The organism is Pseudonocardia humida, assembly GCF_023898865.1.
GTDB lineage: Bacteria > Actinomycetota > Actinomycetes > Mycobacteriales > Pseudonocardiaceae > Pseudonocardia > Pseudonocardia humida.
On the sequence record NZ_JAGSOV010000004.1, the window covers coordinates 1 to 40,794 of the forward strand.

The following is a 40,794-nucleotide window of genomic DNA, read 5'->3' on the forward strand; positions in this document are numbered from 1 at the left end:
GGCCCGGCGCCGGGCGGGGGGGCGGCCTTGTGCTCCGGGGGGGGAGGCCGGACAGCCCGGCCTCCCCGACGGAGGGAACGGCGGTGGGATCGACAGCGGGATCGACAGCGGGATCGACGGGGCCCCGTGAGCTCCCCCTGCTGCCGGCCTCCCCCGACCGGCTCCGCGGCGACTGCGCCCGCTGCGCGGGGCTGTGCTGCACGGTGCTCGGCTTCGCCCGCTCGGCCGACTTCGCCGAGGACAAGCCGGCCGGCACGCCCTGCCGGCACCTCGGCGCCGACTTCCGCTGCGGCATCCACGAGCGCCTCGTCGACCGCGGCTACCGGGGCTGCACGGCCTACGACTGCTTCGGCGCCGGCCAGCACACGACCCGGGTGACGTTCGCCGGGGCCGACTGGCGCACCCACCCCGAGCTGGCCGGGGCCATGTCCGCGGCGCTCGGCGTGCTGCGCGGGTTGCACGAGCTGCGCTGGCACGTCGTCACCGCGCTGGGTCTGCCCGCCGCCGCGGCGGTGCGCGCGGAGCTGGCCGCGGCCGACGAGGAGCTGGCCGCCCTGGCCGACCTCGACGCCGACGGGCTGGCGGCGCTGGACCTCGCCGCCGTGCACGGCCGGACCGTCGAGCCGCTGCGCAGGGCCGCCGCGCTGGCCCGCGGCGCCGTCGACACCTCCGGTCGGGCCCGCGACGCCCGCCGCGGCCGGGCCCGCCACGACCGCCGGGGCGCCGAGCTGTCCGGCGCGCAGCTGCTGGGGGCCGATCTGCGCGGCGCGGACCTGCGCGCGGCGAGCCTGCGCGGCGCGCTGCTCCTGGCGGTCGACCTGCGCTGCGCCGACCTCACCGGCACCGATCTCACCGGCGCCGACCTGCGCGACGCCGACGTGCGCGGCGCGGACCTGTCCGGCGCGCTGTTCCTGACCCGGGTCCAGGTGGCGGCGGCACGGGGCGACGCGGCGACGGCGCTGCCCGCCGGGCTGGAGCGACCGCGGGCGTGGACGGCGGCGCGGCAGGCGAAGCCCTGACGATCGGGCGCCGACCCGCCCCCCGACGAGACGGGCCGACGCCCGGTGGCCCGCAGCACCCCGCCGCCGTCCCCGTCGGTGCGCCGTCGGGGACCGCTTCCGGCGGAGTGGCCCGGCTCGGGGCCGGGGCGCGCGGAGCCGCCGGAACGTACCAGAGCGCCGGCCCGCCGACCCCGGGAACGAGCGGGCCGCCGGCGGGGACGACGGGAACGCGACAGCCCCGCCGACCCGGCGCGGGCTCAGCCGGACGCCGTGCGCGCGGTCACGGTGACCGACTCCGCGACGCCCGCGCTCCCCGCGACCAGCGTCAGGCGCTCCCCGTCCACGTCCCCGGTGGCCACCAGCGGCGCCCCGGCGAAGGCCGGGCGCACGAGCCGGTAGTCGACCTCGGCGAGCGCCGCGCCGGGCAGCTCGCGGCGCGGGAGCTCCAGCGCGAGCAGGGCCAGCAGCGGACCGTGCACCACCAGACCGGGATAGCCCTCGACCCCGCGGGCGTAGGGCGCGTCGTAGTGGATGCGGTGGCTGTTGTGGGTGAGCGCGGAGAACCCGAACAGCAGCACCGGGTCGGTCGGCAGCTCGATCCGCCAGCGCGCCGGCGGGCCCGGCGGCACGGGCTCGGCCGGGGCGGTGGGCCGGGCGCTGCCGGCGACCTGGCTGCGGTAGACGATGTCCTGCTCCTCGACCGCGAGCACCCGCCCCTCGCGGGAGAACGTGCGGCGCAGCGTAACGAACAGCATCTCCCCGGAGCGACCGCTCTTCGCCCGCACGGAGACCAGCTCCGAGCCGCACTCGACGCGGTCGCCGACGCGCATCGGCGCCCGGACCCGCAGCCGACCGCCGGCGAACATGCGCCGCCGGTGCGGCAGCGGCGGCAGGAAGTGCCCGTCGGCCGGGTGCCCGTCCTCGCCCAGCTCGCTGCGGCGGGGGTGGTCGAGGAAGTGCAGCCAGTGCCACAGCGGCGGCAGCGGGTCGCCCGGCCCGGCCGCCGGGGCGGGCAGGTCGAGCAGGGCGGAGAAGGCGGCCGCCGGCCGGGGCGCCAGTACGTCGGTGGTCGTCGTCGGGGCGGGCGCCCAGCCCTCGACGGCCGCGGCCAGCGGGCTCGTGGTCATCGGCGCGGACGCTAGCCCAGCGTGAACGGGTCGCGGGTGCCGCCCGACAGCTCCACCCAGACGGACTTGGTCCGGGTGTAGGCGTCGACCGCCTCGATCCCGTTCTCCCGGCCGATCCCGGACTGCCCGACGCCGCCGAACGGCACCCCGGGCGCCACCACCCGGTACGCGTTGATCCACACGGTGCCGGATCGGATGCGGGCGGCCACCCGGTGGGCGCGGTGCACGTCCTTGGTCCACACCGCCCCCGCCAGCCCGTAGGGGGTGTCGTTCGCCAGCTTCACGGCCTCGTCCTCGTCGGTGAAGGTGTAGGCCGACAGCACCGGGCCGAAGACCTCCTCGCGCACCACCGTCGACTCCGGCCCGACACCGGTGAGCACGGTGGGCTTGACGAAGTAGCCGCCCAGGCCGTCGTCGGCGGCACCGCCGTAGGCAACGGTGGCCCCCTCCTCCGCGGCGGTCCGCAGGTAGCCGAGCACCTTCTCGTACTGCGGGCCGTTCGCGACCGGCCCCATCTCGGTCTCCGGGTCGTTCGGGTCGCCCAACCTGATCCGGGCGGCGCGCTCGGCGACCAGGCGCACCAGCTCGTCGTGCACGTCGGCGTGCACGATCAGCCGGGAGCCCGCCATGCAGGTCTGCCCGGTCGCGGCGAACACCCCGGCGACGACGCCGTTGGCCGCCGCGGCCAGGTCGGCGTCGGGGAACACCACCTGCGCGGACTTGCCGCCCAGCTCCAGGGTCACCGGGTTGAGGTTCTCCGCCGCGGCGCGGGCGACGGCGCGCCCGGTGGCCGTCGAGCCGGTGAAGGCGACCTTGTCGACGCCCGGGTGGGCGGCGAGTGCGGCGCCGGTCTCCCGGGAGCGGCCGGTGACCACGTTGACCACGCCCGCGGGGAACCCCGCCCGCGCGATCAGCTCGGCGAACCCGAGGGTGGAGGCCGGGGCGTGCTCGGACGGCTTGATCACCACGGTGCAGCCCGCGGCCAGCGCGGGCGCCAGCTTCCAGCTCATCAGCAGCAGCGGGGAGTTCCACGGGGTGATCGCGGCGACCACGCCGACCGGCTCGCGGCGGGTGTAGACGAGGTAGTCCGGGTTGGGCGAGGGGATCTGGCGGCCCTCGAGCTTGTCGGCCAGCCCGGCGTAGTAGTGGTACCAGCCGCCGAGCCCGCCGAGCTGGCCGATCATCTCCCGGTAGAGCTTGCCCGAGTCGTTGACCTCCAGCCGGGCCAGCCGCTCCGCGTTCTCGGTGATCAGCTCGGCCAGCCGGCGGATGAGCGCGGCCCGGGCGAACCCGGTGGTCGCGCCCCACTCGCCGTCGAGCGCCGCGCGCGCGGCGGCGACGGCCGCGTCGACGTCGGGCGGCCCGCCGTCGGGGATGAGCGCCCACGGTCGGCCGGTGTAGGGGTTCTGGGACTCGAAGGTGGCCCCGGAGATCGCGTCGACGGCCCGCCCGCCGATCAGCATCCCGAACCGCTGCAGCTCGTCGATCACGCGTGACTCCGTCCGTTCCGCCCGGCGCCGTCGCCGGCCGTCCCCATCGTGCGCCCCGGCCCACCGGGAGCGGGTGCCGCGCCTGACCCTTCTGCGGGGTCCGCCGCGAGCCAGGCCAGCACCGCCGCCGTGTGTTCGCCCGACGCGGGGACCGCGCCCATCCCCGCCGACCACGGCGCGGTGACCGGTGGCAGCAGCGCCCGCACCGGTCCGGCCTCGGTCGCCACCTCCCGCCAGCGGTCGCGGGCGACCAGCTGGGGGTGCTCGGCGAACTCGGCCATGTCGCGCTGCCGGGCGTGGGCGATGCCCGCGGTCTCCAGCCTGCGCTCGACCTCGGCCAGGTCGAGCCCGGCGAACACGGCGGCGATCTGCGCGTCCAGCTCGGCGCGGTGGGCGACCCGGGCGGCGTTGCCGGCGAAGCGGGGGTCGTCGGCCAGTTCGGGGCGGCGCAGCACCACCGCGCAGAACCGCTCCCACTCCCGCTCGTTCTGCAGGCCGAGGTTCACCGTCTCGCCGCTGCCCACCGGCACCGGCCCGTACGGGGCGATCGTCGAGTGGCTGGCCCCGGCCCGCGCCGGGGCGGTCCCGCCGTAGCGGGCGAAGAAGTACGGATAGCCCATCCACTCGCCCAGCGCCTCCAGCATGGACACCTCCAGCGCCTGGCCGCGCCCGGTGCGCCTGCGCTGGTGCAGCGCGGCCAGCACCCCGGAGTAGGCGTACATCCCGGCCGCGATGTCGGCGACCGAGATCCCGGCCTTCACCGGCTCGTCCGGGGTGCCGGTCACCGAGACCAGCCCCGCCTCGCACTGGATCAGCAGGTCGTATGCCTTGCGGTCGGAGTAGGGCCCACCGGACCCGTACCCGGAGATGTCGCAGGCCACCAGCTCGGGGAACCGCCCGACCAGCGCGGCGGCGTCGACACCGAGGCGCTGCGCGGCCGCGGGCGCGAGGTTCTGCACGACGACGTCGGCACGGGCGAGCAGGCGCTCCAGGGTGGCGGCGCCCTCGGCCGACTTCAGGTCCAGCTCCACGCTCTCCTTGCCGCGGTTGAGCCAGACGAAGTGGCTGGACAACCCGTGCACGGTGCGGTCGTATCCGCGCGCGAAGTCCCCGCCCGGCCGCTCGACCTTGATCACCCGGGCGCCCAGGTCGGCGAGGTGGCGGGTGGCCAGCGGCGCCGCCACCGCCTGCTCGATGCCGACGACCAGCAGGCCGGTCAGCGGGCCTTCGGGGGCGGCGTCAGTGGCGGGCACCGGGTCATTGTCTCCCGGGTGGGGTGGGGACGTGGAGATCCACGTCTTCCGCACCACCGCGCACACCTACTGGCCACCGCACACGCGTCATGACATGCGCGCGGCGACCAACCGGTGCGCGCGGTGCCCCCGGGGCCGACGTGGCGGTAGGGGCCGGCCCCCGTCAGCTCACCTCCGTGGCGGCCGCCTCGAACTGGGCGTTGTAGAGGCGGTGGTAGGCGCCCCGGGCGGCCAGCAGCTGGTCGTGGTCGCCCTGCTCGACGATCCGCCCGCTCTCCATCACCAGGATGAGGTCGGCGTCGCGGACGGTGGAGAGCCGGTGGGCGATGACGAAGCTGGTCCGGTCGGAGCGCAGGGCGGCCATCGCCCGCTGCACCAGCACCTCGGTGCGGGTGTCGACCGAGCTGGTGGCCTCGTCCAGGATCAGCAGCGACGGGTTCGCCAGGAACGCCCGGGCGATCGTGATCAGCTGCTTCTCCCCCGCGCTGACGTTGCTGCCCTCCTCGTCGATGACGGTGTCGTAGCCGTCGGGCAGGCTGCGCACGAAGCGGTCGACGTAGGTGGCGCGGGCCGCGTCGAGCAGCTGCTCCTCGGTGGCGTCGGGGTTGCCGTAGCGGATGTTGTCGCGGATGGTGCCGCCGAACAGCCAGGTGTCCTGCAGGACCATGCCGATCCCGGCGCGCAGGTCGGCGCGGGCCATCTCGGCGATGTCGACGCCGTCGAGGGTGATCCGGCCGCCGTCGAGCTCGTAGAACCGCAGCACCAGGTTGACCAGCGTGGTCTTGCCGGCACCGGTGGGTCCGACGATCGCCACGGTCTGACCGGGTTCGGCGACCAGGGAGAGGTCCTCGATCAGGGGGGCGTCGGGCGTGTAGCGGAAGTCGACGTGCTCGAAGGCGACCCGGCCGCGGCGCTCGGTGCGCACCGCGGGCTCGGCCGGGTCGGGCCGCTGCTCCTGCGCGTCGAGCAGCTCGAACACCCGCTCGGCCGAGGCCACCCCGGACTGCAGCACCGCGGCCACCGAGGCGGCCTGGGTGAGCGGCTGGGTGAACTGGCGCGAGTACTGGATGAACGCCTGAACGTCGCCCAGGGTCATCGCACCGGAGGCGATCCGCAGGCCGCCGATCACCGCGACGGCCACGTAGTTCAGGTTCCCGATGAACATCATCGACGGCATGATCGTCCCGGAGATGAACTGCGCCCGGAAGCCCGCCTCGTAGAGCTTCTCGTTCTCCCGGGCGAAGTCGGCCTCCACGGCGCGGCGCCTGCCGTACACGCGGACCAGCTCGTGGCCGGTGAAGGCCTCCTCGATCTGGCCGTTGAGCGCGCCGGTGTGGCGCCACTGGGCCACGAAGTGGCGCTGGGAGCGCTTGCCGATGCCCTGGGTCAGCCACAGCGACAGCGGGATGGTCACCAGCGCGATGACCGTCAGCAGCGGGGAGACGACCAGCATCATGGCCAGCACGCCGACCACGGTCAGCACCGAGGTGAGCAGCTGGCTCATGGTCTGCTGCAGGCTGGTGGAGATGTTGTCGATGTCGTTGGTGACCCGGCTGAGGATCTCGCCGCGGCGCTGCCCGTCGACGTAGGTCAGCGGCAGCCGGTTGAGCTTGTCCTCGACCTCCCGGCGCAGGGCGTAGACGGTGCGCTGGACGATGCCGTTGAGCAGGTAGCCCTGCAGCCACTGGAACAGCGACGCGCCGAGGTAGATCGCGATGACCCCGGCCAGCACCCAGGCGACCGCGGTGAAGTCGATGCCCAGGCCGGGGACGACGTCCTGGGCCACGATCAGGTTGGCCACCGCGTCCTGGCCCGCGGCGCGGGCGGCGTCGGCGGCCTCCTGGGTGCTCTGCCCGGCGGGCAACTGCTTGCCGATGACGCCGGAGAAGATCAGGTCGGTGGCGTGGCCGAGGATCAGCGGGCCGATCACGTTGAGCGCCACGCTGACCACGCCCAGGGCGATGGTCATGATCACGCCGAGCCGCTCGGGCAGCAGCCGGGTGGCCAGCCGCCTGACCGAGGGCCCGAAGTTCGACGGCTTCTCCGTCGGCTGGCCCATGCCCGCCCACGGCGGGCCGCCGTTGCCGCCACGGGCCTCGCGCATCTTGCGGGCGGTCTCGTTGGTCGCGCCGCCGCCCGCCCCGTCGGTCTCCGGCTCCGCGCCGGTCGCCGCGCTGGTCCCGGTGCTCATGCCGCGGCCTCCACGCCGAGCTGGGACTCGACGATCTCGATGTAGGTGGGGCAGTCGCGCAGCAGCTGCTCGTGGGTCCCGACGCCGACGACGGCGCCGTCCTCCAGCACGACGATCTGGTCGGCGTCGACGATCGTGGACACCCGCTGGGCCACGATCACGACGGTCGCCCCGGCGGTCACCGGGCGCAGCGCGGCCCGCAGCCGGGCGTCGGTGGCCAGGTCGAGCGCGGAGAACGAGTCGTCGAACAGGTAGATCTCCGGGCGCTTGACCAGGGCGCGGGCGATGGCCAGCCGCTGGCGCTGGCCGCCGGAGACGTTGGTGCCGCCCTGCGAGATCGGCGAGTCCAGGCCCTCGGCCATGGCCCGCACGAAGTCGGCGCCCTGGGCGATCTCCAGCGCCTCCCACAGCTCGGCGTCGGTGGCCTCGGGCCGGCCCTGGCGCAGGTTGCTCGCCACCGTGCCGGAGAACAGGAACGGCCGCTGCGGGACCAGCCCGATGCGCGACCACAGCTCCTCGAGGTCGAGCTCGCGCACGTCGGTCCCGTCGACGGCGACCGAGCCCTCGGTGACGTCGAACAGGCGCGGCACCATCGACAGCAGGGTGGTCTTGCCCGCGCCGGTGCTGCCGATGACCGCGGTGGTGGTGCCCGGACCCGCGGTCAGGCTGACCTCGCGCAGCACGGGGGCGTCGGCTCCGGGGTAGTGGAAGCCGACGCGGTCGAAGACGAGCACGCCGGTGCGGTCGGCGGGGACGACCGGGGCGCGCGGCTCGGCCACCGACGACTCGGTGTCGAGGACCTCGGCGATGCGGTCGGCGCACACCGCGGCGCGCGGGATCATCGTCGACATCAGGGTGGCCATCATGACCGCCATGAGGATCTGCACCAGGTAGGTGAGGAAGGCCGTCAACGCGCCGATCTGCATCAGGCCGGCGTCGATGCGCTGGGCGCCGAACCACAGCACCGCCACGGTGGAGACGTTGAGCACCAGCATGACGATCGGGAAGATCAGCGCGAACAGCCGGCCCGCCGCGGTGGCGACGTCGGTGAGCTCCCGGTTGGCGCGGTCGAAGCGGCGGACCTCCACCGGCTCCCGGACGAACGCGCGGACCACCCGGACGCCGGTGATCTGCTCGCGCAGGATGCGGTTGACCGCGTCGATGCGGTCCTGCATCTCCCGGAACCGGGGGACCATCCGGATGACGACCAGCCCGATCGAGACCAGCAGCACCGGCACGCACACGGCGACCAGCCAGGACAGCCCGACGTCCTCGTTCAGGGCCATGACGACGCCGCCGACGCACATGATCGGGGCGGTGACCATCATGGTCGCGCCCATGACCACCAGCATCTGCACCTGCTGGACGTCGTTGGTGGTGCGGGTGATCAGCGACGGGGCGCCGAACCGGTTGACCTCGCGGGCGGAGAACCCGGAGACCCGGTGGAACACCGCGGCCCGCAGGTCGCGGCCCACGCCCATGGCGATGCGCGAGCCGTGGTAGACCGCGCCGATCGAGCAGGCGATCTGGACGAGCGTCACCAGCAGCATCCAGCCGCCGGTGCTCATGATGTAGTCGGTGTCGCCGCGGGCGATGCCCTGGTCGATGATGTCGGCGTTGAGGCCGGGCAGGTAGAGCATGGCCATGGTGGCGACCAACTGGAGCGCGACCACCACCCACAGCGGGCCCCGGTAGCGGCGCAGGTGGGTGCGCAACAGGCGCAGGAGCATCGTCAGTCGTCCAGTTCTTCCGGGGCGGTGTGGTGGTGGTGCGGGTCGGGCTCCCGCGATCCGGGGCGGAGGGTCCCGTCCAGGAGGATCCCCACCACCTCGGCGGGCGCCAGCGGGCGGCCGTCGGTCATCTTGGGGTGGGTCCCGGAGAAGACGAGCAGGTTCAGCACGTGCGCGAAGTGGGCGGCGGGCACGGTGAGCCGGTGCGCGTCGGCGCCGATGAGGTCGACCACGGCGGCCCGGAACGCGTCGTTGCGACCGGTGTGGCCGCCGCGCGCCTGCCGGCCGTCGCGCTGCGGGGGCGGGCCGGTCAGGCCGAGCGCGTCGATCAGCGCGATGGCCCCGGACACCCCTTCCTGCAGGATGGCCGCGGCGGCGACCAGGCGCTCGCGCAGCGGCAGCGCCCGGTCGATGCCGGCCAGCCTGCGCAGGCTCGGGGCGGGGTCGAACGCGGCCGCGGTGACCGCGCACATCAGGGCCTCCTTGTCGGGGAAGACGCGGAAGATCGTGCCCTCGGCGATCCCGGCCGCCTCGGCGATCTGGCGGGTGCTGACCGCGGCGCCGTGGCTCAGCACCAGCGGCAGGGTGGCCGCCACGATCGCCGCCCGCCGCTCGGCGGGCGGCATCCGCGATGCCCGCCCGGTCCTGGTCCCGCTGTCCACGCCCGCGAAGTTAATGAGTATGTACTCATTAGCGCAAACCGGTTTCGCCCGAAGCAGACAGCGGGGCCGCGATCGCCCCGGTGAATCCCTCGTTCGGCCCTACGGCGGCCCGGCGGCGCACCAGCTCGGCGATCCGGGCCAGCGCCGCGCCCGCGCCCGGCCCGCAGCAGCGCCCCGGCGAGCGCCGAGCCCATCGCGCCGGTGCCCAGCACCGCGACCGGGCGGGTGCCGGCGTCCTGATCGCGCATCCCCGATCCCCCTTCCGCCCCGGCCGTCGGGGTCCGCAGGGACGCTAGGACCTCGACGCGGATTCAGGTCAACGCCGCAGCGGCGGGACGGGCACGCAGGTCAGCGGCAGTGGTCCTCGTGGTGGCTGTGCGCGTGGTGCTCGACCTGCAGGGTCGAGTGGGCGAGCCCGAACCGCTCGCGCAGCACGTCGGCCGCCCGGTCGAGCACGGACCCGTCGCCGCACCCGGGGCGCGCGACGACCGGATCGACGACCAGGTGCGCCGACACCGACGGGGAGCGGTCGTTGATCGCCCAGACGTGCAGGTCGTGGATGTCGGCGACGCCCGGCACCGCGCACAGCGCCGTGCGGACCTCGGCGACGTCGATGCCGCGCGGGGCCCCCTCCAGCAGCACGTGCCCGACCTCGCGCAGCAGGCCGACGGCCCGCGGCAGGATCAGCGCGACGATCGCCAGCGAGGCCACCGTGTCGGCGTAGGGCCAGCCGGTGGCCAGCAGCACGACGGCGGCCACGACGACCCCGACCGACCCGAGCGCGTCGCCCAGGACGTGCAGCATCGCGCCGCGCATGTTCATGTTCGCCCGGTCGCCGCCGGCCAGCACGACGAGCGAGACGGCGTTGCCGATCAGACCCAGCACGCCGACCACGAGCAGCGGCATGCCGGGCACCTCGGCCGGTTCGACCAGGCGCCGCACGCCCTCGACGGCCACCCACGCCACGACGACGACCAGCGCCAGGGCGTTGACGCCGGCGACGAGCACCTCGACCCGACCGAACCCGTAGGTGCGCCGCGGCGTGCCGGGGCGGGCGGCCAGCACCGAGGCCACCAGCGCCGCGGCCAGGGCCGCGGCGTCGGTGAGCAGGTGCCCGAGGTCGGCCAGCAGGGCCAGTGACCCGGCCAGCGCCGCGCCCCCGGCCCCCACCACCGCCGTGACCAGGGTGACGCCCAGCGCGATCGACAGCCGCCGACGGTCGTTCTCGGCCGAGTGGCCGTGGCCGTGTCCCATCGCGCGCTCCCGTCGTCCCCGGCAAGCATGCACGTTCGTGCATGCTCCAGGGAAGGGTTACCTCACAAGGGACTGCGCCACACTTCCGCCCGGGGTCCCGGCCCGGCCGGGAGCGCGGTCAGGACTCGTGGGCCATGTCGTAGCCGAAGTCGCCGTCGGCGCCGGGGTCCATGGCGGTGCCGCGGATACCGGTGACCGGCGTCCGGCGGAGGCGGTCGGTGATCGACGGCACCATGGTCCGGACCTCGTCGGCCAGGTCGTATCCGTAGTCGCCGGAGAAATCCTGCTCGACCATCGTGGGCCTCCTCGTGCTCGGGCGACTGCATCGACTGCTCACCGTGACGACTCCCGCCGTCCGGCTCACCTGGATGTTCGCCCTGCCGTGACCCGGAGGACAAGGACGTTCACCCTGCGGTTGGCACCCGCCTCGGGGTCACTCCACCGGGTCTGGTACAGGAACCGATTCAGAAGCCCAAGATCCGCGTTTCCCGACGTCACCAGGCGGTTTGCGGCCCCCGCCCGTCCTGGCCCCGTCGTCACCGATCGTCACCGACGATCATGGAGCGGCGGGGCGGTCCGGGCAGCCCGCGCCGGGCGCGGTGATCGCGTCCGCGGGCCGTCGACCGCGCACTCCCCGCAGTATCGCCACCGTCCGTAGTCACCGGCCGGTCGACTTCCCGATGGCTGTGGCCCTTGTCACACCACCGATCCGACGGGGCCGGTCGCCACCGCCGCGGCGGTGGCACGCTGCGGGTGTGCCGCCGGTCCCCCCGCCCTCCACGCAGGCGGTCATCGAGCTCGTGCGGTCGACGGCCGCCCGCCACGGCCGCCGCGTCGAGGTCGACGAGGACATCGGCGACGACGTCACGCGGGCCGGCATGGACGGCCCCACCCCCGCCGCCGACGCGGCATTCTTCAGCCACGAGGCGTTCCTGGAGGTCTCCGGGGTGCCCCCCATCGCCGTCGAGGTCGGCGACCGCGACGACGTGGTGGTCACCGTCGACGGCGTCGCGCTCGACGTCCCCCGCGACCGCGTGCGCGACGTGCTGGAGGCGGTGTGGGGCGGGCGGGCCTGGGTCCGCGACCCGGCGGCGCCGGTGCTCTGCGTGTCCGTCCCCGGCGACGAGACCTACACCGAGGCGGTGCTGGTCTGGACCCCCTGGCTGATGCGCGTCGCGCGCACCCGGCCCTCGCGCCTGGGTGCGCTGCTGCGCCGGCTCACCGGCCGGGACGGCGGCGCCCGCTGACGCCAGGGCCGTCAGGCCCGCTCCGGCCCGCTGCCCCGCAGCCGGGCCCGCACGACCCGGCGGGCCACCGGCCCGAGCTCGTCGACCGCGACGAGGACGTCACCGAGCTGCTCCAGGGCCGCGAACGCGCGCTCGGCGCCCTCCGGGTCGGCGCCCTCGTGCAGCTGCAGCCCGACGAACGAGGCCACGACCGCCGTCGCCAGCCCCGCCACGTCGACCAGCCCGGCCAGCGGGCCCTCGCGCAGGACGCGGGCCAGCACCCGCTCCAGCTCGGCGGTCCAGAGCCCGAGGCCCGCGGCCACCGCGGGCGCGAGGCGGGGCTGGGACTGGGCCCCGGCCAGCAGCTGGGCCAGCGCGGTGACGTGCCCGCCCGCGCGCTCGGCCGTGCGCAGCTCGCGGGCCAGCGCGAGCAGGCCGCCGACGTCGCGCACCGCGTCGAGCCGGTCGCGGTAGACCGCGACGCGCTGCTCGGCGCCCCGCCGGCAGGCCGCGGCCAGCAGCTCGTCGAGGGTGCCGAAGTGGTAGAAGACCAGCGCCTGGTTGACCCCGGCCGCGGCGGCGACCGCGCGGGCCGACGTGCCCGCGATGCCGCGCTCGACCAGCGTCGCCAGCGCGCCGTCGAGCAGCTTCTCCCGCGTTCCCCCGCTCATCGCCCGGCGATCATCCCCCGGCGTCCTCCCGGACCGGGCGCAGCCCCGCACGCACGCCGAGCTCGGCGGCGTCGACGTACTCCGCGGTGAAGCTGCCGCGGTAGCCGAACAGCGGCCCGAACCGGCGGTTGGTGACCGAGACCCGGATCCGGAAGACGCCGGCGTCGTCGTCGAACGACTCGCGCACCAGCGCGTCGCCGCCCAGCCACCCCGGTACCCGCGCGCTGACCGGGCCCTCCCGGAACCGGTGCCCGACCGAGCGGATGACCAGCGCGCCCCCGGCGTCGGCGGACAGCAGCAGGTCGGTGGCCAGGTGCTGGTGGGTGCCGAGGTAGTCGACGATGCCGCCGCGCTCGGGGCTGTAGACCATGGTGGCGTCGAAGCGCTCCGGGCCGGCGGGGAAGGCGAACGTCCGCACGAAGGTGACCGTCTCGCGCCCGGAGCGGTCGGCGTAGGGCACGTTCTCGATCACGAACGGCAGGTCGCGGCCCTGGCGCGGCAGCAGGATGTTGCGGGTGGCGCCCAGGGCCAGGAACGGGCGCACCCACCCGCCGCCGTGCCAGACCCGGTCCATGACGCCGCGCCCGATGCAGGCCAGCCCGGTGTCCAGGCCCACCGAGAACCGCTCGCGCAGCCGCGGGTGCAGCCGGTCGAACTCCGCGCCCATGGCCCGGCGGAAGATCGAGGTCATCGGACCGCCGCCAGCCGCCCGAGGATCTCGGGCGCGGCCACCGGGCCCGGTGGGCGGCGCAGGCACCGGCGGGCGGAGGGCCGCGTCGGCGCCGCGGGGACCGCGGCGACGGCCAGCCCGACGGCCAGCGCGAGCGCCGGGCCCGCCCGCAGCGCGGCCGCCGCGGCGCCCACCCGCCACCCGACGTCCAGCAGGGCGTTGCGCAGGCAGCGGCGCGGGGTGATCCCGCGCTCGCACCACAGCCGCAGCCGGTCGAACGACCACGCCGTGCCCCACCCCATCAGCGGTCGGAAGGCGACCCGGTCGACCAGCCGGCCGACCCGGCCCCAGCGCGGGGTGTAGTCGTAGCCGGTCAGGAAGCGCACGCCGCCGGCATCGGGCACGTAGCGCCAGTAACCGCTGCCCTCGGCGATGAGCGAGAGCGGGTGGGCGGAGGCGAACCGCAACGCGGACGTGCGGGTGCCGTCGGGCCGGTGGCGCTCGCCGGCGTTGACGCCGGTGCCGGAGACGGTCAGCCCCGGCAGGACGCGCACCGCGTAGCGGAACCGGCGCGGCTCCCCCGGCCCGGACGCCAGCGGCTCGATGTGGGTGAAGCGCAGGTCCCAGCGCTGGTGCGCGGCCGGGTCCTGGGTGCGCCGCCAGATCAGCTCGACGTCGGCGCGGATGCGCGTCTCGATGTACAGGCCCATGCCCGCCCCCCGTTTTGAGCGATCGCTCAAGACGCAGGGTACGGCGGGATCCGGCCTCGGGACAGGGCCGCTCAGCGGCGGGGCGGTCCCCCGCCGTCGACCCTGATCCGCTGCGCGGTGAGGTAGGAGGCGTCGGACGAGGCCAGGAAGGCCACCACCCCGGCCACGTCCTCCGGCCGGGCGACCCGGCCGAACGGGTACACCTCGTCGAGCCGCCCGATGGTGGTGCCGGACGTCGCGGCGACGAGCCGCTCGCCCATGTCCGTGGCCACCAGCCCGGGGGCCACGATGTTCACCCGGACCCCGTGCTCGCGCTCCTCGATGGCCAGCGTGCGCGCCGCGGCCTCCAACGCGGCCTTGGCCATCGAGTAGGGCGCGCCGCCCGCGCTCAGGCCGTCGAGGATCGTGCTGGAGATGACCACGACGTCGGCCCGGGGCGCCGCGCGCAGCTGCGGCAGCAGTGCGCGGAGCACGGTCAGCGGGCCGAGCACGTGCACCCGCAGCAGCCGCAGGTACTCCGCGTCCTCGGTGTCGGCGATGCGCTGCCCGCGACTGGCCGTGCCGGCGTTGCTGACCAGCAGGTCGACCGGGCCGAGGTCGGCCCTGACCGCGTCGAGCATCGCGAGCACGGCGTCCGGGTCGTCGACCGGCGCCCGGTAGGCCCGCGCGGTGCCGCCAGCCGCACCGATCTCCCCGACGGTGCGCTCCGCGGCGTCGGCGTCGCGGCGGTAGTTGACCGCGACGACCGCCCCGTCGGCGGCCAGGCGCCGGGCGATCGCCGCGCCGACCCCGCGCGACCCCCCGGTGACCAGCGCGGTGCGACCGGCCAGCGGCGGTCGCGGATCGGTGTGGGTCATGGGGCTCCTCCGCCTCGGTTCCCGCTGCCTCCGGGAAAAGGACACTCTAACCCCGAACGGCGCCGGGATCCGCAGCTCAGTCGCGGTCCTGCCACGTGCTGACGCACGCCTCGTTGCCCTCCGCGTCGGCCAGCACCCACCACGCCCTCGCCCGCGCGTCCGACACCAGGGTGCCGCCCGCGGCCAGCGCGGCGGCGACCCTGCCCTCGGCGACGTCGTGGGCCACGACGACGTCGACGTGGATGCGGTTGCGCTGCGGGCGCGGGGCGTCCATCTGCTGGAACCACACCGCGGGCCCGCGCCCGAGCGGGTCGACCAGGTAGCCGTCGACGTCGCGGTAGCCCAGCACGGCGGCCCAGAACGGCCGCACGGCGGCGACGTCCATGGCGTCGATGGCCAGCTCGGTCGCGGCGGCCCGCTCCGGGCGCGCGACCGCTCCGGCCGCGGCGGCGAGGGCGGAGACCGTGCGGGCCAGGTCGACGTCCGCGGTGGTGACGGAGCCGGTGGCGTGCGTCGTCAGCACCACGCGGACGGTGCCCGGGTAGCGGAGGTCGACGTCGGGGTGGTGGTCGGCGGCCTCGGCCGCCCCGGCCACGGCGGCGACGAGCGCGGCCGCGGCGGCGTAGTCGGCCGCGGTGAACGTGGCCTGGATCGAGTCGAGCAGGTAGCGCCAGTCGTCGAGCCCGTCGAGCGCGGCGAGCCGGGGCGCGGGGACGGGCTCGGGGCCCGGTCGGTGAACCATGGCCTCATCCAAACAGCTCGCACCGACGACTCAGCGTCGCATCGCGATAGGCCGAGCGTGGTACAGAGGGCGCGGCCGTTCACACCTTCGGGTGTGACGCCAACCCGCCAGTAGCGGAGTGTGCGGGGGCAATTAACCTGGCACGGCGCCGCGCCCACGCGAAACCGCGCGGACGTCTGGAGGAATCATGAGCTGGGACGCTCCCCGCCCGGCCGGTCGCCGCGGCATCGCCGCGGTCGCGCTGGCCGTCTCGCTCGCCGCGTGCAGCCAGGCCGCGCCGACACCCGACGCGGCCGCCGCCCTGGCCGCCGACAGCCCGATCATCGCCTTCCTGATGCCCGACCAGGCCTCCACCCGCTACGAGCGCTACGACTACCCGCTCTTCCAGAGCCGGGTCGACAACCTGTGCGTGCGCTGCGACGTCATCTACAGCAACGCCGAGGCCAGCGCGGACAAGCAGCGGGAGCAGGCCATGGCCGCGCTGGACCGGGGCGCGGGCGTGCTGGTCATCTCCGCGGTGGACCCCGCGGTCGCCGCCGACATCGTCCGCCAGGCCCACGACCGCGGCACCAAGGTGGTCGCCTACGACCGCCCGATCGTCGACGAGCCTGCCGACCGCTACATCTCCTACGACAACGAGGCCATCGGCAGGCTGATCACCGAGTCGCTGCTCGACCGGCTGGAGGGCGCACCGGCGGGCGGCGGGCTGCTCCAGGTCAACGGCGCCCCCGAGGACGCGGCGGCCGACCTGGTCCAGCAGGGCATCGCCGCGGCGCTGGAGGACAGCGCGATCCCCGTGCTGGCCAGCTACGACACCCCCGGTTGGGACCCCGACAAGGCCGAGGCGTGGGTGCGCGAGCAGATCGACCGGTTCGGGCCGCAGATCATCGGCGTGATCGCCGGCAACGACGGCACGGCGGGCGGCGCGGCGGCGGCGTTCCGGGCGGCCGGGGTCAGCCCCGTCCCGCCGATCACCGGCAACGACTCCGAGCTGGCCGCGGCCCAGCGCATCCTGCAGGGCCAGCAGTTCAACACCATCTCCAAGCCGATCAAGATGGTGGCCGAGGGCGCGGCCGCGACGGCGGTGCAGATCGTCAACGGTGGTGAGCCGCGGGCCGGGGAGATGCTGTTCGGCACCCCGACCGAGCTCTACGAGCCGACGATCGTCACGGCCGCCAACCTGCGCTCGGCGCTCATCGACACCGGGGAGCTGGAGCTGGGCACCGTGTGCACCCCGGAGCTGCTCGACGCCTGCGAGCGGGCCGGCATCGAGAGGTAGGGCCGGGTCAGCGGTGGTGGTAGGTGGGCGCGCTGCGCCCGCGGTAGCTGGCCATCGCCTCGGCGGCGTCGGCGGTGGCGCTGGTCAGCACCTGCTGGCGGTTCTCCATCTCGACCGCGGCGTCGAACGAGGGGATCTCCAGCGACAGCCACATGCCCTGCTTGGTCAGCGCCAGCGACAGCGGCGGCGCGGCCAGCAGGTCCGCGACCGTGCGGTCGACGCGGGTGGCCAGCTCCGCGCCGGGCACCACGTCGGCGAGCAGCCCGATGCGCAGCGCCTCCGCGGCGTCGAACCGGCGGGCGGTGAGCATCAGCTCGTGCGCCCGCCCGGCCCCGACCAGCCGCGGCAGCATCCAGGACACGCCGATGTCGCAGCCGGTCACCCCGATCCGGATGAACGACGAGGCGAAGATGGCCTCCGCGGCCGCGATGCGCACGTCCGCCGCGCACACCAGGGCCAGCCCCCCACCCGCGGCCGGGCCGTTGACCTGGGCGACGACCACCTGCGGCATCCGCCGGATGCGCTGCACGAGCGCGGCGATGTCGCGCTGGGTGCCCAGCGTGCGGTGGATCCGGCCGGGGTCGACGGCGGCGTTGGGCGGGTCGCCGTAGCCGTTGAGGTCCAGGCCCGCGCAGAACCCGCGCCCGGCGCCGGTGAGCACCACGACCCGGCAGCGCGGGTCGCGCTCGGCGTCGGCCAGTGCCTCGTGCAGCTGCCGCACGAGCTCGTCGTTCATCGCGTTGAGCCGCTCGGGGCGGCGCAGCTCGATGCGGCGCACCTCCGGGCTCGGCCGGGAGACCCCGACCACCTCCTCCACCGTCGGGGGTGGCGTCGTCGGTGTCGTCGTCGGTGGCGTCCTCACTGCGTCCCCTCCGCGATCCGGCTGCGGTTGCGGGCCAGCACCGCGAGCCTGCGGGCCTCCAGGCCCGCCACGTCGGTGGTGTGCGCGCCGGCGATGCCGCGCTCGACCTCCAGCGCCGCGCCCACCCCACCGCCCTCCACGTACATCCGCTTGATCGGCGCCATGACCTCGCCGGGCACCTCGGCCGCCGCAGCGGCCAGCGCGACCGCCCGCGCGCGCACCTCCTCGTGCGCCACGACCTCGGTGACCAGGCCGATCCGCGCGGCCAGCTCGGCCGGGACCGGGTCGCCGGTCATCGACATCCGCCGCGCCCAGCCCTGGCCCACCAGCGCGGGCAGCCGGGCGGTCATCCCGCCGCCGGGCAGCACGCCCACCCTGGCGTGGGTGTCGGCGAACACCGCCCGCTCGGAGGCGACCAGGAAGTCGCAGCCCAGCGCCACTTCCAGGCCGCCGGTGAAGGCGGCCCCGTTGATCGCCCCGACCACCGGCTTGCGCATCCGCCCGACCTGGCCGATGCAGTCCTCGCGGCGGTAGCGCGCGAAGTAGGCGGCGCCCTCGGCGGCGGCCTGCTTGAGGTCGACCCCGGCGCAGAACGCCGGGTCGGTGCCGGTCAGCACCACGGCCCGGACGTCCGGGGCGTCGTCGGCGGCGAGCAGCGCCGCGTACAGGGCGCTGATGAGCTCGCCGCTGAGCGCGTTGCGGGCGCCGGGGCGGTTGAGGGTGAGCACCCGCACCGCCCCGACGTCCGCCACGAGCAGGACGCGCTCGCTCACCGCGATCTCGGGCCCTCGACCGGGGTGAACTCCTCCTCGCGCCACCAGGGGAAGAAGTCGGGCATGTCGGTGGACACCCGGTTCGGGTAGCGCGGCTGGCGCTTCTCCAGGAAGGAGGTGACCCCCTCCTCGGCGTCCTCGGACTTGCCGCGGGCCTCCACCGCCCGCGAGTCGAGCTCGTGGGCGGCCATCGGGCCGTCGGCGCCGAGCATCTTCCACATCATGTGCCGGGTGAGCGCGACCGACACCGGCGCGGTGTTGTCGGCGATCTCCCGGGCGAGCGCGTGCGCCGCGGGCAGCAGCTCGTCGGGCTCGTGCAGGGAGCGCACCAGCCCACCCGCCAGCGCCTCCTGGGCGTCGAACACGCGGCCGGTCGTGGCCCACTCCAGCGCCCGGCTGATCCCGACCAGGCGCGGCAGGAACCAGCTCGACGCGGCCTCGGGCACGATCCCGCGGCGGGCGAAGACGAACCCGAAGCGGGCCGCGGTGGAGGCCAGCCGCACGTCGGCGGGCAGGGTCATGGTGACGCCCACGCCGACCGCCGGGCCGTTGAACGCCACGATCACCGGCTTGAGCGAGGCGTAGACCCGCAGCGACACCAGGCCGCCGCCGTCGCGGCGCGGGGCGTCCTCGGGGTAGTCGAAGGTGGAGCCGCCGCCGGAGAGGTCCGCGCCCGCGCAGAAGCCCCGACCCGCACCGGTGATCACGATCGCCCGGACCCGGTCGTCGGCGTCGGTCCGGTCGAAGGCGTCGATGATCTCACCGGCCATCCGACCCGTGAACGCGTTGAGCCGGTCGGGCCGGTTCAGCGTCAGGGTCGCGACGCCGTCGGCGACGTCGAGGACGATCTGCTCGTAGTCCGGTCCCGCACCGGTCGGCGACTCCCCCACGTCAGGCCTTCGGTCCGCCGGCGGCGTAGATGACCTGCCCGGACACGAACCCGGACTCCTCGGAGACCAGGTACGACACCAGTGCGGCGATGTCCTCCGGCTGGCCGACCCGCCCGACCGGGATGGTCTTGGCCGCGCCCTCGATGAACGCCTCGAACGGCACGCCCACCCGCTCGGCGGTCGCCTTGGTCATCTCGGTCTGGATGAAGCCGGGGGCGATGGCGTTGGCGGTGACGCCGAACTTGCCGAGCTCGATGGCCAGGGTCTTGGTCAGGCCCTGCAGACCGGCCTTGGCCGTGGAGTAGTTGGCCTGGCCGCGGTTGCCCAGCGCCGAGACGCTCGACAGGCTCACGATCCGGCCGAACTTCGCCTCCACCATGTACTTCTGCACCGCGCGGGAGAGCAGGAACGCGCCCTTGAGGTGCACGCCCATGACCGTGTCCCAGTCGGCGTCGGTCATCTTGAACAGCATGTTGTCGCGGGTGACGCCGGCGTTGTTGACCAGCACGGTGGGTGCGCCCAGCTCGGCGGCCACGCGCTCGACCGCGGCCTGCACCGCGTCGGCGTCGGACACGTCGGCGGCGACGGCGAGCGCCTTGCCGCCGTTCGCGGTGATCTGCTCGGCGGTGCCCTTGGCCCCGGCCTCGTCCAGGTCCAGCACGCCGACGGCCAGCCCGTCGGCGGCCAGCCGCAGAGCGGTCGCGGCCCCGATCCCGCGCGCGCCCCCGGTGACGATGGCGACGCGGCTCGTCGCAGTGGTCATGCGTTCTCTCCTCGTTCGGTTCGTGCGGTAATGGGGCCCGTGCGGACGGGCCCGGTCAGCCGCTCGATCATGCCCCGACCGGCGCCGCTGGTTCCAGCGCGGAGGCCAGCCGCTCCCGGATGACCGCGCCGGCCTCCCCGATGATCCGCTCGACCAGCTCGGCGCAGGTCGGGATGTCGCGGATCAGGGTCTGCACCATGCCCGCCGACCAGATGCCGTGCTCGACGTCACCGGTCTCGTAGACCTTCACCCCGCGCGCCCCGGCGACGAGGTCGCGGACCTCCTCGAAGGCGGCTCCCTCGTTGAGCCGGCGCACCACCTCGCGGCTGACCTCGTTGTCGGCGACGCGGGCGGTGTTGCGCAGCTGGCGGAAGATCAGCTGGGTGTCGCGCTCCTCGGCCTCGACGAGGCGCTGCTTGACCTTCTCGTGGATGCCGGACTCGACGGTGGCCATCCACCGGGTGCCCATGCTGATGCCGTCGGCGCCCAGTGCGAGCGCGGCGACCAGGCCGCGGCCGTCGGCGAACCCGCCGGAGGCCAGCATCGGCACGGTGATCCGGTCGGCGGCCGCCGGGATCAGCACCAGGCCGGGGATGTCGTCCTCACCGGGGTGCCCGGCGCACTCGAAGCCGTCGATGCTCACCGCGTCCACGCCGAGCGACTGCGCCTTGACCGCGTGCCGCACGCTCGTGCACTTGTGGATGACCTTGATGCCGTGCGCGTGGAAGTGCTGGAGGTGCTCGGCGGGGTTGGAGCCCGCCGTCTCGACGATCCGCACGCCCGAGTCGATGATCGCCTGTCGGTACTCGGCGTAGGGCGGCGGGTTGATCGTCGGCAGGATGGTGAGGTTGACGCCGAAGGGCTGGTCGGTCAGCTCGCGGCAGCGGGCGATCTCGGCGCGCAGCTCGTCGGGGGTGGGCTGGGTGAGCGCGGTGAGGAAGCCGAGCGCGCCCGCGTTGGCCACCGCGGCCACCAGCGGCGCCCGCCCCACCCACTGCATCCCGCCCTGCACCAGGGGGTAGCGGACCCCGAACTCCTCGGTGAACCTCGTCCTGACCACGCTGCCAGCCCTTCTCCGCACTCGGTCCCGCCGGCCGCGGCATCGGTGCCGCGCCCGGTCCCCTCTCCACCCCTCGACGGGGAGGGTCAGAGCAGCTCGAGGATGGTGGCGTTGGCCTGGCCGCCGCCCTCGCACATCGTCTGCAGCCCGTACCGGATCCCGTTGTCGCGCATGTGGTGCACCAACGTCGTCATGATCCGCGCACCCGACCCGCCCAACGGGTGACCCAGCGCGATCGCCCCGCCGTTCGGGTTGAGCGCCTTGCGATCGGCCCCGATGTCGGCCAACCACGCCAGCGGCACCGGCGCGAACGCCTCGTTGACCTCGAACGCCCCGATCTCGTCGATCGAGAGCCCCGACTTCGCCAACGCCTTCTGCGTCGCCGGGATCGGCGCCGTCAACATGATCACCGGATCCGCCCCGGCCAGCACCGCCGTGTGCACCCGCGCGATCGGCGTCAGACCCAGCTCCGCGGCCTTCTCCGAGGTCATCATCAACAACGCCGCCGAGCCGTCGGAGATCTGCGAGGAGTTGCCCGCGGTGATCACCCCACCCTCGGGCTTGAACACCGTCTTCAGGTTCGCCAGCGTCTCCACCGAGCTACCGGGCCGGATGCCCTCGTCCTTGCTGATCACCGTGCCGTCGTCCAGCGTCACCGGGGCGATCTGGGCGTCGAAGCGGCCCTCCTGCTGCGCGGCCGCGGCCTTCTCGTGCGAGCCCACCGAGAACTCGTCGACCTGGGTGCGGGAGAAGCCCCACTGCTCGGCGATCATCTCCGCCCCGACACCCTGGTTCGGGAACACCCCGCCGTAACGGGCCAGGTACCGGTCGCCGAGCGGGTTCTGGCCCTCCCGGCGGGTCGAGCCCATCGGCACCCGGCTCATCGACTCCACCCCGCCCGCGACGACCACGTCGTACTGCCCGGCGATCAGCCCGGCCGCGGCGAAGTGCACCGACTGCTGGCTCGACCCGCACTGGCGGTCGATGCTCACGCCGGTCACGGTCTCCGGCCAGCCCGCGGCCAGCACGGCCGTGCGGGCGATGTCCATCGTCTGCTCACCGGTCTGGGACACGCAGCCCCAGATGACGTCGTCGACCAGCGCCGGGTCGACGCCCGAGCGCTCGGCCACCGAGTTCAGCACGTGCGCGGACAGGTTGACCGGGTGCACCCCGGACAGACCGCCGTTGCGCTTGCCGACCGGTGTCCGGACGGCCTCCACGATCACTGCGTCCCGCATGGTCCGCGCCCCTCTCCCGACTCCCGCTCCGCCTGCCTCACCGTACGTCCGATTCCGTGCCCTGAATAGTGTGAGGTGGGGCATCGCCCAGCAGCTCGGTGCGTCCCGGCGGGGGCTGTACGGGACGCCGTTGTGCGGCCCGCACCGACCCACCCGATCGCGTCGTTCCCGGCCGCCGGCGGTGGGAGCGGTCCCTAAACTGGGCCCCACCCCCACCCGCCGAGGAGATGGCCCATGTCGGCAGCAGGCGTCGACACCGGTCCCCCGGTCCGGTGGTCCGCCCCGCCGCCGTGCGTGCCGCCCGGCACGCTGGCCGCCCACGTCGCCCGCGGCATCGAGGCCGAGGTGCTGCGCCGGGGCTGGCCCGTGGGCGCCTCGCTGGGCTCGGAGCCCCAGCTGCGCGAGCGGTTCGGGGTCAGCCGCGCCGTGCTCCGCGAGGCCGTGCGGCTGGTCGAGCACCACCAGGTCGCCCGCATGCGCCGCGGCCCCAGCGGCGGGCTGTTCGTCACCGCGCCCGACGCCGGACCCGCCACCGGGGCCACGGTCATCTACCTGGAGTACGTCGGCACCACCGTCTCCGACCTGCTGCACGCCCGGTCGCTGGTCGAACCGCTGGCCGTCGCGCTCGCCGCCGGACGGGCCGACGAGCACGGCCTCGACCGCGCCCGCACCGCGCTCGACGCCGAGCGCGCCGACGCCCCCGCGCCGCAGGCGTGCGACCGGCTGCACGTGCTGCTGGCGCAGCTGTCGGGCAACCCGGTGCTGGAGCTGTTCGTCGACGTGCTGACCCGCCTCACCAGCCGCTACGCGCACGAGGCGACACGCACCGGACGCACCGCAGGCCCGGCGGAGGCACTGCGACGGCGGGGCTCGGTGGTCGCCGCGGTCGCCGACGGCGACGGCGAGCGCGCCGCCACCCTGATGCGCGAGCACCTCGCCGCCGAGGCGGCCTGGTTCGCGGAGCACCGCCCGCCGGGCGCCGTCCGCCCGCCGCTGCGCCCCGGCCCGCCCGAGCCGTCGGCCGCGGGCCGGGCGAAGCTGGCCGAGGTGCTGGCCACCCGCATCCGCACGGACATCGCCGTGCGCGGCTGGCCGCTGGGCACGGTGCTGGGCTCCGAGGCCGACCTGCTCAACCACTACCGCATCAGCCGCGCCGTCCTGCGCGAGGCCGTCCGGCTCCTCGAACACCACGCCGTCGCCCGCATGCGCAGAGGACCCGGCGGCGGACTCGTCGTCACCCGCCCCGACCCGCAGGCCAGCATCGCCACCATGGCCCTGCACCTGGAGTACCGCAAGGTCACCCGCGACGACCTGCGCGTCGCCCGCGACGCCGTCGAGCTGGGGGTCCTCGACCTGGCGCTGGCCGAACGCGCCCGGCGTCCGCTCGACCCGGACACCGTCGCCGGGCTGCGCGCGGCCGCCGCCCACGTCACCGACGGCCCGATCGGCGACGCCACCCGGGCCGACCCGTTCCACACCGAGCTCGCCGAGCTGGCGGGCAACCCGGTGCTGGCGCTGTTCCTGCGGGTGCTCACCGAGCTGTTCCGCGCGCACACCTCCGCCCAGGAGCGCCCACCGCCGGTCGACGAGGTCGCCGCCGAGGTGCGCGCGGTCCACGAGCGGATCCTGCAGGCCGTGCTCGACGGCGACGCCGCGGCGGCCCGCCGGCGCATGCGCCGCCACCTCGACGCCCTCTCTCCCTGGTGGGACTGAGCGCCCTGTCGCGACTCGCCGCCGCCGCGAGACCGGCAGCGCGGTGGGCGAGGCCGGGGCAGCGCGTACAGTGACCTCTTCACGCGACCTCTCCGCGGGTGGGCTGTGCGCGGACCGCGTACCGGTAGCAGTGAGGAGAGCAGGCCGCCATGGCGACACCCGGGATCGACCTGCCGCCGGGTGAGGCGCGTCCGACCGGCCCGCCCGGCGCGGGGGGCGTCGTCGCCGTCGAGCCCGCGCCGGTCGAGGCGACCGGCACCGGCAAGCTGGCCTCCCAGGTCGCCCGGGGCATCGAGGCCGAGGTCGTGCGCCGCGGCTGGCCGGTCGGGCTGTCGTTGGGCTCGGAGATGGACCTGCGCGAGCGGTTCGGGGTGAGCCGGTCGGTGCTGCGCGAGGCCGTGCGGCTGGTCGAGCACCACCAGGTCGCCCGCATGCGCCGCGGCCCCAACGGCGGGCTGTTCGTCACCGCCCCGGACACCGGCCCGGCCACCCGGGCCATGGTCATCTACCTGGAGTACGTCGGCACCACCGTCTCCGACCTGCTGCAGGCCAGGGTGCTGCTGGAGCCGCTGGCCGCCGGGCTGGCCGCCGAGCGGATCACCGAGGAGGGGATCGACCGGCTGCGCGCGGCGCTGGCCGCCGAGGTCGACCGGCTCGACGAGCCCGGCATCCGCTCGCAGGACGCGCTGCACGTGCTGCTGGCCGAGCTGTCGGGCAACCCCGTGCTGCGGCTGTTCGTCGACGTGCTCACCCGGCTCACCACGCGCTACGCGCACACGTCGCAGCGCACCCCGAAGACCAGGGTCCGCGCGGCCAAGGTCGACTCCCACACCGAGCACTCCGCGGTCGCCGCCGCGGTGATCGCCGGCGAGGGCGCGCGGGCGCAGACCCGGCTCACCCGCCACCTGCAGGCGGTCGCGGCGTGGATCGCGGAGAACCGGGTGCGCCGCGTGCCCCGCGGACCGGCCGCGCCGGGAACGGCCGAGCCGGCGACGGGGCCGGTGGAAGGGCCCCGGGCCAAGCTGGCCGAGGTGGTCGCCGCCCGCATCCAGGACGAGATCGCCCAGCAGGGCTGGCCGGTCGGCGCCGTGCTCGGCTCCGAGGCCGACCTGCTCGCCCGCTACCGCATCAGCCGCGCCGTCCTGCGCGAGGCCGTCCGGCTGCTCGAGCACCACGCCGTCGCCCGCATGCGCCGCGGCCCCGGCGGCGGACTCGTCGTCACCCGCCCCGACCCGCAGGCCAGCATCGCCACCATGGCGCTGCACCTGGAGTACCGCAAGGTCACCCGCGACGACCTGCGCGTCGTGCGCGACGCCGTCGAGCTCGGGGTGCTGGCGGCCGTGGTCGACCGGCACACCGACCCCGAGGTCGGCCGCCGCCTCTCCGCCGCGGTCCGCTGGCCCTCCGAGGGCCCCGCCGACGACCCGGCCAAGCCCGACGCCTTCCACACCGAGCTGGCCGAGCTGTCGGGGAACCCCGTCCTCGCGCTGTTCCTGCGGATCATCACCGAGCTGTTCCGCAGGCACACCGCCGTCCAGGACGAGCCGCCGCCCGGCGACGAGGCCGCGGGCGAGGTGGAGAAGTTCCACCAGCGGATCCTCGACGCGATCCTGGCCGGCGACACCGGCCTGGCCCGCCACCGGATGCGCCGCCACCTCGAGGCCGTCACGTCCTGGTGGCACTGAGCCCACCCGCGCCGGGGGCGGGCAGACCCGCGCTTGCCAGCAGCCACCACGGCCGTTCTGGTCACAGAAGTCCCCAATCCGTCGCATTTCGGTGACCACTGTCGGTCTACAACGGGCTGACCGGAGACGCAGGATCCGTCGCACGATTTCGACTCGCCGGCGCGCGCATCCGTGCATCAATTCTGCGATTCGTTGCATCGGCATCGCAGATCGCGACCGGTCAATCACACCGAGCCGATCGGTCGCTCCCCTTCACCTCACACGGACCGGCCACACTTCGTCCACTTCAGAGCGCCGGAGCAGCGAGGCACGTACCCCTGACGCCCACTCCGGTACTCGCGGGTACTCGCCGGACGTATTGCCAAACGCACGCGCCGTAACCATTTCTCGGACTACGGAACCAATCGTCGCTCCAGGGCGATCGTTCGTCGCCTGATTCCTGGAAATCGCCGGGAAATGGAACGGCCGAGCGCGGCGCACCGTTGACGAAGCACCCCGACCGGCCGACGGTGAAGGAAGAACGTGTACGAACGAACCGAGCTCGCGGACGTCCTCGACGCCCTGCGGGACGGACCGCCCGGCGAACTGCCCGCACGGCCCCGGCACCCGCACCGGCACGACCGGTACGCGCCGCCCGGCATGGGACGCGCCCGCGGGGGCGAGAACGGCATCGGGCACGAGGGCGGCTGACGGACCGCCGACCACGGCGCGTTCGCGCGGATGGCCGACGCCGGTCTGCGCGCGGCCCGAGTATGTTGACACCGTCGTCGTGACGCTCTGAAGCGCCCTGAACACTCAATGTCAACTGGCGTGTCCCGGGGCGAGTGCGTCCGCTACGGGGGTGGGTGTGGGCGATCGGGACAGGCCCGACTTCTTCATCAGCTTCACCTCGACGAACGAGACCTGGGCCCGGTGGATCGCCGTCGAGCTCGAGCAGGCGGGCTATCGGACCGTCTCCCAGACCCTGGACTTCCGTCCCGGCCAGGACTTCGTCCACGCGATGCACCGTGCCGTGAGCGCGGCTGCTCGCACCCTCGCGGTGCTGTCGCCCGCCTACGTCGCCTCCGAGTTCGGTGAGGCCGAGTGGCGGTCGGCCTTCGCCGCGGATCCCAGCGGCGAGTCGGGGCTGCTGATCCCCGTCCGGGTCCAGCCGTGCGACCCGCCCGGCCTGCTGCGGACCCGCATCCACATCGATCTGGTCGACGCCGACGAACGGACCGCCCGCCGACGCCTCTTGGACGGCGTCGCCGCGGCCGCACCCCGATCGGCATCCACCGCGTTCCCCGGCGGGCCACCCAGGCGCCGCCCCGCGGACCCGCCCGAGGGCGAGCGCTTCCCCGGCGCCGGACCCGAGGTGAGCAATCTCCCGTGGCGCAACCGCGGCTTCACCGGCCGTGACGAGCTCCTGCAGCGCCTGCACGACCGGTTGCGCGACGCGACCCTCGCCGCAGTGCTGCCGGTCGAGGCGGTGCACGGGCTCGGCGGCATCGGCAAGACCGAGCTCGTGCTGGAGTTCGCGCACCGGTTCTCCAGCGACTACGACGTCGTGTGGCTGGTCGCGGCCGAGCAGCCGACGGTCGCGGCCGCCGACCTCGCCGCCCTGGCCCGCCGGCTGGGCGCGCCGGCGACCGCAGACCAGAGTGCCGCCATCGAGCACCTGTTCGACCTGCTGCGCGAACGCACCCGCTGGCTGCTGATCTACGACAACGCCGAGCATCCCACCGCGCTCCGCGGTCTGCTGCCGCCTGCGGGTCGGGGGAACGTGCTGGTGACGTCCCGGTGGGCGGCCTGGAGCCGGCTGGCCGAACCGCTCCGGCTCGACGTGCTCGCCCGTGCCGAATCGGTCAGGTTCCTCGGCTCGCGGGTACCGACCGCGGATACCGCGGAACTCGACGACCTGGCCGAACTGCTCGGCGACCTCCCGCTAGCGCTGGACGAGGCCGCCGCTTACCTCGAGGCCACCAACCTGCCGCTGAGCGACTACCTCCGCCTGGTCCGGCACCGTGTCCGCGAGCTCTTCGACCTGGCCCCGCAGCACCCGCGGCCCGCGATGGCGATCTGGACCGGGCCCGACGCCGACCAGCGCCGCGTGGCCACGACCTGGTCGGTCTCGCTGGAGAAGGTGCGCGCCCAGGCGCCGCTGGCCGAGAAGCTGCTGGCGCTGTGCGCCCTGCTCGCCCCGGAGATCCCCCGATCCATGTTCGTCGAGCACGCCTCGGCACTGCCCGGGGAGCTGGCCTCGGTCGTGCGCGACCCGATCGCCTACAACGCGATGCTGGCCTCGATCGGCCTCTACTCGCTCGCCGCGGTGGGCCCCTCGGTCGTCGGACTGCACCGGCTCGTCCAGGCGGTCATCCGGGCCCGCCTCGCTCCGGCCGAGGAGCGGGAGTGGGCGCGGGCGGCGGTCGTGCTGCTCCGGGCGGCGTTCCCCGACGACACCCGGGACGCGCGACGGTGGGCGGACTGCGAACAGGCCCTGCCACACGTGCTAGCCGCGGCCGCGCACGCGGAGCGGCTCGGCGTCGCGGGCGAGCCGGTCGGCTGGCTCTACGGACACGCGGCCGCCTACCTGCGAGCACGTGGTCAGTACCGGCGAGCGCTGGCACTGTCCCGACGCGCGGTCGAGCTCACCGAGGCGGCCCTGGGCCCGGAGCACATCGAGGTCGCGGCACGGCGCGAGGAACTGGGCCTGGTGCTGTGGAACAGCGGCGAGCTGGCGCAGGCCCGCGAGCAGGTGGAAGCGGCCCTGCGGACCGCCGTCCGCGTCCTCGGCCCGGACCACCCCGACGTCGGCACGACCCGCAGCCACCTCGGCCTGGTGCTGCAGGACGTCGGCGACCTCCCCGCCGCCCGAGCCGAGCACGAGCACGCGCTGCGGATCAGCGAGAACGCTCTGGGACCCGAGCACCCCGACGTCGGCACGCGGCGGAACAACCTCGGCCTCGTTCTGCGCGCCCAGGGCGACCTCGACGGGGCGCGCGCGCAGTTCGAGCGCGCGCTGGAGATCGGCGAGCGGACGGCCGGACCGGACGACCTGGACATCGCCACCCGCCGGAACAACCTGGCGCTGGTCCTACGCTCCCAGGGCCGACTCGCCGAAGCCAGGACCCACTACGAGCGGGCACTGAGAATCTGCGAGGCGGTGCTGGGCCCGTGGCACCCGAAGATCGGCACCCTACGCAACAACCTCGGCGGGCTGCTCCGCGCGATGGGTGATCTCGCGGGCGCGCGCACCGAACTCGACCGGGCCCTTCGGATCAGCGAGAACGCGCTCGGACCCGGCCATCTCGACGTCGCCGTTGTCCGCAACAGCCTGGGCCTTGCGCTGTTCGAGGCCGGAGACCTCGACGCGGCGAGAGCGGAGCACGAGCACGCCCTGCGGATCAGCGAGGACGTCCTCGGACCCGACCACCCCGATGTCGGCGCCCGCCGGATGAGCCTCGGCCGAGTGATCCACGCGCAGGGGGACGTCCCGGCGGCGCGCGCGGAGTACGAGCGCGCGCTGACGATCAGCACGGCGACGCTTGGCGCCGGCCACCCCCAGGTCGCGGCCGCGCGCGAGGCACTCGACAGCCTGGCGTGAGCCCGTGTGCCGCGCTCGCGGTCGAGCAGCGACGCGCCCAGGTGACTAACGGCCCTTCCAGACCGGGGCGCGCTTCTCGGCGAACGCCGTGGCGCCCTCGCGGGCGTCCTCGGAGGAGAACACCGGGGCGATCAGCTTCGACTGCTCGGCCCAGCCCTCGGCGAACGTCCAGTCGGCGCTGCTGCGGGCGACCTGCTTGGTCGCGGCCACGGCGAGCGGGCCGTTGCCGGCGATCAGGGTGGCCAGCTCCACGGCGGCGTCCAGCGCCCCGCCCTCGTCGGTGAGCCGGTTGACCAGGCCCACCTCGGCGGCGCGCTCGGCACCGAGCGGCTCGCCGGTCAGCAGCATCTCCAGCGCGATCGCGAACGGGACCCGGCGGGGCAGCTGCAGCGCCGCGCCGCCCGCGGCGACCAGCGACCGCTTGACCTCGGGGACGCCGAACCGGGCGGTGCGCGCGGCCACCACGAGGTCGCAGGCGAGCAGCAGCTCGAAGCCGCCGGCCAGCGCCCAGCCCTCGACGGCGCCGATCAGCGGCTTGCGCGGCGGGGTCTGGGTGATGCCGCACAGCCCGCGGCCCTCGATCGCCGGGCTCTCCCCGCGCAGGAACGCCTTGAGGTCCATGCCGGCCGAGAACGTGCCGCCGGCGCCGGTCAGCACCCCGACCCACAGCTCGTCGGAGGCGTCCAGCTCGTCCACCGCCTCGGCGACGCCCTCGGCGACCGCGACGTTCAGCGCGTTCTTCGCCTCCGGGCGGTTGATGGTGATGACCTGAACGGCGCCGCGGCGCTCGACGAGGACCTCGTCCGACACGTTCTCCTCCTTCGCAGAACCTGAACCCGCCGAACAGTAACCTGATTTCGGCGCGCCGGGAGCGGGCGTCGATCAACCGGTCGTGGCCAGCTCGCGCTCGATCCGGGTGGCGGTCTCGGCGAGCTCGCCCGCCCAGCCGGCGAGCCGGTCGCGGCGGAAGCGCGACGTCGGCATGGCCAGCGACACCGCAATCGAGGCCGCGCCCCGCGGCCCGCGCACCGCGCGCCCGATGGCGGTGACCCCCGCCTCGGTGCCGCGGTCGTTGAGGGCGAAGCCGCGCCGGCGCACGCGGCGCAGCTCCCGCAGCAGCGCGGCCGTGTCGACGACGGGCGGGACGGTCGGGTGCGGCCCGGCGTAGAGGGCGAGCACCTCCTCGTCGGTGCGGGAAGCGAGGAGCGCCTTGCCACCGGAGGCCAGGTGCGCGGGCAGCGCGCGGCCCTCCCGGTCGCCGACGCGCAGCACCCGGGCGGCCTCCACCGTCACCACGAACCGCACCTGGTCGCCGACCAGCACCGTCAGGTTGCTGGTCTCGTCGACGCGCTCGGTGAGCGCGCGCAGGTGCGGCAGGGCCAGGCTGCGCAGCTCGGCGACGGGCTCGGTCGGCACCGGACGACCCAGCGCCGGCCCCGCGACGTAGCGGCGGCGGGCGTCGCGGGCGGCGAAGTCGCGGTAGACGAGCATGGCCAGCAGCCGGTGGGCGGTGGAGCGGGCCACCCCCAGCCGGAGGGCCGCCTCGCTCACGCCCAGCGGCCCCTCCTGGCGCAGCAGAGTCGCCAGCCGCAGCGCGTGGTCGACCGAGTCGATCGCGTAGGCCGGCCTGTTCTGCACAGCAGAACGATAGCTCGCGGACCGCGGAACGGACGTAGCGTCGCCGGGTCGGTTCCGACCGAGCCGGAAGGTGCGCCGTGACCTCCACCATCAACCCGACCGACAGCTCCGCCGACAGCCCCGTGGTGTCGCCGGTGAGCCTGCGCGCGGTGGACGCCCCCGGGCAGCCCACCCCGTCGCCCGAGCTCGAGGAGCTCTACCGCGGCTTCGAGTCGGAGCTGCTGGTGCCGCTGTGGACCGAGATCGGCGACCTCATGCCGACCAGCCCGCGCCCGGCCGCCGCCGCGCACGTGTGGCGTTGGCAGGGCCTGCTGCGACTGGCCGAGCGCGCGGGCGACCTGGTCCCGGTGGGCCGCGGCGGGGAGCGCCGGGCCATCGCGCTGGCCAACCCCGGCCTCGGCGGCGCGCCGTACGCGACCCCGACGCTGTGGGCGGCGATCCAGTACCTCAACCCGCGCGAGGACGCGCCGGTGCACCGCCACACCCAGAACGCCTTCCGGTTCGTGGTGGAGGGCGAGGGCGTGTGGACCGTGGTCGACGGCGACCCGGTGGCGATGCGCCGCGGCGACTTCCTGCTCACCCCGGGCTGGCGCTTCCACGGCCACCACAACCGCGCCGACACCCCGATGGCCTGGTTGGACGGCCTGGACATCCCGTTCGCGCACATGATCGGCTCGGGCTTCTTCGAACCCGGCCCGGAGGCCGTGCCGGACCGTTCGGCGCCGAGCCGCTCGCGCGCGGAGCGGCTGTGGGCCCATCCGGGCCTGCGCCCGGTGTCGGCGCCCGGCCCGCGGCCCAGCTCCCCCATCGCGGCCTACCGCTGGGAGCACACCGACGCCGCGCTGGCCGACCAGCTCGCGCTGGAGGACGAGGGTCACCCGGGCGTGCTGGAGGCGGGCCACGCGGCCGTGCGCTTCAGCAACCCGACCACCGGCGGCGACGTCATGCCGACCATGCGCGCGGAGATGCACCGGCTGCGCGCGGGCGCGCGCACCGCGACCCGGCGCGAGGTGGGCTCGTCGGTGTGGCAGGTCTTCGACGGCGCGGGCGCGGTGCGGGTGGGTGAGCGCGAGTGGCGCGTCGAGCGCGGCGACCTGGTCGCCGTGCCGTCGTGGGTGCCGCTTGCGGTGACGGCGGAGTCCGCGCTGGACCTGTTCCGGTTCAGCGACGCCCCGATCTTCGAGCGCCTGCACGCCGATCGCGTGCAGGTGGAGCCCGCCGGCTGACCCCAACTCCACCGGCGGTCCCGCGACGGGTCCGCCCCGGTGGACCGGTGCCCTCGACGATGCGGCGCACCGGTCCACCGGGGCGGGTCCGACGCAGTACTCCGCAGGCGGATCGCTCCATACCACCTCCTCGAATCCCGCGAAAAGCGCAATGAATGACGCCGTTCGGCGGCGCAACGGCTTTTCGATCACCGCATTCGACACGGCGCGGGGAGCCGGCGGCAGAAGATCCAGGCGGTCGATTACCGTTGTCGACCGCTCCCCACTCCGATACGCGCGTACTGACGCGGACCCGGAGCGGTCGAGCGCGACCGCCGTCCCCGTCGAACCCGGAGCGACCATGCCGCGCGCAGCCGGTGGCGTCTTCCTCAGCTACCGCAGGCAGGACAAGCACGTGGCGGGGCGCCTCGACGACCGCCTCGTCCAGCGGTTCGGCCGCGAGCGGGTGTTCCTCGACGTCGAGAACATCACGCCGGGCACGGATTTCGTCACCGCGATCACCACCGCCGTGAGTCGGTGCGACGTCCTCATCGCCGTGATCGGCCCGCAATGGCTGGCCGCGACCGACGCGCGGGGTCGGCGCCGGCTCGACGACCCGCACGATTTCGTAGTACTGGAGATCACGACGGCGCTGGAACGGCGGATCCGGGTCATCCCCGTGCTGGTCGACGACGCGCGGATGCCGGCACCCGAGGACCTCCCCGAGTCGCTCCGCGAGCTCTCGCGGCGCCAGGCGGTCGAGGTGGAGCACAGCTCCTTCCACCTCGACCTCGAACGGATCCTGCAGGCCGTCGCGGACGTCCTGGAGCCGCGCCCACCCGCGGGCCACCCGCCGAGCGGGCCCCAGGCGCACGGCCGACCGCGACCGGCCGCTCCCGCGCCGGGGGCCTTCCCGACCGACGGCATCGGGCGCGGCGACCCGGTCGGGTTCCAGGCCGCGGCCGGCCGGGCCCCGGTGGTGGAGTCGCCGACCGAGGCGATGGCGGCCGTGCCGGAGGGTCGGCGGCCGGGCCCGCGCGCTCCGGCGGCGGGGGCGCGCGGCGCCGGGATCCCGCCGATCAGGGTCGTCGCCCGCACCGGGCTGTGGTGGCTGATCCACGTGCTGTCGATCCCGGGGGCGATGCTCCTGGCCACCCCGGTGCGCATGCCGTCCTGGTCGAACGCCGCCATCGGCCTGGTGCTGGCCGGTCTGCTGGCGGTCGCCATCCGCGGCGCCGCCAACGTGCTGCGCCGCGAGATCGGACGGCAGCGCGCGATGCTGGGCGTCGGTCCGACGGCCCCCGCGCCGCGGCCGCTGCGCACCACCTGGATCCGCGGGGTCTCGGCGGCGTGCGCGACCGTCGCCGTCGGCATGGCGGTCGCCTATGCGCTCACCCCCGTCCTGCCGACCTGACGCGCCCGGACGACGACCGTCCCGCCCGTGCTCCCGGCCCGAGGAGCGGGACCGGGGCACGGGCGGGACGGCGATCGTCGCGCCGCACCGGGTCGGGGACCGGGGCGGTGGGCTCAGTGGTCGCCGGCCTCCTCGTCGGCGGGCTGGGCCTCGTCGGCCTCATCGGCCTTGTCGGCCTCGTCGGCCGCGGCCTCGTCGGCGGCGTCGGCCGCCGGGGGCTCGGGGGCGGCCGCACCGCGGGCGGGCGGCGCGTCCTCGGCGTCGGCGTCGTCCGCCGCGCCCTGCCCGGCGGCGTTCTGCACGGCCGCCGAGTCCTCGGCGGCGGCGTTGCCGGCGTCGGCGTCGTCGGCGGCACCCTCGGCGGCGTCGTCGGCGGCACCCTCGGCGGCATCGTCGGCGGCACCCTCAGCGGCATCGTCGGCGGCGGCATCCTCCGCCGCGGCCACATCCGCGGCCGCGGCCTCGACCTCGGCCACGACCGCGGCCGCGTCGCCACCGGCGGCGGTCAGCGCGGCCTCCGCCGCGGTCACCCCCTCCTGGGCGGCCAGCAGGGTGACGTGGGCCGCGGTCAGGCTCTCCTCGGCCGCCGCGACCACCTCGGCGTCGTCCGCCTCGGCCGCGTCCTGGGCCGCGGCGTCCTGCGCGGCCGCGTCCTCGACCGCCGCGTCCTGCGCGGCGGCGTCATCGGCGGCCGCCGCGGCGACCAGCGCCTTCAGCTCGTCCAGCCGCGCCCTGGCCGCGGCCAGCGGATCGTCGGCGGCGGCCTCCGCATCAGCGGCGTCCTCGGCGGCGGCGTCCTCCGCCGCGGCATCCTCCGCAGCGGGATCGGCGGCGTCCTCCGCCGCGGCGTCCTCCGCCACGATCGCCTCGGCCGCCTCCTCTGCGGCGGCCACGTCGCCGCCCACCGCGGTCACGACGGCCTCGGCCGCGGTGACGCCCTCCTCGGCGGCGAGCTCGGTGACCAGCGCCGCCCGCAGGCCGGCGTCGGCGGTGGCGGCCGGGTCGGCCGCCGGGTCGACGGCGACCTCGGCGACGGTGTCGAAGCTGACGCCGTTGCCGGTCGCGGCCCCCACCCCGACCACCGTGACGGCACCCAGGCCCACGGCGACGACCGCCGACAGGACCCTCTTCTTCGCGCGTGTGTCCATCATTCCTCCACACCCCGAAGGGCCTTGACTCGTAGTGCGTGTAGTGCTGGGGAGCGACTACGCGAGGGGATGCTACAGAAAACCGGGAATGGCGCGATTCGAATGCGAACGCCGGACGCAGTGCACCGGCCGCGGTCCGCCGCACGGCCCGCGACACGCATCAGTTGATCACATCACGGGACCTGTCGGGCACTGTATTCGCAGCTCAGGGTCTGCGAGCACGCCGCGCCACGCCAGGCGAGATCCCGTCGTGATCACGCTGCGTCCACCCTCTCCGACGCCACGGTTCATCCGGTCGGCCCAACAGCGACCGCGCGGGAATTCGTGCCGCCCGGCGCTGGGAATGGCGTCCGCGGAGGGGGCGCACGAACAATTGCCGCGCACGGTTCTGGCACGTTCCCGCCGCGTCGACCGGTCGCGGCGCGGCGCGTCCGCATCGACACGCCGCCCGCCTCCCGGGATGATCGTCACCCGACCCGGCTCCCGCACCCGACGATCGGCGGCACCCCTGTGATCAGCGACGACGAGCGCATCGCGTTGTTCCTGGACTACGAGAACCTCGCGATCGGAGCCCGCGACGGGCTCGGCGTGAGCCCGTTCGCCTTCGGGCCCATCGCCGACGCGCTGGCCGAGCGCGGCCGAGTCGTCGCTCGCCGCGCGTACGCCGACTGGTCCTACTTCGACGAGGACCGCAGGCTGCTGGCCCGCGCGCAGGTCGAGCTCATCGAGATCCCGCAGCGGCTGGGCGGCTCGCGCAAGAACGCCGCCGACATCAAGCTCGCCGTCGACGCCGTCGAGCTGGCCCTGGAGCGCGGCTTCATCACCACGTTCGCCATCGGAACGGGCGACTCGGACTTCACCCCGCTGGTGCACAAGCTGCGCGAGCTGGACAAGCGGGTCATCGGCATCGGCGTGCAGTCCTCGACCTCGGCGCTGCTGCCGCCGGCGTGCGACGAGTTCCTGTTCTACGACCGGCTGCCCGGCGTCGAGCGCTCGATCCCGCCGGCCGGGCCGCGGCGGGGGCGCCGGCCCACCGCGGCTCCGCCCGCCGGCGCGACGCCGGTCGAGGCCCCGCCGACCCCGGCCGCGACGCCGGTCGAGGTGCTGGCCCCTGCCGCCGACGAGTCGGTCGAGGACGACGACCGCGACCTCGGGGCGCTGGTGGCGCGCACGCTCGCCGGCCTGCAGCGCCACGCCGACGGACCGGTGCTGGCGTCCCGGGTCAAGCGGGCCATCCTGCGCAAGGACCCGACCTTCGACGAGGCCGACCACGGCTTCCGCAACTTCTCCGAGCTGCTGCGCAGGCTGGAGACCGAGCGCGTGGTGGAGCTGCGCCCGGGCTCGGCGCAGGGCGACCCGGAGGTCACCTTCCCGCAGGGCGAGTCGGCCGAGGCCGCGGAGGCGGCGGCGTTCCGGCTGCTGGTCGAGGTGATCACCCGGCTGCGCACGCCGTCGTCGCGCCCGCAGCTGAGCGGGTTGAAGAACCAGATGCGCAAGCGCGAGCCGGGCTTCAGCGAGAAGCGCTACGGCTTCAACAACTTCCTGTCGTTCGTGCGCGCCGCCCGGGCCCGCGACCTGGTCGTCATGGAGTGGGACGAGGACACCGGCGACTACGTCCTCGACGTCCCGGCCGGCTGAGCGCGCTCAGCTGCGCGGGGGTTGGACTCCGGCTGGTCGAGCAGGCGCAGCCAGCTGCCGTCGGGCTGGCGGCGCACGACCTGGGCCCGGACGCCGGTGCCGTCGCGGGCGGGGGTCGAGGTGAGCGCGATATCGCCGCTGACCAGTGTCGGGAACGGGTCCTCCTGCTCGAAGCGCGGCGCGTGCGCGAGCACCTGCTCCCACAGCGCGCGGATGGCCTCGCGGCCCACCGTGCGCTCGCCCGGCGGGTAGGCCATGACGGCCTCGGGCTCGTAGAGCGCCGCGATGCCGGCGGCGTCGCCGGCGTTGGCCCGTTCGACGAACAGCCGGGTGAGGTCCTCGGGGGTGCGGGCCTTCTCCTGCGCCGTCACGTTCGATCATCTCCTCGGGTGTGCGGACTGGCTTGCCCCTCCACCTTGGGCCCCGGACGTCGAGAAGTCCAAGAGATGGTTCTTCTCCGAACTAGAATCACCGGTTATGGAACTTCGGCAGCTGGAGTACTTCGTGGCCGTGGCCGAGGAGGCCGGCTTCACCCGCGCCGCCGACCGCGTGCGCATCAGCCAACCCGGGGTCAGCGCGCAGATCCGCCGGCTGGAGCGGGAGCTGGGCGCGCCGCTGTTCGACCGCTCGACCCGCACCGCCACGCTGACCCGGGCAGGCGAGGCGGCGCTGGTCCACGCCAGGGCGGCGCTGGCCGGCGCCGCCGCGGTGCGCGCCGCGGTGGACGAGGTCAACGGGCTGGTCCGTGGCCGGCTCGTCGTCGGGATGGTCACCGCCTGCGAGGTCACCCCGCTGTTCGAGGCGCTGGCCGCGTTCCACCGGGCGCACCCCGGCATCGGGATCACCCTGCGGGAGGACGGCTCCGACCGGCTGATCGAGCTCGTGCTGTCCGGCGAGGCCGACGTCGCCCTGGTCGGCACGGACGGCGATCCGCCGCCCGGGCTGAGCGCGTTCACCGTCGTGCGCGAGCGGTTGGTCGCCGCCGTCCCCGACGGCCACCCGCTGCTCGACGGGCACCCGCCGGCGCTGGCCGCGGTGAACCGGCACCCGATCGTCTGCCTCCCCGAGGGCACCGGCATCCGCACGGTCCTCGACCGCGCCTGCGCCGAGCGCGGCCTGCGCCCGGGCATCGCGCTGCAGGCCGCGGCGCCCGGCGCGGTGATCGACCTGGCCCGCCGCGGGCTGGGCGTGGCGATCCTGTCCGAGTCGATGGTCGGCGGGGCCGACGGCCTGCGCGCCCGGCTGATCGACGACGTCCCCGACCTCGCGGTGCTGGCGCTCGTGTGGGCGGACCGCCCGCCCGCCCCGGCCCTGCGGGAGCTGGTCCGCCACGCCCGGCGGGCGTTCGGGGGCTGATCCCGGCGCGCTCGGACCTCAGCGTCGCCGGCCGAGCAACCGGTCGGCGGCGTCCCAGTCCGCCGCGTTCCCGGTCGGCTCGTGGCGCACCAGCTGCTGGGTCCGGCGCAGCAGGGCGCGCAGCTCCCCCGACCCGCCCGGCACCGCGCCCAGCGCCCGGGCCTGCACCAGCGCGTTGCCCAGCGCCGCGGCCTCCACCGGCCCGGCGACCACGGGCAGCCCGCAGGCGTCGGCGGTGAGCCGGCAGAGCAGCGCGTTGCGCGCGCCCCCGCCGACGACGTGCACGACGTCGACCTCCCGCCCGGACAGCTCGGCGGCGTCGCGGACGGTGCGCCGGTGGGCGAGCGCGAGGCTGTCCAGCACGCACCGGACGGTCGCGGCCCGGGTGGACGGGGGCGGCTGCCCGCGGCGGGCGCACGCGGCGGCGATGCGGGCGGGCATGTCGCCGGGGGCGATGAACGCCGGGTCGCCCGCGTCCACCACGGCCCGCAGCCCGGGCTGCTCGGCCGCGGCGGCCAGCAGCGGTCCCAGGTCGGGGTCGCCCCACTCGCGCAGGCACTCCTGCAGCAGCCACAGGCCCATCACGTTGCGCAGGTAGCGCACCGTGCCGTCGACGCCGAGCTCGTTGGAGAAGTTGGCCGCGCGGCTCGCCCCGGTCAGCACCGGCCCGTCGAGCTCGACGCCGACCAGCGACCAGGTGCCGGTGCACACGTAGGCGAAGCGCTCCCCCTCCGCGGGCACCCCGACCACCGCCGACGCGGTGTCGTGCGAGCCGACGGCCAGCAGCGGCACGGGGCCTTCCAGACCCGTCTCGGCGAGCACGTGCGCGGCCAGCTCCCCGACCCGCTGCCCCGGCTCCACCAGCGGCGCGAACAGGGCGCGGTCGATGCCGGCGCGGGCCATGACCCCGGTGGCCCAGTCCCGGCGCCGGGCGTCGAGCAGGCCGGTGGTGGAGGCGTTGGTGACCTCGGCGACGCGGGCGCCGGTGAGCCAGTACCCGAGCAGGTCGGGGATCATCAGCAACCCGCGCGCCGCGCCGAGCTGGGCCGATCCCGCCGCGGCGACCAGCTGGTAGATGGTGTTGAACGGCAGCACCTGCACGCCGGTGGCGGCGTAGAGCTCGGCCGCGGGCAGCGTCTCGTGCAGCCGGTCGGGCACCCCGTCGGTGCGGGAGTCGCGGTAGTGCACCGGGTTGCCCAGCAGCGCGCCGGACCGGTCGAGCAGGCCGTAGTCCACCGCCCACGAGTCGATGCCGACGCCGGCGACCGGACCGGCCGCGCGCAGGCCGTCGAGCACGCCGCGGTAGAGCGCCAGGACGTCCCAGTGCAGGGTGCCGCCCAGCCGCACCGGTCCGTTCGGGAACCGGGCCACCTCGGTGAGCTCCAGCCGACCGGGCGCGACCTCGGCGGCCATCACCCGGCCGCTGGAGGCCCCCAGGTCGACGGCGGCGACCCTCATCGCACCCGCCCCGTCCCGCTCACACCGCCACGAACTCCAGCCCGACCAGCTCGGCCACCGCGGCCAGCTCGGCCAGCCGGTGCCCGGTGCCCAGCGCCCAGTGGTGGTCGACGCCGGACGCGCTCCAGGCGTCGGTCCACTCGCCCGGGTCGACGCCGAAGTCGACGCGCGAGGTGGTGTTGCCGATGCTCAGGTGCGGGCCGTCGACCACCTCGCCCTCCGCGGCGACGAGCACGTAGCGCCCGTCCCGGCGCTGCCCCAGCCCGCACAGCGTGACCGGCCCGTGGCGCACGTCGAACTCGACCGAGACGCCCCACCCGCGCTTGCCGTGGTAGACCCCGAGCCCGCGCAGCCGCGGGCGGGCGGCGCTGATGCCCAGGTGGGCGGGCCCGTCGTGGCCCATCTCCACCACCCCGGCAGTGAAGTCCAGCGCCTGCAGCTCGGTGAACGAGCCGCCCGCCCCCAGCCGGTCCATGACCAGCATCGCGATGGAGTTGCGCAGCTCGTACTCCCCCGCTGCCGGCACCCCGCGGGCGGTCAGCAGCGACGCGCCCAGGATCAGCCCGGCGCCGAGGCGCTCGTGCTGCTCGCCGTCGAGGCCGCGGTGGTAGTAGGCCAGCGAGTCCAGCGCGAAGTCCTCGACGAGCCGGTCCAGGCCGACCGAGACCCGCGCGCCCCAGGCGAGGTCGTCCGGGTCGACGCCGGCGTCGACGTCGAACACCGCGCGGGTGAGCGCGACCCGCTCGGCCACCTGGGCGTCGGTCGCCGCGGCGGCCCGCACCCGCAGGTCGTCGATCTCCAGCACCTCCACGTGCCCACCGAGCTGGGTGCAGACCGAGGTCAGGTCGGTGGAGACGTCGAGCATGCCCGGGTAGAGGTGGCCCATCAGGCCGTGGCGGGCGTGCCGCAGCGCGCCGCGCACCCCGGCGGCGTGCACCCACCGGGCGATCCGCGCCCACGCCCGGTCGTCCTCCAGGAACCCCGAGACCGACCGGAACGCCACCCCGGCGCGGTCGAACGCGTTGGCCATCTCCGGCAGCGGGCAGGCCCCGCAGTAGGCCAGCCACGCGCCGGTGTCGAACGTCGCGTGGTCCATCCGCTCGGTGGGCTGCAGGTTGATCAGCAGCACCGGGGCGCCGCTGCGCTGGGCCACCGGGACCAGCATCGAGGCGGTCATGTAGGTGGTCAGGAAGCCGACGATGAGGTCGCAGCCGGCCACCCGCAACCGCTCGGCGGCCGTGGCGCCCTCCTGGGCGTCGGAGATGAACCCGACGTCGACGACGTCGACGTCCCCCAGCCCGCGCATGCGCTCGGCCACCCGTGCCGCCGAGCGCCGCAGCTGCGGGAGCAGGTCGGGGAACTGCGGCCAGTACGCGCCGAGCCCGCCGGCGACCAGGCCGACGGTCGTGGGGCGGGGGGGGGCGCGGGGGGGGGCGGGGGGGGGGGGGGTGGGGGGGGGGGGGGGGGGGGGGGGGGCGGGGCCGCCCCCCCCCGGGACCCGGGGGCC

Annotated in this window: 36 protein-coding genes; 11 read left to right on the forward strand and 25 right to left on the reverse strand. The window is 75.2% G+C overall.

Annotation, left to right across the window (positions count from 1 at the left end; genetic code table 11):
• Window positions 1–83: 83 nt before the first annotated feature.
• The gene (locus KDL28_RS00915; protein ID WP_252435198.1) at window positions 84–1,019 is read left to right on the forward strand and encodes a pentapeptide repeat-containing protein; all 936 of its coding nucleotides are present in this window, start codon (window positions 84–86) and stop codon (window positions 1,017–1,019) included.
• Between the two features lie 239 nt (window positions 1,020–1,258).
• Here the strand turns inward: KDL28_RS00915 and KDL28_RS00920 are convergent, their stop codons facing one another.
• The 8 genes from KDL28_RS00920 to KDL28_RS00955 all read right to left on the reverse strand — a co-directional run bounded on the left by KDL28_RS00920 (window position 1,259) and on the right by KDL28_RS00955 (window position 11,003).
• Entirely contained in the window at window positions 1,259–2,128 is an 870-nt protein-coding gene (locus KDL28_RS00920; RefSeq protein ID WP_252435199.1) for an HTD2 family dehydratase, read from the reverse strand.
• 11 nt (window positions 2,129–2,139) lie between these two features.
• A complete protein-coding gene (locus tag KDL28_RS00925; protein ID WP_256500541.1) occupies window positions 2,140–3,591 on the reverse strand; it encodes an aldehyde dehydrogenase in 1,452 nt (483 codons plus the stop codon).
• 23 nt (window positions 3,592–3,614) lie between these two features.
• Complete coding sequence (locus tag KDL28_RS00930) at window positions 3,615–4,871, reverse strand: CaiB/BaiF CoA transferase family protein (protein ID WP_252435200.1); 1,257 nt, start codon at window positions 4,869–4,871, stop codon at window positions 3,615–3,617.
• Window positions 4,872–5,034: 163 nt separating this feature from the next.
• Window positions 5,035–7,062 carry an ABC transporter ATP-binding protein gene (locus tag KDL28_RS00935; RefSeq protein ID WP_372496846.1) on the reverse strand — a complete coding sequence of 676 codons (2,028 nt, stop codon included), beginning with the start codon at window positions 7,060–7,062 and terminating at the stop codon, window positions 5,035–5,037.
• On the reverse strand, window positions 7,059–8,792 hold the full coding sequence (locus KDL28_RS00940) for an ABC transporter ATP-binding protein (protein ID WP_252435201.1): 1,734 nt from the start codon (window positions 8,790–8,792) through the stop codon (window positions 7,059–7,061). Before KDL28_RS00940 ends, KDL28_RS00935 begins: the two co-directional genes overlap by 4 nt.
• 2 nt (window positions 8,793–8,794) lie before the next feature.
• A complete protein-coding gene (locus KDL28_RS00945; protein WP_252435202.1) occupies window positions 8,795–9,454 on the reverse strand; it encodes a TetR/AcrR family transcriptional regulator in 660 nt (219 codons plus the stop codon).
• 348 nt (window positions 9,455–9,802) lie between these two features.
• Entirely contained in the window at window positions 9,803–10,708 is a 906-nt protein-coding gene (locus KDL28_RS00950; protein WP_252435203.1) for a cation diffusion facilitator family transporter, read from the reverse strand.
• Between the two features lie 118 nt (window positions 10,709–10,826).
• Complete coding sequence (locus KDL28_RS00955; protein WP_252435204.1) at window positions 10,827–11,003, reverse strand: hypothetical protein; 177 nt, start codon at window positions 11,001–11,003, stop codon at window positions 10,827–10,829.
• Between the two features lie 460 nt (window positions 11,004–11,463).
• Between KDL28_RS00955 and KDL28_RS00960 the strand changes: the two genes are divergently transcribed.
• Complete coding sequence (locus KDL28_RS00960) at window positions 11,464–11,955, forward strand: hypothetical protein (protein ID WP_252435205.1); 492 nt, start codon at window positions 11,464–11,466, stop codon at window positions 11,953–11,955.
• Window positions 11,956–11,966: 11 nt separating this feature from the next.
• On the opposite strand, the gene KDL28_RS00965 is transcribed toward KDL28_RS00960, so the two are convergent.
• From KDL28_RS00965 to KDL28_RS00985, 5 genes are all read right to left on the reverse strand, one after another.
• Window positions 11,967–12,605: a TetR/AcrR family transcriptional regulator gene (locus tag KDL28_RS00965; RefSeq protein ID WP_252435206.1), complete on the reverse strand. Its 639-nt coding sequence runs from the start codon at window positions 12,603–12,605 to the stop codon at window positions 11,967–11,969.
• A gap of 10 nt (window positions 12,606–12,615) precedes the next feature.
• A complete protein-coding gene (locus KDL28_RS00970) occupies window positions 12,616–13,296 on the reverse strand; it encodes a DUF4166 domain-containing protein (protein WP_252435207.1) in 681 nt (226 codons plus the stop codon).
• Window positions 13,293–13,985, reverse strand: a complete 693-nt coding sequence (locus tag KDL28_RS00975; protein ID WP_252435208.1) for a hypothetical protein — start codon at window positions 13,983–13,985, stop codon at window positions 13,293–13,295. The genes KDL28_RS00970 and KDL28_RS00975 overlap by 4 nt, the downstream gene beginning before the upstream one ends.
• A 71-nt stretch (window positions 13,986–14,056) precedes the next feature.
• Complete coding sequence (locus tag KDL28_RS00980) at window positions 14,057–14,842, reverse strand: SDR family NAD(P)-dependent oxidoreductase (protein ID WP_252435209.1); 786 nt, start codon at window positions 14,840–14,842, stop codon at window positions 14,057–14,059.
• Between the two features lie 76 nt (window positions 14,843–14,918).
• Window positions 14,919–15,584: a 4a-hydroxytetrahydrobiopterin dehydratase family protein gene (locus tag KDL28_RS00985; protein WP_252435210.1), complete on the reverse strand. Its 666-nt coding sequence runs from the start codon at window positions 15,582–15,584 to the stop codon at window positions 14,919–14,921.
• A 187-nt stretch (window positions 15,585–15,771) separates the two neighbouring features.
• Between KDL28_RS00985 and KDL28_RS00990 the strand changes: the two genes are divergently transcribed.
• Window positions 15,772–16,863, forward strand: a complete 1,092-nt coding sequence (locus KDL28_RS00990; protein WP_252435211.1) for a substrate-binding domain-containing protein — start codon at window positions 15,772–15,774, stop codon at window positions 16,861–16,863.
• A 7-nt stretch (window positions 16,864–16,870) separates the two neighbouring features.
• Here KDL28_RS00990 and KDL28_RS00995 read toward each other — a convergent pair whose 3' ends face one another.
• The 6 genes from KDL28_RS00995 to KDL28_RS01020 all read right to left on the reverse strand — a co-directional run bounded on the left by KDL28_RS00995 (window position 16,871) and on the right by KDL28_RS01020 (window position 22,449).
• Window positions 16,871–17,725 carry an enoyl-CoA hydratase/isomerase family protein gene (locus tag KDL28_RS00995; protein WP_252435212.1) on the reverse strand — a complete coding sequence of 285 codons (855 nt, stop codon included), beginning with the start codon at window positions 17,723–17,725 and terminating at the stop codon, window positions 16,871–16,873.
• Window positions 17,722–18,498: an enoyl-CoA hydratase gene (locus KDL28_RS01000; protein ID WP_252435213.1), complete on the reverse strand. Its 777-nt coding sequence runs from the start codon at window positions 18,496–18,498 to the stop codon at window positions 17,722–17,724. The genes KDL28_RS00995 and KDL28_RS01000 overlap by 4 nt, the downstream gene beginning before the upstream one ends.
• Window positions 18,495–19,388, reverse strand: a complete 894-nt coding sequence (locus tag KDL28_RS01005; protein ID WP_252435214.1) for a crotonase/enoyl-CoA hydratase family protein — start codon at window positions 19,386–19,388, stop codon at window positions 18,495–18,497. Before KDL28_RS01005 ends, KDL28_RS01000 begins: the two co-directional genes overlap by 4 nt.
• Window position 19,389: 1 nt before the next feature.
• Window positions 19,390–20,151, reverse strand: coding sequence for a 3-oxoacyl-ACP reductase FabG (gene fabG, locus KDL28_RS01010; protein WP_252435215.1), 762 nt, complete (start codon window positions 20,149–20,151; stop codon window positions 19,390–19,392).
• A gap of 67 nt (window positions 20,152–20,218) precedes the next feature.
• Complete coding sequence (locus KDL28_RS01015) at window positions 20,219–21,211, reverse strand: NAD(P)H-dependent flavin oxidoreductase (RefSeq protein WP_308215903.1); 993 nt, start codon at window positions 21,209–21,211, stop codon at window positions 20,219–20,221.
• An 86-nt stretch (window positions 21,212–21,297) separates the two neighbouring features.
• Window positions 21,298–22,449, reverse strand: coding sequence for a thiolase family protein (locus KDL28_RS01020; RefSeq protein ID WP_252435216.1), 1,152 nt, complete (start codon window positions 22,447–22,449; stop codon window positions 21,298–21,300).
• A gap of 234 nt (window positions 22,450–22,683) precedes the next feature.
• Here KDL28_RS01020 and KDL28_RS01025 point away from each other — a divergent pair, with 234 nt between their 5' ends.
• From KDL28_RS01025 to fxsT, 4 genes are all read left to right on the forward strand, one after another.
• On the forward strand, window positions 22,684–24,162 hold the full coding sequence (locus KDL28_RS01025; protein WP_252435217.1) for a FadR/GntR family transcriptional regulator: 1,479 nt from the start codon (window positions 22,684–22,686) through the stop codon (window positions 24,160–24,162).
• A 149-nt stretch (window positions 24,163–24,311) separates the two neighbouring features.
• Window positions 24,312–25,847, forward strand: coding sequence for a FadR/GntR family transcriptional regulator (locus KDL28_RS01030; protein WP_252435218.1), 1,536 nt, complete (start codon window positions 24,312–24,314; stop codon window positions 25,845–25,847).
• A gap of 522 nt (window positions 25,848–26,369) precedes the next feature.
• Window positions 26,370–26,537, forward strand: a complete 168-nt coding sequence (locus tag KDL28_RS01035; RefSeq protein ID WP_252435219.1) for a hypothetical protein — start codon at window positions 26,370–26,372, stop codon at window positions 26,535–26,537.
• Between the two features lie 157 nt (window positions 26,538–26,694).
• Window positions 26,695–29,430 carry an FxSxx-COOH system tetratricopeptide repeat protein gene (gene fxsT / locus KDL28_RS01040; protein ID WP_252435220.1) on the forward strand — a complete coding sequence of 912 codons (2,736 nt, stop codon included), beginning with the start codon at window positions 26,695–26,697 and terminating at the stop codon, window positions 29,428–29,430.
• A gap of 45 nt (window positions 29,431–29,475) precedes the next feature.
• Here the strand turns inward: fxsT and KDL28_RS01045 are convergent, their stop codons facing one another.
• Together KDL28_RS01045 and KDL28_RS01050 are read right to left on the reverse strand one after the other, a co-directional pair.
• The gene (locus KDL28_RS01045; RefSeq protein WP_252435221.1) at window positions 29,476–30,240 is read right to left on the reverse strand and encodes a crotonase/enoyl-CoA hydratase family protein; all 765 of its coding nucleotides are present in this window, start codon (window positions 30,238–30,240) and stop codon (window positions 29,476–29,478) included.
• A gap of 72 nt (window positions 30,241–30,312) precedes the next feature.
• Window positions 30,313–31,068: an IclR family transcriptional regulator gene (locus KDL28_RS01050; RefSeq protein ID WP_252435222.1), complete on the reverse strand. Its 756-nt coding sequence runs from the start codon at window positions 31,066–31,068 to the stop codon at window positions 30,313–30,315.
• A 122-nt stretch (window positions 31,069–31,190) separates the two neighbouring features.
• Here KDL28_RS01050 and KDL28_RS01055 point away from each other — a divergent pair, with 122 nt between their 5' ends.
• Window positions 31,191–32,294, forward strand: coding sequence for a cupin domain-containing protein (locus KDL28_RS01055; RefSeq protein WP_252435233.1), 1,104 nt, complete (start codon window positions 31,191–31,193; stop codon window positions 32,292–32,294).
• Between the two features lie 340 nt (window positions 32,295–32,634).
• Window positions 32,635–33,687, forward strand: coding sequence for a toll/interleukin-1 receptor domain-containing protein (locus tag KDL28_RS01060; RefSeq protein ID WP_252435223.1), 1,053 nt, complete (start codon window positions 32,635–32,637; stop codon window positions 33,685–33,687).
• A gap of 113 nt (window positions 33,688–33,800) precedes the next feature.
• Here the strand turns inward: KDL28_RS01060 and KDL28_RS01065 are convergent, their stop codons facing one another.
• Window positions 33,801–34,835, reverse strand: a complete 1,035-nt coding sequence (locus KDL28_RS01065) for a hypothetical protein (protein ID WP_252435224.1) — start codon at window positions 34,833–34,835, stop codon at window positions 33,801–33,803.
• Between the two features lie 510 nt (window positions 34,836–35,345).
• Between KDL28_RS01065 and KDL28_RS01070 the strand changes: the two genes are divergently transcribed.
• Window positions 35,346–36,473 (forward strand): NYN domain-containing protein, encoded by a 1,128-nt coding sequence (locus KDL28_RS01070; protein WP_252435225.1) that lies wholly within the window; start codon window positions 35,346–35,348, stop codon window positions 36,471–36,473.
• On the opposite strand, the gene KDL28_RS01075 is transcribed toward KDL28_RS01070, so the two are convergent.
• Window positions 36,446–36,844 (reverse strand): YybH family protein, encoded by a 399-nt coding sequence (locus KDL28_RS01075; RefSeq protein ID WP_252435226.1) that lies wholly within the window; start codon window positions 36,842–36,844, stop codon window positions 36,446–36,448. The genes KDL28_RS01070 and KDL28_RS01075 overlap by 28 nt on opposite strands.
• Window positions 36,845–36,950: 106 nt before the next feature.
• Between KDL28_RS01075 and KDL28_RS01080 the strand changes: the two genes are divergently transcribed.
• Entirely contained in the window at window positions 36,951–37,829 is an 879-nt protein-coding gene (locus KDL28_RS01080; protein WP_252435227.1) for a LysR family transcriptional regulator, read from the forward strand.
• An 18-nt stretch (window positions 37,830–37,847) separates the two neighbouring features.
• Here the strand turns inward: KDL28_RS01080 and KDL28_RS01085 are convergent, their stop codons facing one another.
• The gene (locus KDL28_RS01085) at window positions 37,848–39,287 is read right to left on the reverse strand and encodes a rhamnulokinase (RefSeq protein WP_252435228.1); all 1,440 of its coding nucleotides are present in this window, start codon (window positions 39,285–39,287) and stop codon (window positions 37,848–37,850) included.
• A gap of 19 nt (window positions 39,288–39,306) precedes the next feature.
• A complete protein-coding gene (locus KDL28_RS01090) occupies window positions 39,307–40,593 on the reverse strand; it encodes an L-fucose/L-arabinose isomerase family protein (RefSeq protein ID WP_252435229.1) in 1,287 nt (428 codons plus the stop codon).
• Window positions 40,594–40,794 lie beyond the last annotated feature (201 nt).

What these genes read in the sequence shown, in the direction of transcription:
- KDL28_RS00920 (WP_252435199.1), bottom strand. Translation starts at nt 2,128, where the DNA reads ATGACCACGAGCCCGCTGGCCGCGGCCGTCGAGGGCTGGGCGCCCGCC.
- KDL28_RS00925 (WP_256500541.1), bottom strand. Translation starts at nt 3,591, where the DNA reads ATGCTGATCGGCGGGCGGGCCGTCGACGCGATCTCCGGGGCCACCTTC.
- KDL28_RS00935 (WP_372496846.1), bottom strand. Translation starts at nt 7,062, where the DNA reads ATGAGCACCGGGACCAGCGCGGCGACCGGCGCGGAGCCGGAGACCGAC.
- KDL28_RS00940 (WP_252435201.1), bottom strand. Translation starts at nt 8,792, where the DNA reads ATGCTCCTGCGCCTGTTGCGCACCCACCTGCGCCGCTACCGGGGCCCG.
- KDL28_RS00950 (WP_252435203.1), bottom strand. Translation starts at nt 10,708, where the DNA reads ATGGGACACGGCCACGGCCACTCGGCCGAGAACGACCGTCGGCGGCTG.
- KDL28_RS00955 (WP_252435204.1), bottom strand. Translation starts at nt 11,003, where the DNA reads ATGGTCGAGCAGGATTTCTCCGGCGACTACGGATACGACCTGGCCGAC.
- KDL28_RS00965 (WP_252435206.1), bottom strand. Translation starts at nt 12,605, where the DNA reads ATGAGCGGGGGAACGCGGGAGAAGCTGCTCGACGGCGCGCTGGCGACG.
- KDL28_RS00970 (WP_252435207.1), bottom strand. Translation starts at nt 13,296, where the DNA reads ATGACCTCGATCTTCCGCCGGGCCATGGGCGCGGAGTTCGACCGGCTG.
- KDL28_RS00975 (WP_252435208.1), bottom strand. Translation starts at nt 13,985, where the DNA reads ATGGGCCTGTACATCGAGACGCGCATCCGCGCCGACGTCGAGCTGATC.
- KDL28_RS00980 (WP_252435209.1), bottom strand. Translation starts at nt 14,842, where the DNA reads ATGACCCACACCGATCCGCGACCGCCGCTGGCCGGTCGCACCGCGCTG.
- KDL28_RS00985 (WP_252435210.1), bottom strand. Translation starts at nt 15,584, where the DNA reads ATGGTTCACCGACCGGGCCCCGAGCCCGTCCCCGCGCCCCGGCTCGCC.
- KDL28_RS00990 (WP_252435211.1), top strand. Translation starts at nt 15,772, where the DNA reads ATGAGCTGGGACGCTCCCCGCCCGGCCGGTCGCCGCGGCATCGCCGCG.
- fabG (WP_252435215.1), bottom strand. Translation starts at nt 20,151, where the DNA reads ATGACCACTGCGACGAGCCGCGTCGCCATCGTCACCGGGGGCGCGCGC.
- KDL28_RS01020 (WP_252435216.1), bottom strand. Translation starts at nt 22,449, where the DNA reads ATGCGGGACGCAGTGATCGTGGAGGCCGTCCGGACACCGGTCGGCAAG.
- KDL28_RS01025 (WP_252435217.1), top strand. Translation starts at nt 22,684, where the DNA reads ATGTCGGCAGCAGGCGTCGACACCGGTCCCCCGGTCCGGTGGTCCGCC.
- KDL28_RS01030 (WP_252435218.1), top strand. Translation starts at nt 24,312, where the DNA reads ATGGCGACACCCGGGATCGACCTGCCGCCGGGTGAGGCGCGTCCGACC.
- KDL28_RS01060 (WP_252435223.1), top strand. Translation starts at nt 32,635, where the DNA reads ATGCCGCGCGCAGCCGGTGGCGTCTTCCTCAGCTACCGCAGGCAGGAC.
- KDL28_RS01065 (WP_252435224.1), bottom strand. Translation starts at nt 34,835, where the DNA reads ATGGACACACGCGCGAAGAAGAGGGTCCTGTCGGCGGTCGTCGCCGTG.
- KDL28_RS01080 (WP_252435227.1), top strand. Translation starts at nt 36,951, where the DNA reads ATGGAACTTCGGCAGCTGGAGTACTTCGTGGCCGTGGCCGAGGAGGCC.
- KDL28_RS01085 (WP_252435228.1), bottom strand. Translation starts at nt 39,287, where the DNA reads ATGAGGGTCGCCGCCGTCGACCTGGGGGCCTCCAGCGGCCGGGTGATG.
- KDL28_RS01090 (WP_252435229.1), bottom strand. Translation starts at nt 40,593, where the DNA reads ATGCGCGGGCTGGGGGACGTCGACGTCGTCGACGTCGGGTTCATCTCC.